Source organism: Actinoplanes sp. NPDC089786, assembly GCF_040684855.1.
Lineage (GTDB): Bacteria > Actinomycetota > Actinomycetes > Mycobacteriales > Micromonosporaceae > Actinoplanes.
Genome location: NZ_JBFBGU010000002.1, coordinates 565,484 through 622,204, shown reverse-complemented (window position 1 = coordinate 622,204; position 56,721 = coordinate 565,484). Strand labels below are relative to the sequence as shown.

Below are 56,721 nucleotides of genomic sequence, written 5' to 3'. Positions count from 1 at the left end.
GTGAGCTCGGCTACATGATCGGCACCGGCTCCGGTCGCGTGGGGATGGGTCTCCTCGGTGGAACGGCTACGTGGGCCGCGCTCCCGGAGCAGGAGTGGATCGCCGATGTGCTGGTCACCGGGATCATCCGGGTCGTGCGAGCCGACGGGCGGGTTCTCGCCTTCGACCTCGACCTGCAGCGGCTCCCGGCCCACGATCTGGAGCTCGGGGGCGACGAGAAGGTCATTCGAGCCAGGCTCGACGGCCCCGACCATCTCGTGCTGACCCGCTACTCAGGGCGGACCGACCGCTGGAACCTGTGGACCGGCCGGCCGGCGCCGGCCAACGGCATCCCGCAAGTCAGCGGCGATGAATCGGGCTGGGTGACCGTCGGCGGGGTGCGGGTCGACGTCGGCGCCGCGGTCCGAGACCTGCTGCAGTTGGCGGACGGCAGGATCGCGGTCGCCACCGGGCTGGGGATCGTGCTGCTCGCTGCGAACGGATGTGGTCATTCCAACGGATACGATGCGAGCTGACCTGATGTAGACAGTCCTGCTGCGTCCGTACGCTGACAGCTACCTCGTTTCATCAGAATGTCATACCCTCCCGGGTATGTAGCTGACAGAGAACGTCTGCTCAGGAACGCGCGAAGCGCAAAAGCTGAAGCCTCGCCCGCAAAGAGTCGCATGCCTAATTTGGCATGCGGCAGCGAAACTGACTGCCGATTTCGCTGACCCGATAATTGCCCTCCGACCGCAATCCGAATCCGACTTGTACAGCGCACTCATCTCGGCAGATCAGTGCGATCTACACCTATGCATGTGTGCGCAACGATCGTGGTGTTGCGTCGGCTTGAACACCACTGGCCTCATCTGGCTTGGAAGCCCAGCTGGTCCATGGAGGTCGCGAGCGGGTGTGGCTGGCCGGTGAGGGCGGCCAGTGCGGTGGCGACGGCTTGCAGGTCGGCCTTGATGTAGGTGGTGGTTGCCGGGCCGGTTTTGTCGGTGTGGCCGGCGTAGGCGCGGGCGATGCCGTAGCCGAAGTTGCGCTCGACCCAGGTCAGGGTGGTGTGGCGCAACCAATGGGTCGAGACTCCTTGCGCTGCGACCCACGGCAGCCGCCCACCGATCCGGGTCCACAGGTGGTCGTAGCGGCGTGAGGTGAGCGGCCGTCCGTCGCGGTAGCGCAGTAGCGCGTCGTCGGGTGATCGGGCGCCGCGCAGGTCGGCGTGCTCGATCAAGTGGGTGGCGAGGTCGAGGGTGATGGGTTGCCAGCGCAGCGTCTCGCCCTTCTCCCGCAGCCGCAGAAGTCCTTGCTGCACGTCCACATCCCGCAGCCGGAGTGCGAGGGCCCCGCCGCGGCGGCAGGCTGTCTCGGTGTGCAGGCGCAGCAGGAGGGCGTCGAGGGCGGTGTCGTTGCCGCTGGTGCGGGCGACGGCGTTGATCTCGGAGAGTTCGTGGGTGGTCAGTGCTCGTCGTGGGCTGGGTAGTCGCCGTGGTTTGGCGACCTGGTGGGCGGGACTGGAGCCGGCGGGGATGAGGCCGTCGGCGATGGCGCGGCTGTAGAAGGCGCGGGCGGCGGCGATGGCGTGTTCGCCGGCGTGCCGTCCGCCGCGTCCGTTACGCCGCGGTACGGCCTTCGTGGCTACGGCGCGTTGCAGAGCTTCGACATCGGTGGCCCGGATGTCGTCGAGACGGCGGTCGCCCCATCTGCGGGCCATGCGTTGCCAGTAGGTGCCGTAGGTCCGTTGTGCGCCGGGCCCGGCGGCGTCTTGTACGCGCGGCAGGTACTCGGCGACCGTGGGCATTGCGGGTGCGGGCCGGTGGTCGGCTCGGAGTTGGTCCACGGTGACGCCGAGCTCGGCCAGGATGCGGCGGGCCTGATCCAGACGATCGCGATCATTCATCGGACGGTCCGGTGGCCCGCCTGCGGTAGTGCCCGATCAGGAGGGTCACCATCAGACTCGGCGGATGCACGATCAACGTCCCACGGTCGGGTACCGCCATAAACAGAACCTGGGTTAGGCGAAGATGCTCCAGGCCCGGCTGTAACACAACCGGATCTTCGCTGAGTACGTCACTGGGCGCGGAATGACGTCGATCGCAAGAGGGCTCACCCAAGACGGCATCGTGTGTCCGTCTGCCTACGACCGGGCGCGCAACCCGCACCGCCACACGCGGGTGTGGGAGACGACCGCAGTCCGGGCCATCCTCCAGAACCCCCGCTACACCGGGCGGCAGGTGTGGAACCGGGTCCGCACCGACGAAGTGTTGATCAACGTCGAGGACATCGCGCTCGGTCATGAGAACCGGCATCGCTGGAACGACCCGAGCGAGTGGGTGTGGTCGAAGGCTGAGTCGCACGAGCCGTTGATCACGACCGAGACCTACGAGCGCGCCCAGCAGACGATCAAGAAGCGCGGGACCCGCGGGGAGAGCGGCAAGGCGCCCCGGCACACCAGCCACCCCTACCTGTTCCGCGGCCTCATCTGCTGCGGCCTCTGCGGCCGGAAGATGGTCGGGAACCCCAACCACGGACGCCTCTACTACCGGTGTACCGCGAGCCGGGACTTCGCCCGCCAGCACAAGATCAGTCACCCACCCGCGCTCTACCTCCGCGAGGACACACTGACCGACCCGATCGACCGCTTCCTCCGAGACGAACTCACTGGCCGGACGCTCGCAGACAACCTGCGCCAGGTCGCTGACGCTGAGTATCGAGCCGCGCTCGCGGCTCACGACGCAACCGGGGAGATCGAGAAGCTACGTCAGACCATTGCTGACACCGAGGTCAAGATCGACCGCTATCGGGCCACGCTCGACGCCGGAGGCGACCCGGCGCTTATCGCCAGCTGGATCTCCGAGGCCACCGCGATCAAGAAGACGGCCCAGGCGCGGCTCGGGCTGACCGAGGCGCAGCCGCAGCGCATGACCGGAGACCAGCTCGACAGCATCGCCGAGGCGTTCAAGGATCTTCTCGGGTTGCTCCGCGGGGCCGACCCGCGGGACAAGGCGGAGCTGTACAGCCGCATCGGGCTGAGGATGACCTACCGGCCTGGCCCGGAAACAGTGATCGCCGAGGTCGTAACCTCGGCGACTCGTGTCTTTGATTGGTGTCCGAGGCCCAACACGAGGGATATTCATACCGCGATCGCGGTGCGCGAGTTGCCGATTTCAGCGTAGCCCTCGGCTTATGTGCTCGTCCCGCCTGTCACCCCTTCGTGGGGACTGGCCCTCGGTTGGTCTCGTGGGCACGCGGCTCGGCCACCCCGGCATCTCGACGTCGGGACGCGGAGATGTTCCAGGACGTCCGGACGGACAGGGTGCTCGTCTCCGAGCTTGCGCTGGAGGCTCGTCGTCATGGGTGGCGCGACGGGAGGACTTGCATGTTGCGAGAGGACTTGCTGGCGCTGATCGTGGATCTGCCGGCCGGCATCGAGGTGGGTATCCGACTCGGAGGGGAACTCTTCGGAATCGAGACGGTCGAGCACTTGCCCGCTGACGGCGAGATCTTCGCGATGTTGACGTGCGCATCTGCGGATGTCCGCTCGATGTTGCATGACTGGGGATACGAATCCGATCAGATCAAGCTCATCATGGCTGGGAGGTGGTCGGGCGGCCTGCCTGTACCTGAGCCGAGAGAGGTCAGGGCCGCTGAGCCCAACACGAAGGACACTCACACCGAAATTTGCCGAGCGTGAGCTCGTGATTTGACGCCAATTCACAGCACAGTCCCGTTGGCGCCATGCTGCCGTGGCGAGGGGACCGTGGCAGTCTTGGATGGAACGGGCAGAGTATCGGCACCTCAGGGTCCAGGGAATGTTGAGCTGCCACAGCACTTTCGGATGGTGGGCCTCGCAGATGAACCGTTGCCCGGTGGCGGCGAGGACCTTCGCGATGTTCAGGTGTGCTGTTACTGCCTGCACCAACCAACTACGTCTGCAGCGGCAGCCCAAGGGAGTCCGCGATTCCACGGAGGCTTTGATCTGAGCCGGCTAGGAGGCGATCCAGTTCCTCTGCAACAACGGCTTTAGCGGTAGGAGTCAGGCCGTAATCTAGCCAGCCGGTCAAAACAGAGATCCACTGTTGCCGGTTTGAATGCCATAGCACAGAGTTTTCGACAATGCCTTTAAGGAAGATTCCTAGTGTTGCGTCCCAGTGTTTAAGAACCATCGTGTCGAGAACTTTAAAATCTACGGGACTCGCGGGCGGATGAACCAACAATAGAACGATGCCGATCTGCCTTAATTCTGTGTCACGGGATTCGAGAAGCTCCCGGTGATTCGCGGCCAAGCCTTTGAATCGCGGTCGCGTGACGCTATTTCGTCGGCTAACGTGGTATAAGAACCTTATGGAATAGTTAGAAATTACTCGGTGCAAACCGACCTTTGGGCGTAGGGGTGTAGGGTTTAAACCCAGCTCAATCAACCGTCTAAGTCCCTGCGACGACAGTTCTGGTCCGTCTAGGTCCGTGTAGTCGACGAAATGCGCACCAAGCCGCCCCACGATGTGAAGCAACCTTCGCAACTCTTTGTCCGATACACCGGAACCTCCATCGCGCAGCAGGAGCGGAATTGCATAGAGAACTCCCTCGGGTGAGTCTCCGCGCATTCCGGCCATGAACCGTTTCAACACTTCGAGCTTGCCTGTAACTGCCTTTTGGCGGTTGTCGCGGCGAACAAAAGATTGGATAACGCTGAATTGGATAGCTGTGAGCGTTCCCGAATCTACGAAACTCTTAACGAAGTAGTTATGAGGGCGCATCGGATAGAAGGCTAAACCGGACGAAGTTAAAGTGTGACCGAGAGCCACCTCTATTAGTTCCTGCGGGAATATCTGTTTAGCAACAGCTATGGCATTCCGTTCTGTTAGCGGCGAGTGCTCGGTTTGCGCTCCAGAATCACGGTCGTTCGAGGTGAGCAGTTTTTCTTCTATGTCGGAAAGATACTGCTGACTGTGCTGTGTCCACAGCTCTGAACCCGCAGCCCCAGCGTACGGCAGCAAGATCTGGTAGAGACCTTCGGCTAGTTCGCGACCATGTACGATGACCGAGGAAATGAGGACATCAAGCACAGGATTCGGGGCTGGAGCGCGAAAACGCCCGAGATAATTGCGGACCCGCACATCGGCAATATTTAAGGCCAGGAATGCTACCGAGGCAGTGAGCGACGCGTGAGTTACCTGGCCCGCCCACAGGTGCGCGACCCACAATGTGGCCTCAAGCATGGCTGCGTCTGGATCATCACCGTAGATCTCGAGAAACTCTCCTTCGCTGACCGGCGTGGGAAGCCTGACTGCCATTGGCTCCGGGTTTAGTCCCGCGCGCACGCGCCGCTCGCGAGGCCGATCATTAAGCAGCGAGTGTCGTACAGCCCCTAGCATTCTTGCTATTGGTGTCGGCCAACTGAGTGGATCTTCCTCCCGCCAGTAGGTCTCCAGAGACATTGAGTCTGCGAATACGTTAGCCGATGCAGCGATTGAGGGCCTAACACGATCTTCAAACGTGAGCGACGTGTGTCCAGCCAAGACAGCAGCCATGACAGGTCGCAGCCACGGATGGTGCTCTGTGCCTTGGCGACATGCTAGGTCCAAGACCTGAGCGACATGGGACCACCGGCCTTCTACCAAAGCAGTTTCGGCGTCCTGCTGTGGCACCGAGCCTAGTAATTCAAGCACTGACGTACCTTCAGGAGGCTCTTGATATTGGGATGCAAAGATTATTCTGAGAAACTCCGGCCTTGTTTCATTGGGTCTCGCCATCTTGCTCAGCGCGACCTTGGCTAAGTCGTCCAAAGCTACACTCTGTGCGGCAAGCACAAAGTTGGTCAATCGGGATGCGTCCAAGACCTCTATCTTTTGGCGAAGAAGCGGAACAATGTGATCGCGTACATCTTCTGTCGGAAGTCTTTGAAGAACGTCGCATACCTCGGCGACGCGTACGCTAGTCAGTTCGGCTTCCAGGATAAGGAGTCCGTGCTCTAGAAGACTCCGTTGGCCACGAGCATTGGAGCCAAATGGTCTATCAGCAGCCATTTCAAGAGCCAGCTCGCTTCCTCTCCGAAGATGTCGGTCCGGGCCATCGCGGTCGATGTCTCGGCAGACTTCTACAAGGTTGGCGACCTCGCCTTCGTAGTTCCGTCCAACTCGGCCGGCGAAAAACAGTGCAACATTCCTCCAGTGGCTCAGCCTCGAAATCGATTCGAACCGTAAGTACCGTTGGTTGGTCGAATTGGAGGTGTCCAAGAGGTGGCACGCTGCGAAAAACTCCTGGATGGACCTTAGTTCGAACCCGATCTTGCCGGGTGACGGTTCGACGATGAGCACCAGCCTGTCGCCGGCATCCTTAGTCATGGCGCGAAGCTCCGACTTGATCACGTCGGCGGGAGCATAGGGATTTTGATGCTTTAAGAACCTAGAGACGGAAGCAGCATACCCTTCAGTTTCCAAGTAGGCGCTCGTAGCTTCGGCGCCTGTTGCTTCTTCATGCAGCACGTAACCGATGAACTTATGGAGGCCAATTAGCCGTTCTTTGGAAGACTGGATTATGTGCTTACCTTTAGCAGTCTCGCGCTTATATATAACCTCTAGATATTCGTTGAACAGCGCCTCCCGCTGTCTGGGTGGTGTGCCGCCAAGGGCCACGATCACGGCTAGAATCGTGACTTGTAGCGGAGTGGTCGCCATGAGCCTGATTTGAGTATCGGCAAGACACTCCTTCATGCTGTCGATGACGCGGGCGGCCTTCGCGGGATCGAATTGCTTTGCTTTCGTCCATCGCTCGACGTAGTCAAGGACTTGTGGGGTTTCGAGTTTCGTTAGACGGAGATGCACAAAACGTTTTGGGTCAAATTGTTCGACGTAACCAGTTGGCCGCGTCGTGGCAAGGACAAGTAGATCAGCCTTGTAGACTTCTTGACAGCGCTCGGTGAATTCGACTACACGATCAATAAGTACTCGTTTCAGGTTTGCATCTGTTACCTCGTCCAATCCGTCTAGAACCAGAAGTATCGGGTTCGTTCCAATGATCTTATGTAAGACTGCCGGCTCAATCGAACGAGCCGTAAGAATCTTTACTTGGTCGCATATATAGTCGTCGAGCGTTCCACTTCCAGATTCCGTTCCTGCATGCCCCGCTAGCCATTGGCCAAAATCTTTCAAGATTACTCGGAATGGAATTCGTGGTCGGCTCGGAAGGTAATCTGAGTTAAGTGCGATATCCCGAGCTTTATTAAGTAGCGTTGCTCGATGTAGCTGAGCAAGGTACTGACCAACTGTAGATTTACCTTCGCCCGGTCCTCCGACGAGGACGACCCTGTTGGATGCCTCAGCGAGTAGCATTCTGACGACCTGGACGTGTCCTCCGCTCCTTAACCACTGAGGTTTAGTCCGCGTCTCGATTCTGAGAGGCCGCGTGTGCTCGGGGTCATGAATGGCCGATAGCTCAAAGAAGACCTGTTGAAGTCGCACGGGATCGTCCCCAACGTCACCAGCCTGGTCGAGCTGTGCGTACTGGTCTCTTTCGAACGAGGTTCGGAGGTATGCTTGAATCGTTCTAGTTGTTTCGTCGTGTTTCTGAGCTTGCAAATTTAGCAATGAGGCGATTAAGTCACCAGGAACGATAAAGTGCAGAAAAGTCGTTCTGATGTCCGGAAAGATGTCGAGAAAACGTCCGATGTCATCCGCGCCCCACACAGCAAAATTCTTTATTTTGGTTTCATACTTCGCGAAGACATCTTGTTCTAGGCGAGCTCTGGTGCCTGTCCGGGGAACGGAGGTTAGCGGCACGTTAGTAATGAGGATGTAGTTGTCGCACGGATGCTTGTATTTCTCGGTGACCTTTTCTAATTCTTTTGTGGCATCTGATACCACGGCCTTCCTTGCTTTGTCGATTCCGAGAAGTTCAGTATCGTGAAACTTCGCTTGGAAGATCCACTTCCCTTCCCATTGTTCCGTTTTAGACGGATATGGTGCCCTGCCTGAGAATGTTGCCTCCCGGGCGCCGTCGCGTCCAGCACCGAAGATCGCAGATCCGTTGCCGATGATCTTCTTGACGAGTGCCTGAGTCAGCTTTTCGAACCCATCTGACCCTAGTCCGTTGAGGTTGTAGGTGGGCATCGCGAGCTCCCGAGCGGAGTGAAGTCTAGAAAGGACACTCATACTCGGTCATGTCTGCGCGGTTGGGCAATCGTCTGTTTGAGGGATGACCTCTGACGGTTGGTCATTTGAGCAAACAAGCTAGGCGCGGTCTTGCGAGCGAAAGCCGTCGAAGATCTGCTTGCGGTGCTCGATGCCGACAAACTTGTTGTTTCTGTGGGCCGACCACAAAGTCGTAGGCCTTCACCACTGTGCGGCTGGCCAGGGAGGGCGACGCCATGGATATTCACTCGATACGGTGTCAGCTCTTCGCCGCGACTGAACTTGCCGGGGCATCGTGTCCTTCTCAGTTGACATCGCAGGCGCGCGTCGGTTGCTGGCTGCTCTTGAACGCGTGGGCGAGCAGGCTCGTGCGGGTGTGAGTCACGTAGATGACAACCCAACGCTAGTTTTCGGGGATGGACTGCTCATCACCGCGAAGAGCGGCCACGAGGAGGCGCGATGCTGGAGTCGGTCCCGCCCGAGTCGTCGGAATGGGTGCTGGTGACTGCCGGAAACGACCGGCTGCGCCGAGCCGGCGGTTACTTCGTGCGCGAACGGTGATCGGGCGGTGCTGGGCAGGACGTTAAGACGCGTACCAGACGTCCCGCTAGATGTGGTTGGGGCTCATGCCGATGCGGGCGACGCTACAGAGGTACGCCGAGGCAGCCTCGCTCCAAGGGTCACTGCGCACCCTTAGCCGTGTGGGCGGGTGGCAACGGCGATCGAGGTCCGGCTGTGTGGGCTAATCCCATGCGGCCGGACCTTCTTTGACCCGGCCCAACGCGGAGGAAGCTGATGTACGTCTACCTATCTCAAGGGCGTCGTGGTTCAGGCGCCGTGACACCGCGGGCTCAGTGCTTCTTCGTGCGTCTGTTCGTTGCCTGTAAGGGGGCGCGCCGGCATGTGGACGTTGAGCACGGCCCGGCCCGGCCGTCCTGGCTCTGTCGATCGTGTGGGAGCCCTTGGCCCTGCCTTTCGACTAAGGACGACTTGAGTGCGACAACGGATCGGCTGGGGAAAGTGATCTACATGAACCTGTACCTCGCAGACCTGTTGGACGATCAACCAGGGATGACCATCGAGGCGGCCTACGACCGGCTGATTTGGTGGGCTCGGGGCTCGTGAGTGGCGGACCAGACCCGTTCGAAGGACGCGGCGTACGTTGCTGCCATGCCTTCTCGGCAGGCTCTCCGTAGGTGGACCACGGGCGTCCGCGAAGCGGCGCAAGCGAAGATGTGGGTGTTGACCATTAGGTCGTTGTCGGAGCGGTAGATCGAGTTATAGAGCACAGTGTCGTGGAGCCTCAGCGAGATCCCCGGCTCACCAGCCAGAGACTCAAAGAGGACGAGGGCGTTGGCGATGCGGACGGACATCATCCCGTCGATGCCCTCGTCGGCGCTTCGCTGGGCGGTGTGGGTTCCGTCTGGGTCGCCGAGGGCTATGCGGACTCGGACGCCTGCGCGGGCCTTGGCTCGGAGGATTGCTTGGGCGCCTGCGTCTTCGGCTAGGAAGAGGCTGCTGTAGCCCAGGATGTCGATCTCGTGTTCGGCTCGGTTCAGGAGCCGGCGCCACGTGTCTGGTGGGACTGAGCAGCGCTGGGAGTAGACGGTGATTACCTCGTTGGTGTTGGGCTCTGACTGCTCTCGGGCGTCTATGCCGGGCCATAGGTCGTGTTCGGGCCAGCCGGTTAGGGCGGCCAGGGCGGCTCGGTGGCGGGGGTAGGGCAGGCGGCCGGTTAGCCAGCGGTTCACTGTCTTCGGGTCAACGCTCAGCTGGGCGGCTACGTCGATGACGGTTAGGCCGGCGGCGAGCAATGCTCGGGACAGGGGACCTTTCATTGCGTCCTCCCGGTGGTGGGGTTCGGGTCAGCATAGCCAAGAAGTCCCTAGACGTCCCTACGCCGTGGTTCACACTCCGTTACCTCCGGTTGAGACTCATGAGCAAGCGAGCAGGACTTGAGCGATCGGTGGTCGGTGATGAGCGAAGAGGACGTCAGGGGCGAAGATGCGGCGCGAGCGGCTGCGGATCGCCTGGCGCTTGCGCTTGAAGAGGCCGGCTTCGACGTTGGGCAGGAGCTTCCGGCGTTGCGGGACGCTTTGGGTCGGCAGGGCAGCGCGGTGGTGCATATCGGAGACGTCGTGCCGGCTGTTGCTGATCGTCTTGCTGCTGCGCTTGTAGGCGGTGCTCGTCCGCGGGGATCGCAGGCTGAGGGGGACAACGACAGGTAGCGACTATCGCGCCGTCTTTCGGGACGTTCGTTAATCTGCCCATGTGGATCAGATCGAACGTGCCCGTGACCTTGCGCGTCGGTTGCTGGGCGAGTCGATCCCGCGGCGGTGGTCGCATAGTCAGGGTGTTGGGCGTAAGGCTGAGTCGGTTGCGCACCTGGTTGGCGAGGATGCGGTCGCGCTGGTTGCCGCCGCCTGGCTGCATGACGTGGGGTATGCGCCTGACCTGGTCGCGACTGGGATGCACCAGCTTGACGGTGCTCGGTTTCTGCGAGACGTCGCCGAGGTTGATCAACTCGTGTGCCGGCTGGTCGCCCATCACTCTTGCGCGACGATCGAGGCGCGGAACAGGGGACTGGCCGATGAGTTTCTGTCGGAGTTTCCGCCGGTAGGCGGGCTGTTGGTGGATGCGATCACGTATGCCGACATGACTACTACTCCGGATGGCGAGCCTGTCGACGTTGAGCAACGGCTTTCTGAGATCTTCACCCGTTACGGGGACGAACATCTCGTCACGAAGACGATGCGCGAGGCTAGTCCGCTGATCATCGGGTCGGTTCAGATGATCACTGCCGCCCTTGAAGGGGATTGAACTCACTCAGCGCGGGACAGCGCTCCCTGCTCGTCGCGGCTCCATCTGCGGCCAGCGCTGTCCAGGAACTCGATCTGTACGGGTTCTGGCTCGACGTACGAGCGCAGCCATTCTGTTGGCGCTGGTCGTTGGATGGTCTGGCCTGGTGGGACGAGGCCGATGAACTCTGAGCTGGGCTGCTGGTCGCCGTGGGAGGGGAGGGGCAGCTCGACCTCGTAGATCGGCATTGCGCTCGCGTTGTGGATGTGGAAGGCCAGGTCGCGGGTGCCGTCGAGCTTCCGCTTCAGCTCGATCCAGGCGCTGATCCGCTCCGCCTGGGCGCGGCGGTCGTCCTCGGCGCGTTCGGCCTCTCGGCGGTGCTCTCGGCGTAGGAGCAGGAAGCCGACCAGGAAGGCGCCGACGGTGCCTACCGCGCCGAACGAGTCGGCGAGCGCGCTGATCGCGTCGCTATCCAAGATGAACGTTTCCTGGCGCCATAAAGTAGTGGTCTACCCGCATCCGCATCGAACGGTCCATCGGCAGGGCCCCGACCTCGGCTGGAGGCACCCAGCGGACCTCGGTTGACTCGTCGCTCGGCGTCGGCCTGCCTCCGATTGGCCGTGCGGTGAAGACGGCCGAGAACTCTTGTCGTACCTCGTTGTTGCTGGTGTAGAGGATGACGTGGCGCGGGTCGGTGTAGATGCCGACCATGCCGGTGACCTCTACCTTGATGCCGGTCTCCTCGGCTGTCTCGCGTACCGCCGTCTCCGGTAACGACTCACCAAGATCCATGCCGCCGCCGGGGAGTGCCCAGTTGTCGTTGTCGGAGCGGCGGATCAGCAGGATGGCGCCCTCGTCGTTGACCACGACCACGTTGGCTGAGGGGACGATACTGTTCGCCTTTGGGGCCTTGGGGTCGTTGTAGAAGTCGATGCGTCGTCCCACGTCTGCCTCATTCCAGCGGTGTGGCGCCGTCCCATGCGTTGTCGAAGCTGTTCATGTATGTCGTCACCATGTTGCCGCCGGCTACGCGACGTAGGTGGAGGACGGGGGCTTCGGACGCTGGGAAGCTGTAGATGTGGGTGTTGACCAGGAGTTGTTCGTCGGCGCGGTAGATCGAGTTGTAGAGCACGGTGCGGTGTAGGCGGCACTCGACGTTGTCGAGGCTGAGCAGCGGGCGGTACATCACGATCGCGTTCTTGATCTTCGCTGAGAGGCTTTCGATGCCCTCTTCGGCGTTGCGTTGCTCGACTACCTCGGAGGTGGGGTCTCCGAGCAGGATGCGGACGCGCGCTCCGGCGTCGGCCTTCTCGCGGAAGATTCGGCGTACGCCGGCATCCTCGGACAGGAAAAGGCCGCTGTAGACCAGGACTCCGATCTCTCGCTGGGCGTTGTCGAAGAAGTTGCGCCAGAGGTCGCCGGGGACTGTCCAGCGGTGCGGGTAGATGTTGATGATCTCGCTCTCGCTGACGCCGGCCACCTGGTCGGGGCTCAGCGCGTCGGGCCAGAGGTATACCTCGTCGACGCCCAGGTGGGCCGCTACGGCGTAGCGGTGGCGTCGGTAGGGCGTACGGCCGCTGATCCAGCGCTCGACGCTTTTGGGGTCGACCTTGAGCGTGTCCGCCAGGACGGACGGGGTGATGCCTCGTTCCAACATTGCGGTGCGTAGTCGCTCGTTCGGCATCGTCTTCCCGTCAGGACGTCCATGCGGCCTGTCCACATTAGGCGAGATGTCTTGGACACGTCCAGCTTTGACCTGATCACGTCCCGTCCTCTGATCGCACTCTCAATGGCGTCGATGCGGCACTCGCCTCGACGGACTGAGAGGAGATCTCGCCATGGACACCCAGAACTTCACCAGCGAAGTCCCGACCTGCCCCTGCGGCGCGCAGCTCGGCGGGGGACACCCGGCCCTGTGCCGGAAGTGCGTCGCCCGGATCCGCTACAACCGCAGGCATCAGGCTCGCGGCACGCACGGCGGGGCGGACCGCGGTTTCCGTAGTCGCCGGGGCCGGCGCTCGCGGCGCCAGGACGGCAGTGACGCATGACGGTCGCCGTCTCCGCTGTCGTCCTGCTCGGCATCTTCGTCTACCTGCTCTGGCGGTACGCACGTCTGCCGCTGTGGCAGGCCGCCATCTGCGCAGCGTTCGGCTACTTCCTCGCCTCGTCCTCGATCGGTCCGGCGATCGGCGACGGCCTGAGGGCCTTCGCCCGGTTCGTCGCCGGACTGGATCTCTGACGCATGGGACGTCCTCAAGAAGTCCGCGACGGCTGGGTGATGGCGGGCATGGCGGTGGCCGCCGCTTCGTCGGCGATCGCCAGCTTCGCTGGACTCCGCGGCCTGGCCGAGGTCGCTGGGTGGCCGGCGCGGCTCGCCTGGCTGCTTCCCATCACGATCGACGCGTACGCGATGACGTCGGCTCGCGTCTGGCTGGCCGGGACACCGGCCGCTGGCCGAGCGCGACGGTTCGCCCGCGCCAACGCCATTGGCGCCATCGCTACGAGCATCGTCGGCAACGCTGGCTATCACCTCGTCGCGAGCGGCCTGCTCACGATTTCTTGGCCGATCATCGTGCTCGTCGGTGCAGTCCCGGCGGCCGTACTCGGCCTGACTGCCCATTTGCACGCGCTCCGGACCGCTCCGATCGCGGAGGCCGCTACCGCGCCGGCCGCTCAGAACGGGACCCGGTCCCGTCCCAAGTCCCGGACCCGCCGCGTGAGGCCGCGCTCGGACTTCGATCTCTTGAAGGCCGCACGCGAGGCCGACACCAAGTACCGGACCGCTCACCGCGGGCAACCCATCACACGAGACGCGTTGCGCGAGGCGCTGCGCATCGCCGGACCGAAGGCGACCGAGCTCCGGCGACAACTTGCCACCGAATCCACCGATCGGAAGGAGGCCCAACCCCCTCATGACTAAGCCACACACAACCATCGACCTGGAGGTCATCGCCAACCATCTTCACGCGGCCTACGAGAGGCCTACCCGCGTGGCCGTCTCGACTGCCCTGGCCGACATCCCAGTGATGCTCGCCGAGATCCAACGGTCTGCGGCCCTGTTGGCTCGCTTCCGGCTCGACTTCGCCAACCTGCTCGCCGCTGCCCGTGCTTCGCTCGCGGCCGAGCGCGACGGAGAGTCCGACCCAAACGGCTACCTCCGGGACGAGGTCGCCCAACACCGCCCTTGGACGCCCTACGGCGAGCAGGGACACCGGTGAGGGCGTACGGGCGGCGACACCGACGCTGGAGCCGGCGCAATCCGCAGCCGCTCATGCTCGTCCCGGACGAACCGCTTCTCCTCGTTGCCATCACAGCGATCGGGCGGGCACTGTTCCGCTACCGCTCCGAACTCGCGCCGCTCACAACCGCCTGTGCGCATTTCGTGGCCGCGTTGCTTCTGCACCACAACCATCCCGGCGCCTGGCCTTGGATCGGCGGCGTCGCTGCCGCTGTGGCGATCGCTGCCGGACTGTGGGGCATCCCTTGGCGGCTCGGCCGGACGAGCGAGCGCATCTACGCCTCAACCGTCATCGCTGCGATCGGTGCGTGGCTTGCCGCCGGGACCGCATTCGGTCCGGCGCGGTCGCCATTGCCGACGATGCTCGTCGTGAGCACGCTCGTACTTGCGGTGCCCTGGTGGGCGCACAGAAGGCGCCGCGCTCGGGTGAAGGTTGATCGGGTCATCAATGCCTGGCCCGACGTCGCAGAGGCGACTGGCCTTGCTGGGTCGCGCATCATGTCCGCTGCTGTGGACACATGGGGGTGGCGTGCCCGCATGGCGTTGCGCCCAGGGCAGAGCGTCGCGGACGCTATCTCGCACGTGCCAGCCATCGAATCCGCCTTGGGAACCCGACCCGGTGCGGTCCGAGTCGAGCAGGACCCGTCCCATGCCGGCCGGCTGACGATGCGCGTCCTGGCCTCGGATCCCCACGCCGGTGCCATCGGCTGGAAAAGCCAGCGTGCTCGGTCGATCGCTGATCCGATCGACCTCGGGGTCTTCGAGGACGCGACGTCGGTTCGCGTCTCGGTGCTGCGGCGGCACGTGCTGATCGGTGGCACCACGGACTCTGGGAAGAGCGGCGTCCTCAACGTCTTCTTGGGCAACCTGGTCGCCTGCTCCGATGTCGTGCTGTGGGGGATCGACCTGAAGGGCGGCATGGAGCTGCGGCCCTGGGCGTCGTGCCTCGATCGGCTCGCTACGACACCGGAGGAAGCGGCACGACTGCTGGCCGACGCCGTTGCCATTCTCGACGCTCGTGCAGACGCATCGGGCCGTGACAACAGCCGTGTTTGGAAACCAACGTCAGCCGCGCCGGCGCTGGTGATTGTCATCGACGAGTACGCGGAACTCGTCGACACCGCACCGGACGCTGCTGGGCACGCAGAGTCGATTGCCAGACGAGGCCGTGCGGTGGCTGTAGACCTGCTCGCGGCGACCCAACGTCCAACGCAGAAGGCAATGGGAGGTGGGGCCCTGCGTTCACAGATGAGCGTCCGCGTGTGCCTCAGGGTCCGGGAACGCCGCGACGTCGACCTCATCTTGGACAAGGGCATGTTGGCCGCCGGCTGGCACGCGCACACGCTCGATGCACCAGGGAAGTTCTATCTACTGGCTGACGGGCACAACCAGCCTCGCCGCGCCCGTGCTTACCTCGTCACGGACGAGGACGTTCGGACAACGGTCGCGCGGTATGCCGACCAGCGGCCCGAACTCGATGCGCTCTCTCAGGCAGCCATCGACTCGCCGAAGAGCAGACCGGCGGAGCTTCCGGCCGGATCCGACCCTGAACAGGCGCTCACCTTGGCGCTGGCCGGCGCACCTGAGGAAGGGATGACGGTTCCCGACCTCATGCAGGTCACGGGAATGGGGCGCACCTGGATCTACGAGCGACTCCAGGCGCTCGCGGCGGGCGGGCAAGCGCGGCAGGTTGCCCGTGGACGTTGGCGGGCCTGACATGAACGTCCGCGCGGACGTCCGTCCGCTCGCGCGCGTCTGCGCCGATCAGCGCGGGCGGACGGACGACGGACGGACGTCCGCGCGGACACCGCTTCGAGGAGAAGGGAGGCCAGATGATCACCACGGACGAGACCAACGACGAAGGGAGAAATCGCAGCATACGAAGGACGAAACGCTGGTCATCGAAGATGCGCAGGTCAAGACGTCCCTAGAAGTCCCGCTCTCGGAAGCGGCGGCAGATGTCCTGTGGCGCATCATCGACCGGGCTCGGAAGAATCGATCGACATGACGAGGTTCGCGTTCTACGGACGTGTGTCGACCGAGGATCAGCAGGATCCGCAGGCGTCGAAAGGCTGGCAGCTATCCCGCGCTCGCAGCCTCATCGAGCCGGCCGGCGGAGAGGTAGTGGCCGAGTTCTTCGACATCGGCTCGTCCCGCTCGCTGCCATGGAAGCGTCGACCCGAGGCGCTGCGGCTGCTCGACGCGATCAAGAGCGCCGGCCGTGACTTCGACGCGGTGGTCATTGGTGAGCCGCAGCGCGCTTTCTACGGCAGCCAGTTCGGCATGACGTTCCCTGTGTTCGTGCACTACGGCGTCGGGCTCTGGGTGCCCGAGGTCGGTGGCGCCATTGATCCGGGCTCGGACGCGCACGATCTCGTCATGGCGCTCTATGGCGGCATGAGTAAGGGGGAGCGCAACCGGATCAAGATCCGCGTTCGGTCCGCGATGAAGTCGCAGACCGAGTTGGAAGGTCGGTTCCTCGGTGGGCGACCGCCTTACGGATACGAGCTGGCCGACGCCGGCCCGCACCCCAACCCCGGCAAGGCCGCCGAGGGCAAGCGCCTGCACCGCCTCGAAAAGGACCCCGTTACCGCGCCGGTCGTCCGCCGGATCTTCGAGGAGTACGCCGCCGGCCGAGGCATGACCTCGATCGCCCGCGGACTCACACAGGACGGCATCCCGTGCCCGTCCGCCTACGACCGGGCGCGTAACCCTCATCGCAATACCGAGGTCTGGGAGACGACCGCCATCCGCGCGATTCTTCGGAACCCGCGCTACACGGGTCGGCAGGTCTGGAACAAGCAACGTACCGACGAGGACTTGATCGATGTCGAGGACATCGCGCTCGGCCACGAGAACAAGCACCGGTGGAACGACGAGAGCGAGTGGGTCTGGTCGAAGAGCGAGGCCCATACCCCGCTGATCACGACCGACCTCTACCAGCGAGCGCAGGCGACGATTAAGGTCCGCGGCACGAACGGCGAGCAGGGCAGGGCGCCGCGACGGAGCACCCGTCCTTACCTGTTCCGCGGCCTGATCGACTGCGGGCTCTGCGGACGTCACATGGTCGGCAACCTCAACCACGGACGCCTCTACTACCGCTGCAAGGCGTCGCGGGACTTCGTGCGCCAACACGAGGTCGCGCATCCGCCCATGCTGTATCTGCGTGAGGACGCCATCACCGACCCCGTCGACAGGTTCCTCAGCACGGAACTCGACGGCCGGACGCTGGGAGCGAACCTGCGCGCCCTGGCCGACGCGCACCACCGGGCCGAGATGGTCGCCCACCGGGCGAACGACGAGAGCGAGCGTCTGCGCCAGACGATCACGGACTGCGACACCAAGATCGAGCGCTACCGGGCGACGCTGGACGCCGGAGGCGACCCGACGCTCATCGCCGGCTGGATCCGCGAGGCGTCGACCGTTAGGGGAACCGCCGAGGCCGCTCTCCGGGTGAGCGCGACACCGCCGCAGCGACTCAACGATGATCAAATCGCGGCGATAGTCAACGGCCTAGGAAGCTTACTGGGCGTCCTCAGGGAGGCTGATCCGCGCGATAAGGCGGAGCTTTACAGCCGGCTTGGGCTGCGGATGACCTACAAACCTGGCCCGAAGACAGTGGTGGCCGAGATCGTGTCTACCGATCTCGGCCGTGTGCTTAATGTGTGTCCGAGGGGGGACTTGAACCCCCACGCCCTATACGGGCACTAGCACCTCAAGCTAGCGCGTCTGCCATTCCGCCACCCGGACCTGCATTGCAGCCTAACGGGAGCGGTGCCCGGGATTGCGCCCGGGGACCGCAGCCCTGCGGGCCGCACAGGAGAGAACTTTACACGGCCCTGTGAGGGGTCTGCGCGGAGGCCCGCCGGGGGAAGTGGGATCGGACAAAAGGGGACGTTGTTGCGGTCGGGTGTGGCGGGGGAGGGTTGTACCGGGCAGCATGTCTCGGGTGTCGCAACCCTCTCCGCTCGAGCCTGCCCGGCAGCGTGCTCAGTATTTGGCTGAGCAGGGTGATCGGGCCGCCGGCATTGCCATGCTCGCGCATGCCGTTGCTCTGGGGCGGGCGAATCTTGGTGAGGATGATCCGGGGGTGTTGGCTGCCTCCCACCATCTGGCTCGGCTTCATCAGTTTGATGATGATCCGTCGGGGGCTCGGCGGGTTCTGGAAGAGGCGTACGCGGCGGGGCAGTGGCGGTTGGGGGACTCTGATCCGCTCATGTTGGAGATCTCCTTCGACCTCGGCGTTGTGGCTGAGGAGTTGGGGAATCGGCATGAAGCTCGCAAGGCGCTCAGCCGGGTGGTTGAGCTGGGCGACTCGGTGCTGGGGAGTAGTCACTGGGCCGTTTTGAAGGCTCGGGCCTATCTCGCTGGGAACCATGGGGCCATCGCGCATAGTGCGCCTGTTCCGGAGGCGCCGGCTCAGGAGAGCCGGCCGCAGGATGTGGCCTCGCTGGTCGCGCCTCGGCAGGCCAGTGCGGAGCCGCTTATTCCTCGGCAAGGGGGGACTCCGCTGGTCCGGCGGGTTCCGGGGGCTCAGACGCCGCCGTTGCCTGAGGAGTATCCGCAGGCTCAGCCGTTGGTCAGGCGGGACGCTCCGGTCGCGGACCAGGCGGCCACGCTTCCACGGGTTGTTCAAGAGCCCGCGCCCCTGCCACCACCGACGCAACGAGCGCCCGTCCAGCAGCCGCCCGTCCAGCAGCCGCCGGTCCAGCCGCCGCCCGTTCAACAGCCGACGGCTCAGCAGCCGCGGGTCGAGGGCTGGGGCGGCTGGCCGGCCGAGCAGGCGCCGGCACCACCCCCGCCGGACCCCACACCGATGCAGGGCTGGCCGGCGGAGCAGCAGGAGCCCTACCGGCCGTTCGACGACCTCGCGATCCATCGGCCGTTCGGCGACCCTCAGCCGCCCCGGATAACCGCAACACCGACCGAGGCGCCCGCGGCATCGTCGTCCTCGAAGAAGGGCCCGGCGATCTTCGCGGCCATCGCCGCGGTTCTGGCGGTCAGTGTCGCCGTGGTCGCGCTGGTTTTCGTGCTCGCCGATCGGGGCGGCAAAGATGACGGTAAAGATTCAGATGTGCCAACTGTGGGAGGCGGGCCGCCGCCGCGGGGGGTGCAGGTTAGGGACTACGGGACCTCGGTGGAGATCAGCTGGGTCGACGCCAGCGAAGGCAAGACATCGACGCTGATCACTGGGGGACACCCGGGGGAGGTACTCAAGCCGATGGGTGAGGTCGGGCCCGGAGAAACGCGCTTTGAGCTGCGCGGACTCAATGATCAGCTGGACTACTGCTTCGCCGCGGTGTCGGTCTACGGGGTGAACGCGTTCGCGCCCAGCGAGCAGTCGTGCACGTCCCGGCCGGGGCCCAAGCAAACCAGTTAACGATCACGGAAAGCGATCATGGTTATCCACAGGCGTGACTCGCCGGGTGTCCCGAAGGGATCGAACGTCTTATGATGGCCCGCGTTCTGCTGGCTCAACGGGGAGGAACCGCAGGCCGTGAGCACATCGAAGGCCCCATGGCGTACGCGTGGTGGTCTCGTCACGATCGGTACAGTCCTAACTCTCGTGACGGGGCTGGGGCTGACCGTGCTCGGGCTCGGCGCGGCGGATCAGGCCGTCGCGAGCTTTGACGCCGCCTCCTGGGTGTGGTCCAAGGGCAAGGGCGAGGTCGCCCGGGTCAACGGGGTGACCGCCAAGGTGGACACCCGCGTCGATGTGCCCGTGGCTCGTAACCACACGATGCAGATCTCGCAGAACGACCGCTTCGTGATCTACCGCGACGTCAGCACCGGCGTGATCAGCTCGATGGACCTGACCTCGCTGAAGATGTTCGCGACCACGCCGACCAACTCGGGGCTGGGCGTGAGCGTGGCGCTGCACGAGGACGCCGCGTTCGTGGTCGACGCCGTGCGCGGCGTGGTGCGGCAGATCGACCCGCGCTACCTGACCCCGATCGGGCAGCCGCTGAACTACCCGCCGGGCATCACCGGTGGCGTCTTCGACGGCAAGGGCCGGCTGTGGATCGGCGTCCCCAGCCAGGGCACCGTCTCGGCGATCACGGCCGCCCCGATCGCGTCCCAGGGAACCGACCAAGGGGGCCAGGCCGCCACCGCGGGGCCGGTCCAGGTGGCCACCACCTCGGTCGCCCCGGCCAGCCATGACCTGGCCATCTCGACGCTCGACGACGGTGTCGCGGTGCTGAACCGCACGACCAACGCGCTCACCTCCGTACGCGGGGATCAGAAGCTCGTGGCGCAGCTGCCTCTCGCCGGACCGGGAACCGTGGCCCCGCAGACCTGGGGGCTTTCGATCCCGGTGACGGTGCCGGACGCGCGGCAGGTCTACGTCGTCAAGGGCGACAAGATGGGGCCGAGCTTCCAGGTGCCGGGCGACGGGCCCGAGCTGCAACCGGCGGTGGCGTGGGAGGGCTTCTTCTACGTCGCCGAGGAGGACACCGGCACGGTGCACGTGTTCGACGGGCAGGGCCGCGAGCAGAAGAGCATCCAGGTGCCGAACCCGGGCGGGCCGCTCGAGCTCGAGGTGCGCGAGAACTACCTGTTCATCAACGCTCCGGGCGCGTCGACGGCGCGGGTGGTCGACAACGCTCACCAGGTGCGGATCGTCGACAAGTACGCCGACGACGTGCTCGGTGGCGACGCGCCGCCCACGCCGGACACCCCGCCGCCGCCCCCGAAGCCGAAGAAGCCCGAGGTCAGCAAGCCGGGCGCGCCGCGCAACGTGCGTGCCGCGGCGGGCAACGCCGAGGCCCGGGTGACCTGGCAGTCGGCCAACCCGAACGGCGCGCCGATCACCCGCTACGTGGTCACCGGCGCCGGCAAGACGTTCCAGGTGGGCGCCGACCAGCGCTCGCTGAACGTGACGGGGCTGACCAACGGCGAGACGTACCGGTTCGAGGTGCACGCGGTCAACAAGAAGGGCGACGGGCCGTCCAAGACCAGCAACGCGGTGCGGCCGACCTCCGAGGTCCCGGACGCGCCGACCGCGGCCACGGCGGTGGCCAAGCCGGACGGCACGGTCGCCGTGAGCTGGCCCGCGGCCAACGGGCAGGGTCTTGAGATCGAGCGGTACGCGGTGACCGCGATCTCCGAGGGCGGCAGCGCCCCGGTCGGCGAGTCGAGCTCGGCCGAGCTGACGGTCAAGGCCGGTGAGCTCGAGTACGGCAAGCAGTACGCGTTCACCGTCGTGGCCGTCAACGAGCGCGGCGCCGGGTCCAAGGCGTCGCCGGTGAGCAACAGCGTGGTGCCCTACGCCAAGCCCGAGGCGCCGGAGAACGTGGAGGCCACCACGGTCGGCGACCAGAAGGGCGCGATCCGGGCCACCTGGACGCCCGCGGCCGAGAACGGGCGGCCGATCACCAAGTACGTGGTGACGGCGGCCGGCCGCTCGGTCGACGTCACCGACGGCAACGCGGTCACCATGACCGGCTTCGGCGACGGTGAGACCGTCCGGGTCGAGGTGCGCGCGGTCAACGAGGCAGGGGAGAGCGCCCCGGGCTCGGCCACCGCCAGGACCGTGGCGATGCCGCAGGTCACGATCACCGGCGCGTCGTCGACGTTCAACTCGGGCACCGTCACGTTCAGCGTCAACGCGGGCGGTGGCACAGCGACCTGCAAGGCGAAGACCGACAAGGGTGGCACGGCCGACGGCAGCTGCTCCAGCCTCAGGATCACCGGCCTGAAGCCGAGCACCACCTACACCTTCACGGTCTCCGCCACGAACAAGGCGGGGACCGCGACCAAGGACAAGAAGATTGTCACGGCGAACATCTACGGCGTCGCCACCTGCAAGAACGGCGAGGACGGCGACACCGCGACCTACTGCGACAAGGACGTCGACGGCCGGAACGGCAACGAGACCTTCTCGGTCACCAGGCAGGACGACAACAACAAGACCGGTTGGGCCCGGCCGGGGACCCGGCTCCAGGCGTACTGCAAGAAGTCCGGCGAAGAGGTCTTCGCGTACATCTACAACAAGAACAAGCGCAGCACGTGGTGGGTCAAGATCAGCTCTGGCAGTAACAACTACATCCCGTGGGCGTGGCTCAACCTCGACGGCGGCGACAACATCAACAACCTGCCCACCTGCTAGGCGGAACACATGCACCCGGACCAACCGTTGCCGCCCCAGCACATCCAGGGCTTCGCCCAGGTCGCCGCGCAGCTCGCCGAACGCATCGGCACGGTCGTGCTGGGCAAGCCGGACGTCGTCCGGCTTGCCCTGACCGCGCTGTTCGCCCAGGGACACGTGCTGCTCGAGGACGTGCCCGGCGTCGGGAAGACCACCCTCGCGCGGGCGCTGGCGGCCAGCGTCCGCGGGCAGTGGCGGCGCATCCAGTTCACCCCCGACCTGCTGCCCTCCGACGTGTCCGGCGTGACGATCTTCAACCAGGCCAGCCGCGGCTTCGAGTTCCACCCGGGGCCGGTGTTCGCCAACATCGTCATCGCCGACGAGATCAACCGGGCCTCACCCAAGACCCAGTCGTCGCTGCTCGAGGTGATGGAGGAGCGCCGGGTCACCGTCGACGGCGTGCCTCACCCGGTGCCGCAGCCGTTCCTGGTGGTCGCCACCCAGAACCCGGTCGAGATGGACGGCACCTACCGGCTGCCCGAGGCCCAGCTCGACCGGTTCCTGGTCAAGCTGTCGGTCGGCTACCCGGACGAGGACGTCGAGGTCGAGGTGCTGCGCGGGGCGGCCCTGCGCTCGCCCGACACCCTGGAGCCGGTCACCGACACGGCCACCGTCGGCGAGATGGTGCGGATGGCGCTGCGGGTGCACATCGCCGACCCCCTTTACACGTACGCGGTCCGCCTGGCCGCCGCCACCCGCAACCACCCGCAGGTCCGCGTCGGCGTCAGCCCCCGCGGCGTGATCGCGCTGACCCGCGCCGCCTCCGCGTTCGCCCTGATCAACGGCCGGGGCTACGTGCTGCCGGAAGACTTCAAGACGCTGGTCGAGCCGGTCTTCGCGCACCGCGTCCTGCTCTCGCCGGACGCCCAGCTGCGTGGCGTCACGGCGACGGAGGTGCTGGCCGACGCGATCCGGCAGGTGCCGGTGCCGCTGCCCGACAACCAGCGCGTATGAGGGGCGTCACCGCCCGCGGCTACGGCGTGGCCGTCGCCGCGATAGCGCTGCTCACCATCGGTTTCCAGTTCGGCTACCCCGACCTGGCCGTCCTCGGGGTGGCCGCGGTGCTGGCGGCCGGCACCGCGGTGGTGTTCGCGCTGTGGCGCCCGACGCTCAAGGTCGACCGGCTCGCCGACCCCGACCGGGTGGCCCGCGGCGACCCCGCCACCATGCGGCTGACCGTGCACAACGCCAGCCGGTTCCGGGCCGCGAGCCTGGTCGCGGTCGACCGGTGCGGCCGTCGGGAGGTGCCGGTCCCGCTGCTGCGGCTACGGCCCGGCAAGGACACCACCGAGACCTACCCCGTCCCCACGGAACGGCGCGGTGTCGTCCCGATCGGCCCGCTGCTGGTGCGGCGCTCGGATCCGCTCGGGCTGATCGAGCTGTCGCGCGGCTACGGCGGGACCACCACGGTGTGGGTGCACCCGCGTATCCACCTGCTGCGGGCGGTGCCGGCCGGCATGGCGCGCAGCCTCGACGGCCGCATCGACAAGGTGCCGCACGGCACGATCACGTTCGACTCGCTGCGCGAGTACGTGGTCGGCGACGAGCTGCGGCGGGTGCATTGGCGCAGCTCGGCCAAGGTCGGCGAGCTGATGGTGCGGGAGCAGCTCGACACCAGCGAGCCGACCATCGTGGTGCTGCTCGACGACCGCAAGCAGGCGCACCCCGACCCGGAGACGTTCGAGACGGCGTGTGAGGCGGCCGCGTCGATCATCGCCGCCGCCGTGCGTGAAGACCTGCCGATCGGCCTGCACCTGGTCAGCGCCGACCGGACCGGCCCCTACCTGGACGTCCTCACCGAGGTGGCCCTCGGCACGGGGGAGCTGACCCCGAAGGTAAGGCACCTCAGGACGCAGCGTCTCGGCGACACCCTGGTCTTCCTCACCGGCCCCGGCGGCCGCGGCGACCTCGGCGAGGTGGGCGCCCTGCGCGGCCCCTACCCGGTCGTCATCGCCGGCCTGTTCGGCGACCGCGACGCCGCGCCGGTCACCGCCGGTAACGGCATGATCGTGATCGAGGCCGAGGACGGGCTCGAGTTCGCCGCCGCCTGGGACGGGGTCCGCGGATGGTGAGGTGGCTGCGCGCTGCGGTCGTACCCATCGTGCTCGTGCTCCTGATCGCGCTGTCCGGGCTGGTCCTGGGCCGGATCTACGCCGACGACCTGCTGGTCAGGCTGGTCGCGGGCGCGGCGCTCGGCTCGGTCGCGGCCTCGGTGGCGGTGCGCCGGCTGCCGTCGTGGACCGCCGCGCCGGCGTCCGTACTCCTGCTCGCCGGTTACACACTGTTCGCGCTGAACATCGCCGCCGACCGGGCCGCGCTCACCGACCCGCTCGCCGCGATCGTCCGCGACTCGCTCGTCAACGGCATCCCGCGCCTGCTCACGGCCATGATCCCGGTCGAGCCGACGCCGGACACGGTGGTCGTACCCATCGTCGCGGCCTGGCTTGCCGGTCTGGCCGGCGCCGAGATCGCCGTGCGCGCCGGCCGCGTCCTGCTCGGCTGCGTCCCGGCGGCGGCGCTCTATGCGGGCGCGCTCTACGTCGTCGGCCCCAACGCGTCGGCCGCGGGCTGGTCGTCGGTCGCCTTCGCGGGGCTGGTCGCGGCCGCGTTGACAAGTTCTCAACCCCTTGAGGGTACGGGCACAGCAGACGTGCCCGTTCCCACACGCGCGATCATGCGGGGGCGAGCGCTTGCCGGCGCGGCCGCCGGGCTGACGGTGGTGGTCGCCCTGGTGGCGCTGGCCGGCCCGTGGGTCGCGGGTCGAGTGAGCGCGACCCCGGTCGACCCGCGCCGATACGTCTCACCACCCCAGGTGGACTCGCTGGACGAGAGCCCTCTCAACCGGATCTCGGGCTGGGCGCTGACGCCCACCGAGCGCCTCCTGTCCGTGCGGACCACTGTTCCCAAGCAACGCCTGCGCCTCGCCGTGCTCTCCGACTACGACGGCGCCACCTGGCGCGTCGGGGCCACCTATCGCAACGCCGGCCGGGTCCTCCCACCGCAACCGCCGCCGCCCGGCACCACCGTCGACGAGGTCAAGCAGGACATCACGATCGACGGCCTGACCGGTCGCCTGCTCCCGGTGGTGCCCACCCCCAGCGAGGTGTCGGGCGCCCGGGTGGCGTTCGACCCGGCGACCGGCACGCTGATCCGCCCCGAGGAGCTGCGCCCCGGAGTGCGGTACGAAGTGGTGTCCGAACGTCCCACCCCCGACCTCAACCTGCTGCCCGAGGCGGACTCGCCCACCGGCGACGCGGTGGCCCGCTACCTGGCCATCGGCGCCAACGTCCCCGAACCGATCCAGCGCCTGGCCGACCAGCTCCAGGAGGGCAACGGCGCCGCCTTCGACCGGGCCACCGCCATCGAGGAGTTCCTGGCCGAGCACTACCGCAAGGTCAACGACGCGCCCAGCGGCCACGCCTACCCCAACCTCGAGTACTTCCTGTTCGGCCCCCGCAACCGTGGCGGCCAGGTCGGCACCTCCGAGCAGTTCGCCGCCTCGTACGCCCTGCTGGCCCGCCTGACCGGCCTGCCCAGCCGCGTCGTGGTCGGCTTCGACGTGCCGGCCACCGGCCAGGTCACCGCGGCCAACGCCCTGGCCTGGCCCGAGATCCTCTTCGACGACCTGGGCTGGGTCGCCTTCGACCCGATGCCCAAGTCGAAGGACCCGCGTCCGGTCGAGGAGGACTTCACCCCCAAGCCGACCAAGCCCCCGCCCCCGCCGTCCGAGGCGCCCCCGCCCAGCGACGCCACCAGCCAGTCCGCCGGGCCCACCATGCTCGCCGCGCGCCCTGGCGGCGGCCGGTCCACCCTCATCGTGGCCACCGGCGCGTCCGGCTCGGCGTTCCTGCTGCTGGCCGCGGCCGCCCTGACCATCGTGACGATGCGGCGGTCGCTGAGGCGGCGGCGGCTGAGCGACGGCCCGCCCGACGACCGCATCGCCGGCGCCTGGCTGGAGTTCACCGACGCGCTGCGGCTGGCCGGGAAACCCGTACCCCATCACCTGGCCGCCACCGAGGCCGCGGCCCACGCGGCCGACGTCCCTCGGCCGATGCTGCGAAGATCAACGCCGCCGCCGGCCACCCCGGATCTCCCGGCCCTGGACGGCCTGGTCGACGGCATCAACACCACCGAGTTCGCCCCCGGCATGGCCGACGAGACCCAGGCGAGACGGGCCGCCGACCAGGTCACCGCCTACGCCGAAGCCCTGAGACAGAACCGCTCCTGGTGGCGCCGCCTCTGGTGGACCCTGCACCCCGGCCCGCTCCGCTGGCACCGCCCCCGCGACCACTGAGGACCTAGGACGCCCGAGTTGATCCGGCGCTTGCGTGAGCTCACCGAAATCGGTGATCATGATTACTGGGGGGTACGCAATTGTCTCGGTGGCGTCTCGGTCGCGTTCCACGGTGGCGAACCCGCACCCTGATCATCGGTGGGATCCTGTTCCTGGCCTCGGCCGGCCTGCTGATCGCGGCCGGGTCGACCCGGGGATTCACCTCCGACCTGCTGCTCAACCTCGGTTCCAGCCTGGTCCTGGCCGCGGTGTCGTACCTGATCTTCGACCCGATCTTCGACGAGGCCCGTAAGGCCCGGGTCCAGGAGCACGACCGTTTCGATCAGGCCGCGTTCGTCGACCGGATGCGCGAGACCCACCGCAACATCCGGATCCTGGACACCTGGACCCTCCTGCTTGAGGACCGCACCCGCACGCGGACATTCAGCGCCATGCGCAAGGCCCTCGACCAGGGCGCGACCATCCGGGTGCTGCTCCTCGACCCGAGCTCGGCCGCCGCCCAGCAACGGGCCGAGGAACTGGTACGCCGGCAGATCGACGTCGCCGCCCAGATCATGGACAACCTGCGTCAGCTGTACCTGTTCCGCGACCAGCTCGACAGCCCCGAGGTGAAGTCCCGGCTCAAGGTCTGCGTGTACGACGCGTCCCCGTCGATCCAGCTCTACCAGTGGGACCATCGGGCCCTCATCTCGTTCTTCCCGATCGGCAAGGTGTCCTTCGACGTGCCGCAGCTCGAGGTCGACATGGCCAGCCCGTGGGGCCAGTTCGTGGACCGGCGCTTCGACGAACTCTGGGACCACCAGGAGCACGTCCGTTCCCTGGACCGGTACTGGCTGCTCGCCGTGACCCTGATCCAGGGCAGCGAACGCCTGGACACGGTGTTCCTGCCGTACGTCGGCACCGAGGACGACGTCTACGTCGACGGCACCGGCAACCTGGCCAACCGGCTGGCCGAGCGGGTCCTGCACGCCCGCGACGACCAGCCGGCCGGATCGGCGCCCTTCGGCGCGCTCGCCGTCTGGCCGCCCCGCCGGTCCGGCCGGGAGGCTCACGACTTCGACCTGATCCGGCTCGACCAGGAGCACACCCCCGGGCCGACCGACGTTCTCGCCCTCTTCGACGGGAAGTACGGCAACTACCCGCCGGCCCGCTCGGCCGAGGTGTTCCTCCTCCGCCTCGTTCCCCGGTGACGCGCCGTCGCCGCCGGCGCCGCTCGCTTCCGGACGACGCCGGCGAAGGGCCGTGGACCGGGTGTCCGGAACGCATCTGACATCCAGGGTCCCTACAGGATGGAGCTCGCCGGCAGCTCCTGCGTCTGGCCTCGCGGTCACCGCACCACCGGGAACACCAGGTGCGTGACCCGGTCGCCCTGGACGCAGACGGTGGGGTTGCCGAGCAGGACGTCCTCGGCGGAGAGCTTGCCGAAGAAGGGGCGGTTGCCCTCGCCCATCACGACCGGGACGAGATCGACGGCCACCTCGTCCAGCAGCCCCAGCTCGAGGCATTGCCGGGCGATGGTGCCACCGGTGACCGTGACGTCGCGGTCACCGGCGAGCGCCTGGGCCTGGGCGACCGCGACGGCGACACCGTCGGTCACGAAGGTGAAGGGCGCCTCGGGGTGGGCTTCGACCCAGTCCGACGGGACGCGGTGCGTCACCACGACGACGGGGACGTCCAGGGTGTGCCGGCCCTGCCAGCCGTCCGTCACGTCGAACAGCGTCCGGCCGCAGACCAGCGCGCCGAGTGAGGACACCCACCGCTGCCAGTGGTCCGAACTCGGCGGCGTCAGGTGGACGTCGAAGTCGCCGGCCGGGGTCGGGCTCGCGATCTCGCCGTTCTGCAGCCAGTCGAACAACCGGCCGATGGTGTTGTCCGGCTTGGCGACATACCCGTCGAGGGACATGATCGCTTGCGCCACTACCTTGCCCATGGTGCCTCCTACCTCTCCTTCGTCGTGGTTCCGCCGGGTCGGCGGTGGTCGAACAACGTCCCGAACCCCCGGACGGTTACCGGTGCTCCGGCGTTCCCGAGGACGGACCACAGCAGGACCTGGTTGGCCGCCAGGACGAGGCGGCCGGTCCGGCGCTCCAGGTCGTGGATGGCGCGAGCGGCGCGGAAGCCGTTCCCGCCGATGAAGACCGCTTCGGCGCGGTGGCCGAGGTGCCGCGCGACCCACTCGACCACCATGGCCGGCTCGATCCGGCGCGGATCGTCGGGCAGATCCGCCGCCAGCCGGGCCTCGACGACCTCGAAGCCCTGGCCGCGGAAGTACTCGGCGCCGAGCTCGTTGAGCGAGGGCCCGAACCACGGCGGGTGGACCAGGCCGACCCGCTTGACGTGCCAGGACCGCAGCGCCGACACCGCGGACCGGGAAGCGGAGTACGCCGGCACGCCCCACCGGTCCCGGAGCCGCTTCACGAGCGTGCCCTCCTCGTCGTGGCCCAGGGCGTACCCCGTGCTCGTCGACGCGAAGGCGAGCACGTCCACGCCGGCCGGCAGCGCCGCGGCCGCCTCGTCGAGGACCGCCGCCCCCGCCTGTGCGCGCAGGCCACCGGCGTTCCGGATCCTCGAGACCTCGACCCGGATCCGCCCCGGCGCCATGGCCGGCATCTCGACCTCCGGACCGGGCGTGGCGTGCGGCGTGAGCACGCCCAGGGTGAGCAGATCCATGACTCAACCCTCGCGTGGCGCCCGGCCAGGATCAACGACGATCTGGTACGCGGAACGTGTAGCATCGCTCAACGATGCCCGACCTGGAACTGCGTGAGCTGCGGCTGTTCCTCGTACTCGCCGAGGAACTGCACTTCGGGCGCGCGGCCGACCGGCTCGGCCTCACCACCTCGCGCGTCAGCCAGACCGTGTGCGCCATCGAGCGGAAGCTGGGCGATCAGCCGCTGTTCCGCCGCACCAGCCGCGTGGTCGAGCTGACCGAAGCCGGGCGTACGCTGCGCGCCGAGCTCGCCCCCGCGGTCGCCGGCCTCGACCGGGTGCTGCGGACAGCCGCGTTCCGGGCCCGCGGGCCGGGTGTGGTTCGCGTGGGGCTGCTGAACGCCGCCTCCGGGGTGAGCATCCTGAGCCGGGCCGTCGAGCGGTTCGAGGCCAGGTACGCCGGTGCCACGGTACGGCTGAGCACGACGCCGTTCGACGACCGCCTCGGGCCGCTACGCCGACGCGAGGTCGACCTCGTCGTGACCCGCCTGCCCCTCGACCAGCCGGACATCGTCGTCGGCCCGGTGCTGACCGCCGCCGACCAACGGGTGGTGATGCTCGGCCGGAGCCATCCGCTCGCCGGCCGCGCCGATCTGTCCGTCGAGGACCTGGCCGGCCACGACGTCCGGCGCCCCTACGGACTCACCGCGGAGCAGGCCGAGGCCACCTGCCCGGCCAGGACACCGTCCGGGCGGCCGATCCGGTTCGTCGACGCGCCGGTCGACGACAACGCCGAGCTGCTCTACCTGCTCGCGCGGGGCCGCCTCGTGCACCCGACGGTGGCGCCCTTCGCCGAGCACTTCCAGCACCCCGACGTGGTCGCCGTCCCGCTGCGCGACCTGCCACCCTCCGCCTGTGCGCTCGCCGCCCTGAGGGACGTCGCCGACCCGGATCGCGACGCCCTGCTCGCCATCGTCGGGGAACTGTCCCCGAGCTGAGCGCCGCGCCGGTCGGCGTCCTGACCAGCGAGCCTGCGGCCGGCGGGGACAGGCAGAATGAGCCGGTGGAATCTCTGCTGCTGATCGTCGTGCTCGCTGCCGTCGTGCTGGTGGGCACGGTCATCGGCCGCCGGTTCAGTGTCGCGCCGCCGATTCTGCTGATCACGTTCGGCTGCCTGCTGGCGCTGATTCCCGCCCTGGCCGAGGTCCGGCTGCCGTCCGAGGTCGTCCTGCTGCTCTTCCTGCCGGCCATCCTCTACTGGGAGAGCCTCAACACCAGCCTGCGCGAGATCCGGGCCAACCTGCGCGTCATCATCCTGTCCGCGGTGGTCCTGGTCGTCGTCACGATGGTGACGGTGTCGTACTCGCTGCAGGCCCTCGGGGTGGCGGCCTCCGCGGCCTGGATCCTGGGTGCCGTGCTGGCGCCGACCGACGCCGCCGCGATGGCCGGCCTCGCCAAGCGGATGCCGCGCCGCACGCTGACCACGCTGCGGGCGGAGAGCCTGATCAACGACGGTACGGCGCTGGTGCTGTTCGCGGTGGCGGTGGGGGCGCTGGTCGCGGGGGAGATTCCCGGCCCGGTCGAGCTGTCGGCCCAGCTGCTCTGGTCGTCGGCGGGCGGCATCCTCTCCGGGGCGCTGGCCGGCGGCCTGGTCGTGCTGGCCCGCCGGCATCTCGACGACCCGCTGGTCGAGGGCGGCCTGAGCATCCTCACGCCGTTCCTCGCCTTCCTGCTGGCTGAGGTCGGCCACGCCAGCGGGGTCGTCGCCGTCGTCGTCTCCGGGCTGATGCTCGCGTACGCCGGACCGCGGGTGATCCGGGCCCGGTCGAGGGTGCAGGCCTTCGCGTTCTGGAACCTGGCCACCTTCATGCTCAACGGCAGCCTGTTCGTGCTGGTCGGGATGCAGATCCCGGAGGCCGTCAGGGGCATCTCGGGACGGTCGTTCGGCCCCGCCGTCGGCATCGCGCTGGCGGCCACCGCGGTGGTCATCCTGACCCGGCTGGCCTGGGTGCACGTGTCCACGGTGATCGTGCGCACCGTCGACCGTCGTGCCGTGCAGCGCGCCCGCCGGGTCAACTGGAAGGTCCGTACCGCGAGTGGCTGGACCGGTTTCCGCGGCGCCGTCTCCCTGGCCGCGGCGCTGGCCGTACCGGTCACGCTGGCCGACGGCACCGCGTACACCGAACGTGATCTGATCGTCTTCACCACCGTGGTGGTGATCGTGCTGACGATCCTGCTGGAAGGCCTGACCCTGCCGCTGGTGATCCGCTGGGCCGGCCTGAACGGCGACGAGACCCGGGCCGACGAGACGCGCGAGGCCCGGCTGGCCGCCGGACAGGCCGCGCTCGACGTGCTGCCGGAGGTCGCCCGGTCGCTCGGAGCGCCGGACGACATGGTCGACCGGGTCCGCGCCGACTACGAGGACCACCTCGAGATGGCCCGGGCCGACACCGACCCGGCGGCCCAGCGGTACGAGGAGCTCGAGCACCGGCTGCGGCTGGCCGTCCTGGACAACAAGCGCCGGGCCGTCACCCGGATGCGGGACCTGAACAAGATCGACGACATCGTGCTGCGCGACCTGCAGGCGGCGATGGACATCGAGGAGCTGCGCCTGCTCGGCCCGGCCGATTCCGACTGACTGGTCGGTAACAACGTCGGCGGAGGAGCCGCGCCTGCTCGGTCGGCCTGTTAGTTACCAACTAGTCGGTAAGAGCCTGCTAGTTACCAACTAGTCGGTAAGAAATATGGGTCAGAGCTCGATCTTGTGCCCGGTGTGCCAGAAGCCCTCGATCGGGGCGGCGTTGCGGTCGCCGTAGTACGGGTGCCACCACTTGGCGGCCTGCCAGACCGCCTCGGGACAGCTGGCCCGGCTCTCCAGCGACGGCGTCAGGTCGTAGCCGGAGGCGTTCAGCAGCGACTCGATCATCGCCGCCGACGGGATGCCGCGGCCGTCCAGCAGCGGGTTGCCCGCGTGCCCGACGCCCCAGAGGAACGCCAGCCACTCCAGCAGCAGCTCGGTCGCGTCCAGCACCGAGCGCTGCTTCTGGTAGCGCTCCAGCACCGAGATCTGCCCGGCGGTGGTCGGCGCCTGCCACACCTCGGCGGCGACCGGCAGGCGCAGCAGGGCGATGTTGGGATGTTGGGTTGCGTCCTCGTACGTGCCGAGGCGGCCCCGCTGGAGACCGTTGGTGGTCGTGGGGACCGCGAAGCCGCCCGGCGGCTCGAACGAGATCTCGTACAGCGTGGTGCTCGCCGGATCGTCGCCGACCGGGCCCAGCAGCGCCACGTGGGACCAGTAGCTCGGGGTCAGGTCGTGCCTCAGGTGGGACTGGGCCACGCGCAGGCGGAACGGGAGGTGGCCGCGGCTGCCGATCAGCAGCACCAGCGTCCCGTCCTCGCGGTTCAGCCCGTTGCGGACCAGCCACTGCACGTTGTCCTCGCCGTCGCGGCGGCGGGAGCGGTCGAAGCTGGACGACTCGGCCGCGGCGGTGGAGCTGAGGATCTTGAGCACGGGTGGCCCCTCAGAAGGTGGGTGACAGGCGGATGGGATCAAGGTCATGGCGTACGGACGCAGCGCCGTCGGTGGCGGCCATCCAGTAGGTGATCAGCAGCTCCAGGCCGAACCCGGACTGCCGGAAGGCCAGCTGGGTGAGGTGGTTGCCCTTCTCGCCCGCGCGCGGGTAGATCGTGGACGTGGCCAGCTTGGGCGCGCCGTCGACCTGGATGGTCGCCGGGGGCGCGGCGGCGGCCCGGTGCCGGTACCAGGGATCGTCGCGTTGCCGCCGCACGGCCGCCAGCTGGTCCAGCCCGGGCGTCGTCACCAGGGACACCGGCGACGAGATCACCTCGTACACCTTGGCCCCGGGGTTGCCGATCTCCTCGGCGAGCACGACCCGGCCGTAGTGGACGTCCCCGGTCAGGCACAGGACGGGACGGCCGCGGCGGGCCAGGCCGGTGATCGTCCGCATGATGGCCGGATGGTCGCCGTAGTCGGCCAGCCCGCGATCGCCGAACGTGCCCTTCAGCCAGCCGGCCGCGCCCTGCAGCAGCGACTGGCCGGTCACGACCACCCCGAAGCGGCCCTCGTCCCCGACCCGCCGCGCCCAGGCCTCGAACTGCGCCAGGCCGCCGGGTGGCAGCGTCGATCGGCGGTCACGGTCGCGGAACGTGCGGTTGTCCATCAGGAAGAACGACAACGGGGGTACGTCGAGCTCCAGCAACGGGCGATACCCGCCGGGCGTGCTGAGCTGGAAGGCCTCGTACATCTGCCTGGCCGCGGTGTACCAGTGGTCCCGGAAGCCGGGGATCAGGCTCTGGAAGGCGGTCGGGCTGCCGTGCGGCGCGTTGTTCCAGTACTCGTGATCGTCCGGGATGGACGCGGCCGGCGCCGAGTGCAGGATCTCGGCGTAGCCGCCCGGCCCGCCCCAGTTCGCGACGTAGTCCTCCTCGAACTTCGCCGCCAGCTCGGCCTGACCGGTGTGGAAGTTCCGCAGCGCCGGCAGGTCGAGATACACCTGATCGCCCATGAGCAGCGTCAGGTCGGGGCGGTGGACCGGCGGCAGGCCGCGGACCAGGTCGCCGGCGAAGCCCCGCTTGTCCTCGTGCCGGTAGAAGCACGACGCCAGCAGCACGTTGAACGCCTCGAACCCGCCGCCCGCCGGCACCGCGGCCGGCAACGTGCGGAGGGTCAGGACGTCGGAGAAGGTGGTGCCCGAGTCGCTGACCCGGACGGTGTAGGTGGTGTCGGGAGTGATCCCGGTGCGGAACTCGTACACGCCGGTGAACGCCCGCGGCCCGGCGGCCGAGGGCCGCGCGCCGGACAACGCCCGGACGGGCACGGGGGTCGCGTCGGCGCCGTTCAGCTGCCATCGCAGAGCCAGCGGCACGGTGGCGCCGAACACGCCGATCCACACCTGCACCACCGGGTCACGGGTCGCCCGCGGATGAAGAACCAGGATCAAGGTCATCAGCTCCGCGCCCAGCGTACGGTGTGATGGCCGTCACCGGAACTCGCGTCGTCAAGAGGACAGGAACAGGTGTGTATCGCATTCTCCGCGCACGGCTCCGGGACGGCGACGCCGAGGCGTTCGGGCAGGTCTTCGACGACCACGCCCGCGACGTCCATCGGCACGCGCTGCGGACGACCGGCTCCTGGAGCACCGCCGAAGACGTCGTCTCGCTGACGTTCCTCGAGGCCTGGCGGCTCCGGGAGACCGTCCACCCGGACGGCGACAGCGTGCTGCCGTGGCTGTTCGGCATCGCCACCAACGTGCTGCGCAACACCCGCCGGGCCGGCCGCCGGCACAGTGCCGCGATGGATCGGATGCGCAGTGAGACCGTGCCCGACTTCGCCGACGAGGTGGTCGACCGGATGCGCGACGCCGAGCGGCTGGCCGCCGCGGTGGCGGCGTTGCGGCGGCTGAAGCCGGCCGAACGGGAGGTGTTCGCGCTCTGCGTGTGGTCCGGGCTCGACTACGCGCAGGCGGCCGAAGCTCTGGGCGTACCCATCGGAACTGTTCGGTCCCGGTTGTCGCGAGCCCGCACGCGACTACGCGACCTCACGGAACGGGAACTCGCTCCGCGCCGCGGACAGGAACCAGGTGGCCGCACTCCCGCGGCCCGGTCGCTTCAGGAGGGAAACCGATGAACGACACGCCCCGACCCGAGCTGCTCCCGGCGCCGGAGGTTCCCGACCTGCCCGACGACCGCCATCGCGAGCTCAAGGACGCGTTCATGCAAACCATCACCGAGGTACGCCCGCAGCCGGCCCGGCGCCGCTGGCCGATGATCGCCGTGCCGGTCGCCGCCGCCACGATGGCCATCGCGCTGATCACCGTCGTCGCCGTGAACCGCGCGACCGACCGCGGCCCGGAGGAAACCGTGGCCGCCCCGATCGTGGCCATCGACCCCGGCAACGCCAAGGAGGCCCGCGCGATGTTCGACCGGCTCGCGCTCGCCGCCGGCGCCCGCCCGGCCACCTCGGTCGGCTCGGGCCAGTTCGTCTACGTCCGCAGCAAGGTGGCGTGGCTGGTCTTCGCGGAGCCGTTCGACTCCAGTGACGGCTCGCAGAGCGCCGGCGAAGACCCGCAGAAGCTCGACAAGGTGCACAGCCGGGAGATCTGGCTGCCGGCCACCGCGGGCAGCAAGGGCCTGATCCGCGAGCGCGGCGAGACGTTCGGCCTGGAGGGCGCGCGGACCAACAGCTCGTACGCGGAGATGCCGACCGAACCCGGCGCGCTGCTGCGCAAGATCTACGCCGAGACCAAGGGCCAGGGCGACGACCCGGACGACGTCGCCTTCGACTACATCGGCGAGGCGCTGCGCGAGAGCATCCTGCCGCCCTCGCTGGCCGCGGCGCTCTACCGCACCGCCGCCGAGATCCCCGGCGTGGTGCTGGTCAAGGACTCCGTCGACGCGGCGGGCCGGCACGGGGTGGCGGTCGGCCGGACCGACACCCTGGGCGAGCGTACGGAGTGGATCTTCGACCCCCAGTCGTACGAATACCTGGGCGAACGTTCCTACCTGGTGCGTGACACGAAGGTCGGCAAGGCCGGCATGCTCACCGCCACGACCGCGGTCCTCGAACGCGCCGTCGTCAACAAGCCCGGCGCCGAACCCCAGTGACGACCTGATCGTCGGCCAGATCGACGACGGCGGGCGCCGCGGTGGACAGGCGGTCGGCCGCGTCGGAAAGCTCGGTGGACGCCGGCCGACGCGCTTCGCCCGCCGGCCTCTACCGGGCCGACGCCGCGCCCCGGCGGGTCCTGATCACCTGCGGGGGCACGGTCGATCGGCGGCAGCTCGTTCAGCGGCTGAGTCCGGCCCGGTCGACCTTGCGGTGGAACCGCATGCCGGCCAGACCACCGAGGATGGCCCCGATCAACGCGGCGATCAGGGCGAGGACCAGGGCGATGATGGCGCCGGTGGTGGCGTCGTCGCTGCTGACGGGCAGTTGCGGGAACCCGCCGACCCGGTCGAGGACCAGCACCGCCGGTCTTTGCCGTCGCATGCCCTTCGGTCGATGCGCTAAACGAAAGGGGGCTCGGGTGTTGGCCGGCTCGGCGTTTGGCGAGGTCCGCGGGTTGAACGCCTTCTTCGTCAGGTGCCGGCGCACCGGCGGGTCAGGCGGCCGGTTGGAGCAGGACGGCATACAGGTCGTCGGGGCCTGGTTCGTGGACGTTGCCTTCGCCGTCGCGTCCGATCGGGAGGTGCTCACCGGAACGGGGGAGGTACCAGCATGGCTGCGCGTCGGCCAGCGGTGAGCAATCCGCACCGTCCCGGTCCGGGCGGGCCACGACCACGACTGCGTCGTCGGGCAGGTCGGTGATGATCTCGCGCAAACCGGCGACCGTCACCGCGCCGATGGTGAACAGGGGATCGACGCGTGCGTTCTGATCGCGTACGTAAGTGTTCTCCTCGGCGCTCATCCGGCCTCGTTCCTGAGATCAAGACGTTCCATCCGCCGCGGCCCCGAGGTCGTCGTACGCCTCGAAGACACCGCGGTGGACTCGTGTTTACACGTGTTAGCGGGTGAACCGGGCCAGAATGCCCTTCTTCACCGCTGTGGGCCGCTGCTGCTCGCCGGCCAGGGAGCTGACGACGATCAGCGCTCCGGTCAGCGCGGGCACGATCCACTGCATCACGGAGAGCTTCTTCTGCGCCTTGGCGACATCCTCCGGGGTGCTCGCGGCGGCCTCGGTGCCGGCCAGCGCGGGTACCGAATTGTCCTTGGCGACCTTCCGGCCGAGCAGCCGGCTGTATCCGGTCGCCGCCAGGGCGGCCACGGTCAGACCGGTCTTGGCCAGCGCGGTCGCGCCGGCGCCGCGCTGGGCGACCAGTCGGGACCGGTTACCGATGAGCTCGCCGACGCTGCCGGCCAGGTGGGCGCCGATCGCGGCGGCGTTGACCGGGGTCCACTTGTTCCAGCCGGTGTTGGCCACACGGCCGGTGCCGTTGGCAGTGTCCGCTTCCGCGGCGGCGGGGTTGAGTGAGACGGCGTTGGCCAGGGTGCCACCGAACCAAGCGGCCAGGCCGACGTCGTGCAGAGATCGGGATACGGTGTCTTGCGGCAAGATGTCCTCCGGACTCGAGATGGTGTTGAGCCTCGGCTACCCCTCAGCTGCCCGGATATACCGATTCGACCGCGGCCTCGCAACGGGCCCTCGCTCGGCTCGGCCTCATCGCCGGCGGATCACCGCGGCCGCGGTGTGCGGTCACCGACCCATATCTCGCCGCGGCCACGCGCTCGGTGGTGAGCTTGGCGATCGTCTGGAACCGCTGATCCATGCGCTCCGAGTGGACCGGGGTGCTCGCCAGGGTGGTGATGGCGGTCTCCAGGGGAGCTGGTCCCGGCGGAGGTGGTGTGGTCTTGGCCGGGTTCCTCGAGGGCGGGCACTTCTGGATCCTCGGCAGCGGTGGCCCACGGTGTACCGCATCGTCACGCCCCGACCGGGATGGTCAGATCCGGTGACGTGGGTCGGGCAAGGATCGCGGGCGCGTCCCGCTTCCCGGCGGCGACGCAGAGCCGGCGTGCAGAAGGGCCGCGATGGCCGGCGCGCCGGTCGGCCGGGCGAGCAGGAATCCCTGGCCGTAGTCGCAGCCGAGGGCCTTCAGGGTGGCGTGTTGCGTGCCGGTCTCGATGCCCTCGGCGGTGACGGTCAGGTCGAGGTCGTGGCAGAGCTGGATGGTGCGGTGGACGACCGCGGTGGCCGCGGAGTTGCCGGTGTCGTTGAGGCCGGTGACCAGCTCGCGCGCGAGTTTGACGGTGGCGATGGGCAGGTGGGACAGCGCGGCCAGGTTGGCGTGACCGGTCCCGAAGTCGTCGATCGCCAGGTGGATGCCGCGGCCGGCTAGGTGATCGAGGATCTGGTTGGGGCCGTCGATGGCGGTGCTCTCGGTGATCTCGAGCTGAAGGGCGGCGGCCGGCAGCCCGGTGCGGTCGAGGATCTCGTCGATGGTGGCGAGCAGGGCCGGGTCGGCCAGCTGCAGCGGGGAGAGGTTGACGCTGATCAGGAGCCGGTTGCCCGCGGCGTGCCAGGCGCTGCCGTGCCGGCAGGCCTGACCGAGCAGGGACTGGCCGAGCGGCCGGATCAGGCCGGTCTGCTCGGCGAGCGTGATGAACTCCTGCGGGCCGGCCGGGGCCGTACGGCCGTCGGGTTGCCAGCGGGCGAGCGCTTCGACGGCGACCACGGTGTGGTCGGCGAGGGCGTACATCGGCTGGTAGTGGGGCACGAACTCGCCGCGTTCCAGGGCGGCCGGCATGGCCGCGGCGAGCCGGTGACGGCGCAGGTCCCGGGTGGCGCGGGCCGGGTCGAACACGGCGTGCGGGCGGTGGCCGGGATGGGTCCAGGCCAGGGCGATGTGCGCGTTGCGCAGCCAGTCGTCGGGGGCGGTGCCGGCGCAGTGGTCCTCCACGATGCCGGCCGTGGTCCGCAGCCGTAGCTGGTAGCCGTCGATCCACGGCAGCCGTGCGTCACTGATGGCGTGCCGGGCCAGCCGGGAGATCTTGATCATCTCGTCGGGCCCGCTGGTGTCCGTGACGGCCACGGCGAACTGCTCCCCGCCGAGGTGGGCGAGCAGAGCGGGCGCGGCGCCGGCGACGACTTCCCGCAGGCGCAGGCCGATGGTGTGCAGCAGGTCGTCGCCCGCCTGGTGGCCCAGGGCGTCGTTGAGGTTGTCGAAGTCGTCGATGCGCAGCAGGCAGATCCCGATGCGCGCGCCGGGCCGGGCCGCGGCGATCGTGGCGCGCAGGTGTTCCCGCAGGTTGACCCGGTTCGGCAGCCCGGTGACCACGTCGTACAGCCGGGCGTGCTGCAGGCGGTCCTGCAGGCGGTGCTGCTCGTCGCGCCAGGCGACCCGCTCCGAGCGGGCCAGCTCTTCGGCGGCCAGCATCGCGGTGTCACGCAGGGCGGCGGTGAACCCGGCGGCGAACTCTCCCAGCAGGGGCTGGACCCGCGCCCGCGCGGCCGGTTCGCCGGCGCCGAGCAGGGCGGGCAGCCGTGCGGCCAGCAGGGGAAGGCTCACGGCCAGGACGTGCGGGGACGCCATCCGCGCCTCGACCAGGGCGTCACCGACCGGCCGGGCCGCGGTGGCGTCGAAGGGGTCGGCCCGGGCGGCGGTCACCAGTTGGCGCAGCAGCCCGCGCAGAACGGCCCGGGCGTGGTCTCGGCGCGGCACGAACCCCTGCTCAGCCACCTGACGGAGCCACTGCCGAGCCACCGCGTCGAGCGCCGGCTCATCGGCGCCATGCGAGCCCGTACGCGTCATGATGCCGTCCTCCGGTCCGATGCCGCCACCCACTGTGCACCGTGGACGGCTCACGCGCCACCGCGGTCAGCGGCGACGGCCCAGCGCGGCCAGCAGCGCCACCGGCGCGTTGTCGGCGTCCTCGTCGTCGTCGGGATGCCATTGATCGATGTTGACCACCCCGGGCGGCTGCAACGCGAAGGACTCCCCGAGCAGCCCGGCCACCTGGTCCGCGTCCCGGACGACGAACGGTGTGGGGGTCTGCTCGTACAGCTTCCGGACCGCCTCCTGCTGGGCGCGGGCCGCCTCGGTGGTCTCCAGGGTGCCGTGCGAGATCGCCAGGAAGCTCCCCGGCGTCAGCACCGCGCCGAACTCGCGGATGATCGACGCCGGGTCGTCCCGGTCGGAGATGAAATGCAGCACGGCGACCATCAGGACCGCCACCGGCTCGGCGAAGTCGAGGGACTCCAGCAGCCGCGGATCTCGCAGGATCGCCCCGGGGTCACGCAGGTCGCCGCGGATCGCGGTGGCGTACCGGTTAGCCTTGAGCAGGCTGTTGCTCTGTTCCACCGCGACCGGGTCGATGTCGACATAGACCACCCGGGTCGCCGGGTCGACCTCCTGGGCCACCTCGTGCACGTTGCCCAGCGTCGGGATCCCCGAGCCGAGATCGAGGAACTGGCGGACACCGGCCGCGCTCAGCCATCGCACCGCCCGGCCCAGGAACGCGCGGTTCGCCTGCGCCATCACCCGCACCTGCGGCATGACCTTCTCGGCCTGCGTGTAGAAAGCGCGGTCGACCTGGAAGTTGTGCACCCCGCCCAGCGCGTAGTCGTACACCCGCGACGCGTTCGGCACGGTGATGTCCACACCCTCCGGCACCCACGCGCTCGACTCGGTCACCGCTACCCCCGCTCCGGCCGGCACATCGGCACCAGGTCCATGATGCCCGGTCGGCCCGGCCGGCGCGAGCACTCCTATGGTGGGGACCATGCAACGGATTCACGCCAATCTGATGATCCCGGGGCGGGGCGCTCCGGTCAGCGACGCCGTCGTCCTGCTCGACGGCCCGACGATCGCCTACGCCGGCCCGGCCGCGGAAGCCCCGGTGGCCGGCGACGCCGAGGAGGTCCGGGCCGAGGTCGTCATGCCCGGGCTGTGGGACTGCCACGTGCATCTGCTCGGTCAGCTCGTGCCCGACCTGGCGATGCTCCCGCGCGAGCCGGTCGCCCTGCGGGCCGCGCGCGGCGTCGCGGGCCTGCGGGCGGCGCTGGACGCCGGCGTGACCAGCATCCGCGAGCTGGGCGGCCTCGGCCTCGACATGACGGCGGCGGTGGCCGAGGGGACGGTGCCCGGCCCGGCCATCCACGCCGCCGGGGCCGCGATCTCACCCACCGGCGGCCACGTCGACCTGCACAGCTATCCGCTGCCCTGGGTGCACGACTACGGAGCGGCGTCGAACGAGCTCCGCGTCGCCGACGGCGAGTCCGGCTGCGCCCGGGTGGTCCGCGAACAGCTGCGGCGCAACGCCAAGGTGATCAAGATCTGTGCCTCCGGCGGCGTCATGTCCGAGGTCGACCATCCGATCCACCAGCAGTTCACCGCGGCCGAGCTGCGGGTCCTGGTCGAGGTGGCGGGTCTGGCCGAGCGGGCGGTGGCCGCGCACTGCCACGGCAAGCCCGGCATGATCGCCGCCCTGGAGGCCGGCGTACGCACCATCGAGCACGGCACGTACCTCGACGAGGAATGCGCGGCCGCGATGCGCGAGACCGGCGCGATCCTGGTGCCCACCCAATTCGTCATCGCCTCCGCGGTGGCCGACATCGACCGGCTCCCGCCGTACGCCCGGCCGAAGATGCTCGCGGTGGTGGAACGTCACGCCGAAGCGGTCGCCCTGGCCCACCAGACCGGCGTGACGGTCGCGATGGGCACCGACATCGGCGCGGGTGACTGGGGCCGGCACGGCGAGGAGCTGACCCTGCTGGTGAAGGCCGGCTTCACGCCGCTCGAAGCGATCGAGACGGCCACCGCCAACGCCCCGGCCACCCTGGGTCCGCAGGCGCCGCGATCGGGCCGGCTCGAGGCCGGGTACGACGCCGACCTGCTGATCCTGGACGACAACCCGCTGGACGACATCGCGGTGCTGGCCGACCCGGCCCGGATCCGCCAGGTGTGGCAGGCCGGTCGCCGCGTCAAACCGGTCTGACACCGTCACCCCGGGCGGGTGGTCCACGGTCGGCTTCCGGTCACTGAGGGTCGAGGCCGCGAGGTTCGCCGGTACGGTCGCTCCACCATCACGCTCGTGAGAAGAGCCGGACCATGACTCAGTACGGTGATCAGCCGCCGGCCGCGGCGGCGCGCTCCGGGCGTACCTGGCGGATCTTGATTGTTGTCGCCGCTCTTGTGCTGTTGCTGCTCCTGCTGTTGGGGCTGCTCGCGTTCTGCGGGAACGGGACCACTCCGGCGGGCGGTCCGGCGTCGTCGCCGTCGTTCAGCTACCCGCCGGTGACCGGCTCGCCGTCGAGCCCGACACCGGTCGACCCGCCACCGGCCTCGCCGGCGGCCTCGCCACCGGAATCGCCGCCGACCTCGCCGCCCGGGAAGCCGGTGGCCACGGTGGTGCCTTCGGGGGCGCCGGCCGCCGGTGGAGGGCCGGGTGGTGACGGGTCGATGCGGCTGATCGTCCTGGGTGGCGCGCTGCTGGCGGTCGCCGGTGGGGTCGGGCTGACGGCGTTGCGCCGGTCGGCGGGATGATCCTGTTCGACCGGAGCTCGGGCACGGCTCTGCTGGCGTTCATCCTGGCCGTCTCCGGCGCCAACCTGCTCGCCGCCGGGCTGACCGATCCGCGCCCGCCACCGTTCGGCCCGGTGAAGGCGGCCACGGGCCGGCTCTCTGCCGCGGAGGAGCGCGGACCGGCGAAAGAGCGCGAGGCGTTGCCCCGATCCGTGCCGGTACGCCTGGCCATCCCGGCCATCGGGGTGGACACCGGTGTCATGGCGCTCGGCGTCGAACGCGACGGGACGATGGAGGTGCCGCCGCTGACGAAGGACGCGCCGGCCGGCTGGTATCGCCATCTGCCCACGCCGGGGGAGGACGGGCCGGCGGTGATCGTCGGCCACGTCGACACCACACGTTACGGGCCGGCCGTCTTCTACCGGCTGGGCACCCTGACGGCCGGCGACACGATCACGGTGCGCCGCGCCGACCGGAGCACCGCCGTGTTCACCGTCGCCGCCACCAGGCAGTACCGCAAGACGAGCTTCCCGACCGGCGCCGTCTACGGTCCGGTGGGCCGTCCCGCCCTGCGGCTCATCACCTGCGGCGGCGACCTCGACCGCCGCCGCGGCCACTACCGCGACTCGGTGGTCGTCTACGCGGTCGCGGCGTAACGCGCGGCCAGCGCCTCGAGCGTCCCGCTGATGCCCTGCGCGTTCTTCGCCGGGAACCCCAGCAGCTCCATCACCTTCGGCGAGCGGGACGTCGAATAGTCGAACGTCTCGGTGACCTCGGTGACGCCCGGCTCGGGCGAGGCCAGCTCCCAGCGCCAGCGATGCCCGAGCGGATGTCGCCACTCGACCAGGCGGTCGGGCTCGAGCGCGGTCACCACCGAGGTGATCGAGTACGGCAACCCGTACTGCTTCATGCCCACGGTGAACCGGTCGCCCTGCTTCAGCGCGTGAGGTCCCTTCACCGGAACGTCCCGCACCGTGCCCGAGCCGTCCAGCTCGGCATGCCGATGCGGGTCGGCCACCAGCGCGAAGATCTCCGCCGCGGGCGCGTTCACGCGCACCCGGCGACTCACCCGCCGAGGCCCGGAATCCACCGTTGTCACCATCCCGCCATTATGCGGCCCGCCGCCGCCGACTTCCGGCCGCTCGGTGTTCCCTCCGCGGAGGGAGGTGGCCCGGCGCGCTCGTTCCTATCGTGGGCGGCATGACGAGAGCGGGGCTGATGGACGTCTACAGCGCGGTACGGACCCGGCAGTCGATCCGCCGGTTCACCGATCGGCCGGTCCCGCGCGAGGCCCTGGAACGGGTGCTGACGGCGGCCGTGCAGGCCCCGTCGGGCAGCAACCTGCAGCCGGGCAGTGTCTACGTGCTGTCCGGGGAGCCGCTGGCCCGGCTGAAGAAGGCCGTCGCCGGGCGGGCCGCGGCCGGCGACTCCGGTGACGGTCGCGAGTTCGCGAACCTTCCGCCCGAGCTGTGTCCGCCCTACCTCGACCGGATGGCGGCGCTGGGCGAAGGCATCTACGGCTCACGGGGCGTCGCGCGCGGGGATGTCGCGGGCCGGGCGCGGATCCGGGCCGAGAACTGGAACTGCTTCGGCGCCGGCACGGCGTTGTTCTGCTACCTCGACCGGGACATGCCGGCGCCGCGGTGGGCGGACATCGGCATCCACCTGCAGACGGTGATGCTGCTCCTGCGGGCCGAGGGACCGCACAGCTGCGCCCAGGAGATCTGGGCCGGGTACCACCGCAGCGTCGCCGAGGTGATCGCCCCACCGCCTCACCGGACGCTGGTCTGCGGCCTGTCCATCGGGTTCGCGGACCCGGCCTGGGCGCCTCCGCGCATCCGCCGCGCCCCGCTGTCCGAGACCGTGACCTTCCTGGACTGACCTCTGCGGGCCGGTCGACGTCCGAAGATATTGATCACCATCCGGCGCAGGAGTGGCTCCGAATCACTCTCATGTCGGAACGTGATGTCGGCGCCGCCCGTACCCCGGGCCCGCTGTTGGTCCTGGGGCGTTACCGCCTGATCGCGGTCGTCGGGGCCGGCGGCATGGGCCGGGTGTGGCGTGCGCACGACGAGGTGCTGGACCGGCAGGTGGCCGTCAAGGAACTCGTCGCGCCCCGCGGGCTGCCCGTCCCGGGCCGGCGCACCGCCGCGCTCCGGGCGATGAGCGAGGCCCGGGCGGCGGCCCGGCTGGAGCACCCGGGGGTGGTCCGGGTCTACGACGTCGTCCGGACCACCGGGAGCTCGTGGATCGTGATGGAGTTCGTCGAGTCGGTCTCGTTGCACGCCCGGCTCGAGCAGGAGGGCCGCCTGGAGCACCCGGAGGCCGCCCGGATCGGCCTGGCCGTCCTGGACGCGCTCGGGGCCGCGCACCGCGCCGGTGTCGTGCACCGGGACGTCAAGCCGCACAACATCCTGCTGGCCACCGACGACCGGGTCATGCTCACCGACTTCGGGCTGGCCGCGCTCGACACCGAACGCGTCGACGGCGCCCTGTCGGTGCTCGGTTCGCCCTACTACGTCGCGCCGGAGCAGCTGACCGACGGCACGGCCAGCGTCGAGGGTGATCTGTGGTCGCTGGGAGCGACTCTGTACGCCATGGTCGAGGGCCGGCCGCCGTTCCGCCGCGCGAATGTGGCCGCCTCGCTGACCGCGATCGCCGGGGCGCAGCCCGACCCGATGCGGCACGAGGGACCGCTGTCGCCGCTGATCGGGCTGCTGCTGGAGAAGGACCCCGACCTGCGCCCACCCGTGGCCGAGGTGCAGGTGGCCCTGCGCCTGGTCGCCGAGGAACCCGTCCCGGTGCGCTTCCGGGCCGCGGCGGTCGCCCCGGCCGGCTCGATCGCCGAACCGGGCGAGCAGTCGCAGGCCGTGCCGTCGCCGCCGCGCCGCCGGCGGGTCCTCGTCGCCGCGGCCGCCGCCGTGGTGGTCGTGGCCGGCACGGGGGCCGCGATGGCTTTCCGGCCGGAGGGGCCGACGCCGCAAAGAGCCACCGCGGCGGCCCCGACCGGCCCGTGCGCCGACTTCTCCCCGGAACCCTCCGCGGCGCCCGGGATCGAGATCCGGGTCCCCGCCGGGTGGACCCGCTCGCAGAAGGACGGCGAGACCTGTTACCGCGCCCCGAACGGCGTACGCGCCGCCACCGTCCAGCCGATCAAGCCGCTGGCCGTCGGCCCGCTGGAGCACTGGCAGGCCGCCGAACGGGCCGCGTCCGACGCCGGTGAGCTGCCCGGGTACCGCCGGATCAGCATGGGCGTCCTGCTGGTGACCGGCGGGGGAGCCGACTGGGAGTACACCTGGCAGCCGCCGGCCGGCGCCAGGCGGCACGCGCACCGCTACCTGGTGCAGGCCGGCGGGCGCCGCCCGATCGAGGTGTCCTGGACGACCAGCGACGCCGACTGGGCCGCCGCCACCGCCGTCGAACGGGCGATCGTCAGCTCCGTGCGTACCCCCGGCCAGGCCGCACCGACCTGGTCGGTCCCATCCCCCCAGTAACGACCCGCAGTAAACACCTCGATCAAGGAGCATCTCGTGAGATTGCGCCGAACCCTGCTCGTCATCCCCGCCGCCGCGGCCCTCCTGTTCGCCGTGCCGTCCGCGGCCCTCGCCGCCGAGAGCGTGCACGTCCAGCTCGACCCGCTGAACAAGTCGGGCGCCTCGGGCACGGCCACCCTGACCGCCATGGACAACGGCGACCTCAAGATCTCCATCCGTACGAAGGGGATGGTCCCGAACTCGCCACACGCCCAGCATCTGCACGGCGCCACCAACGGCACCGACTTCCACTGCCCGGACATGTCCGCCGACGCCGACGGCAACGGTTTCGTCAGCACCGAGGAGGGTCTGCCGATGTACGGCGACATCTTCGTCTCGCTGACCACCAAGGGCGACACCAGCAAGGCCAGCGGCCTGGCCGTGGACCGGATGCCCACCGCCGACGCCAAGGGGGCCCTGGCCTACGACCGCACCATCCCCGGCGCCGACCTGCCCGCCGGCACCATCGACCACCTCAAGGACCTGCACGTCGTCGAGCACGGCATCGACGCCAACAACAACGGCAAGTACGACCTCGACGGCCTCGGCGAATCCACCCTGGCCAAGTCGGCCGGCCTGAAGGGCATCCCCGAGGAGGCCACCGACCCGGCCGTGTGCGGCATGGTCTCCGGCGCCGCCGCGGGTTCCGTCCCGGCCGGCGGGGTCGCCACCGGTGACGGCAGCAGCCGCGGCACCACGGCGCGGCTGTACGGCTTCGGCGGGCTCGCCCTGCTGCTCGCGCTCGGCGCCTTCGTCCTCACCCGCCGGCGTGCCTTCGCGCTCCCGCGTGAGCTGCGCGACCGGGGCTGATCGTCGATGGGAAACGGCGACTCCTCGCCGCGGACCGGCGGCCGCCGCACCCGATATGCGGTGCGGGCGGCCGTCGCCGTCCTGGCCCTCACCGGCTCGCTGCTCGTGGTGGCGGCCGTGCGCCGTACCCCCGTGGAGCCGCCGGAAACCGCGCCGCCGGCCACCGCTCCGGAGCCGGCCCGACCGGCGACGCCCGACCGGCTCACCCGCGGCCCGCTGATGGCGACCTCGCCGCCGGCCCGCCTGACCATCCCGGCGATCAAGGTGTCCGTGCCGGTGATCGGCCTGGGCCAGAACGCCGACGGCACCATGCAGGTGCCCGGCGACGCGGCGACGGTCGGCTGGTACACCAAGGCGCCCACGCCCGGCTCGCTCGGCCCGGCCGTCATGGCCGGACACGTCGACTTCCACCGGCGGCCGGGAACCTTCGCCCGCCTGGCCACGCTCGCCGCCGGCGACATCGTCACCATCGCCCGGCAGGACGGCAGCACCGCCACGTTCTCGGTGACGAAGACCGCCCGGTACGCCAAGGACCGGTTCCCGACCGACGCCGTCTACGGCGCCATCGACCACGCCGGCCTGCGCCTGATCACCTGCGGTGGCGACTTCGACGACCGCGCCGGCCACTACCGGGACAACATCGTCGTCTTCGCCACCCTGTCATAGCCGGATCACCTTGGCGACCTCCTCGGGGAGGCCGGGGGAGGTGAAGGCATGGCCCATTCCGGGTACGACGTGCAGTTCCGCCCCCGGGATCGCGGCGGCCAGGGCCTCGCCGTGGCCGAGCGGATAGACCGGATCCTGGTCGCCGTGCACGATCGAGGTCGGCGCGGTGATCGACGACAGCGGGGCGAGCAGACTCGGATCATCCGTCCAGGCGGCCCGGTTGTGGTTGGCCGCGGCCGCCGGGTCGGTGGCCCGCGACCGGGCCAGCTCGAGCGTCGCCCGCGCGGCCGGCTCGTCGAACGGCCGGACCGGCCCGGTGAAGACCCGGAACAGGGCCACGTCGGTCTCCGGACCCGGCGGCAGCCCGGCGGCCTGATGCGCGAGAAGCGCGGGCGACGGCGGCGGCAGGTCAGCCGGGTCGGCCGGCTCCCCGGCCAGCGCCCGCGTCCACGCCGGCCGCGGGTCGTGACCCATCGGCGAGCTGGACATCACCGTCAACGACCGGACCCGGTCCGGCGCGTGCACCCCCAGCCACTGCGCGATCATCCCGCCCAGGGACGTCCCCGCCACATGCGCGGAATCCAGTCCATAGCCGTCCAGCACGGCCAGGCAGTCGCGAGCCAGATCCCCGATCGTGTACGGGTGAGCGTCGAAGTCGACCACGCTGGAGCGCCCGGTGTCCCGGTGATCGAACCGGATCACCTGAACGCCACGCTCGACCAGCCGGCCGACCAGCGCATCCGGGCAGAAGACACCCTGAGCGCCCGACCCCATGACCATCAGCACCGCGGGCAGCCCCGGATCACCGGCCCGCTCGGTCCAGATCCGCAGCGGCCCCGAGGCCACGAACCGCTCGTGCGCATCCAGCATGGCGGCACGGTAGCCGCTCCCTGGCGCCGGCCGCATCGCAGATACCATGACAACACCCTCGGAGGTACGCGATGACTCCCACGATCCTGATCACCGGCGGCGGCTCGAAGCGCGGCATCGGGCGCGCCACCGCGCTGCGGTTCGCCGCCCTGGGCTACGCGGTCGGCGTCCTGGACATCGACGCTGACGGCGCCGCCGACACCGCCGCCCAGGCCGGGAACGCCGGCAGCCCAGCCGTCTTCGCGGCCCACGCCGACGTCACCGACCAGGCCTCGGTCCTCGCCGCGGTCCGGGCCGCCGAGGACGCGCTGCCGCCGGTCACCGTGCTCGCCACCATCGCCGGCATCTCCTCGCCGACCCGCTTCGAGAACATCACCCTGGACGAGTGGGAGAAGATCTTCGCGGTCAACGTACGCGGAACCTTCCTGGTCACCCAGGCGGTGCTGCCCGGCCTGCGAGAGCGCGGGTACGGCCGGATCATCACCATGTCCTCGGTGTCCGGCCAGCGCGGCGGCGGTGTCTTCGGCGCCACCGCCTACTCGGCCAGCAAGGCCGCGATCCTCGGCCTGACCAGAACCCTGGCCCGCGAGGTGGAGGGCCAGGGCATCACGGTCAACGCGGTCGCGCCGAGCATGGTCGACACCGACATCACGCAGGGCGCCATGACCGAGGAGCGCAAGACCGAACTGGCCGCCACCACGCTGGTCGGCCGCCTCGCCACCCCCGCCGACGTGGCCGGCGCCGTGGTCTTCCTCGCCTCGCCGGACGCCGCCTACCTGACCGGGGCGACGATCGACGTCAACGGCGGATCGCACCTGCACTGACGCACGCGTCGAGGGCAAGTATTGTCGGCTCGTGCCTGATTCCGTGACGAGCCGCGGCAGCGCGGCCGGCAAGCGTGCCGCCATTGGTCCGCCCCTCACCGGTCCGCCCCTCAAGACGAAGGCCGAGAAGCGCGCCGAGGCCAAGGCGGCCAAGGCCCGCGCCCGGGCGAGGCAGAAGCGCAACCGCACGCTGACCGTCGTCGGCGCGGCGGTGGCCGTGCTGGCCCTCGTGGTCGGACTGGCCGTGTGGATCGGCCGCTCGTCGTCGGACCCCGACCAGGCCGCCGCCCCGAGCGCGAGCTCCAGTGTGGAGGCGAGCACCGCCCCCGCCGCGGCCTTCCCGCCGCTGCCCGCGGGCGCCGACCCGGCCCTGAGCAAGAAGCCGGCCGTGACCAAGGGCGCCGGCAAGGTCGCCAAGCTCACCACGAAGACCCTCATCAAGGGCACGGGCGCGGCGGTCGCGGCCGGCCAGTCGATCAACGTGAACTACGTCGGCGTCACCTACGCCGACGGCAAGGAGTTCGACTCGTCCTGGAGCCGCTCCGAGCCGTTCAGCTTCCAGGCCGGCGCCGGCAAGGTCATCCCGGGCTGGGACCAGGGCCTGATCGGCGTCCCGGTGGGCAGCCGGGTCCAACTCGACATCCCGGCCGACCTGGCCTACGGCGACAACCCGACCGGCGGCCAACCGGCCGGCACCCTGCGCTTCGTCATCGACGTCCTGTCCGCTTCCTGACCCCCGCGTCACCGCCCGGCCATGCCCGCCGGCGCTGACTCGGCATCAGGAGCCCGGCCTGACGCGGCCGATACATCGGCTCGGAGGCCGGATGTACGCCCGTCGATAGCATCGTCCTGTGGTCGACAGGGTGTGGGAGGTCACGGGCCAGCCGGTGCTGACGACGTACAACGGCTTCGGTTCGGGCCTGCGCGGTTTCACCCGGGTCGACGGCAGCGGCCGGTGCTTCGCGACCCGGTGGCTGCTGGCCCTGTACCTGCCGGTCTTTCCGCTCACCCGCTACTACCTGAGCGAACACCCCCTGGATCCGCTGGACGCGGCCCGGCACAGCTACATCGTTCTCGGGCGCTATCAGATCGACGGCGAGTCGCGTCCGCGGGCGGCGGAGATCCTGCGGACGTACGCCTTCTGGTGGCTGATCGTGCCGCTGGTCGGCCCGGGCCCTCTGCTGCTGGTCGGCCGGCATCTCCACGGGGTCGCCGACACGATGTCCACGGCGCAGACCTGGATGAGCATCGCCGGCTTCCTTCTCTGGCCGTTCCTGGTGATCTGGGGGCTGACGACGCTCCGTGACGTGTATCGCCGGAGGTGGGCGCCCCTCCGGACGGTGACGTGGGTCGACCCGCCCCCGTCGGTGACCGACTGGCCGGACGACCGGCTCCCGCCCGACGGCTGGCGGTTCGGTGACGATTGATCTCAGGCGGCGCTGGTCGCGGGCGGGGGCTGGCGCAGGGGGAAGTGGCAGGCCACCTGATGGGTGTCGCCGGTCAAAGGGGGCTCGGTCTCGCAGAGCGCGGCTGCGCGGGGGCAGCGGGTGCGGAAGCGGCAGCCCGACGGCGGGTCGATGGCGCTGGGCAGCTCACCCTCGATGGCGATCCGCTCGCGTTTCGCCGACGAGATGGTCGGCACGGCGTCGATCAGGGCCTGCGTGTACGGGTGGCGGGCGGAACGCACCACGTCGCGGGCGGGGCCGACCTCGACCAGCTTGCCCAGGTACATGACGCCGATGCGGTCGGCCATGTAGTCGACGACGGACAGGTCGTGGCTGATGAAGACGTACGCCAGCCCGAGGTCTTTCTGCAGGTCGCGCATGAGGTTGAGGACCTGGGCCTGGATCGACACGTCGAGGGCGCTCACCGGCTCGTCGCCGACGATCAGGCGGGGGTGCAGGGCCAGGGCCCGGGCCAGGCCGATGCGCTGGAGCTGGCCGCCGGAGAACTCGTGCGGGTAGCGCTCCAGGACCTGGCGGGACAGGCCCACCTGGTCGAGGAGGGTGGCGATGCGGGCGCGGCGGTCGCCGACCTTCTGGATCTCCAGGGGTTCGGCCAGGATGGCGTCGACGCGCATCCGCGGGTTCATGGCGGCGTAGCTGTCCTGGAACATCAGCTGCACCTCGCGGTGCATGCGGCGGCGTTCGCGGCCGGTCAGCGCGGCGATGTCCGTACCCTCGAGAACGATCTGACCGGCGCTCGGGCGTTCCAGGCCGACGGCGAGCCGGCCCACCGTGGACTTGCCGCAGCCGGATTCGCCGACCAGGCCGAAGGTTTCGCCGGGGGCGACGTCGAAGGAGACGCCGGCGACGGCGCTGACCTGGCCGCCACCACGGCGCACGGGGTAGTTCTTGACCAGGTCGCGGACCGACAGAACAGGGGCGTCCGAGAAGGAGCGCGCGGGCGAAGGCAGCGGTACGCCCGCGGCGGCGCGACCGGAGGCCGGGTGGATGCAGGCGAACTGGTGCTCGGCACCGGACAGCGGGATCTCAGACAGGCGACAAGCGTCGGTCACATGCCGGCAGCGGGGCGCGAAACGGCAGCCGGTCATCGGCTGGGACAGGTCGGGCGGCAGGCCGGGAATGCTGTAGAGGCGTTCGCCGCGAGCCTCCTCGGGCAGCGACTCCAGCAACGCCTCGGTGTAGCGGTGTTTGGGGGAGTGGAACAGTGAGCTGGTCGCGGCCGTCTCGACCACCCGCCCGGCGTACATGACGGCGACCCGGTCGGCGCGGCCCGCGATCACCCCCAGGTCGTGGGTGACCAGGATGACCGCCATCCCGAACTCCGCGCGCAGGTCGTCGATCAGTTCGAGGATCTGCCGCTGGGTGGTGACGTCGAGCGCGGTGGTCGGCTCGTCGGCGATCAGCAGCCGCGGCGAGCAGATCAGGGCCATCGCGATCGCCACCCGCTGCCGCATGCCGCCGGACAGCTCGTGCGGGTAGTTGTCGGCGATCCGGTCGGGGCGGGGCATGCCGACCCGGCGCAGCATGTCGATCGCGCGTTCCCGAGCCTCGGCCTTGCCGGTGCCGAAGTGCACGCGCAGCGGTTCGGCGACCTGGGTGCCGATGCGCATGGTCGGGTTGAGCGAGGTGAGCGGGTCCTGGAAGACCATTCCCATGCGTACGCCACGGATCCGGCGAACGTCATCGGGAGGCAGCGTCCGCAGGTCGCGTCCCTCGAAGAGGATCTCGCCGCCGGTGACCCGGCCACCGTGCGGCAGCAGGCCCATCACCGACAGCGCGGTCATCGTCTTGCCGCTGCCGGACTCGCCGACCACGCCGAGCGTCTCGCCGGGAAGCACCTGGAGACTGACGCCGTCGAGGGCGTGCACGGCGCCGCGCCGCAGCGCGATGTCGGTGTCGAGGCCGCGCAGCTCGAGCAGGGGCTCGTTCACAGGCAGATCCCTTCAGCGCCGGCGCAGCCGGACCTCGAACGCGTCCCGCAGCCCGTCGCCGATGAAGTTGAACGCGAGCACGATCAGGACGATGGCGATGCCGGGCGGGTAGAGCAGCCACCAGTGGCCGCTGTAGGTGTCGGCGAGGCCGTCGGAGAGCATCCCGCCCCAGTTCGCCGCGGGCGGGGGCACGCCGAGGCCGAGGAAGGACAGGTAGGCCACGTAGAGGATCGCGTCGGCGACCTGGAAGGTGGCGTTGACGATCACCGTGCCGATCGCGTTGGGGACGATGTGGCGGCGTACCGCCCGCCCGCCGGTGCCGCCCATCGCCCGCATCGCCTGCACGTACTCGCGGGAGCGCAGGCTCAGCGCCTCGCCGCGGACCAGCCGGGCCGGGCCCAGCCAGGCGAACGCGCCGATGATCACGATCAGCATCGTGACGCTCGGGGTGACGATCGCGGCGAGCAGCATGAACAGGAACAGCGCCGGGATCGACATCATCGCGTCGACCACCCGCATCATCGCCGCGTCGACCCAGCCGCCGGCGAACCCGGCGACCGCGCCCCAGATCGTGCCGGCGACGGTGGCCAGCAGGCCGGCGGCCAGCCCGACGATGATCGACGTCTGGCCGCCGAGCATGAGCCGGCCGAGCTGGTCGTAGCCGACGCCGTCGGTGCCGAGCGGATGTCCCGGCCCGGGCGGCAGGTGCACCGAGGCGAGGTCGGTGTGCACCTGGTCGGTGGTCCAGAACAGCGGGCCGAGGAAGCACAGGGCGGCCAGGGCCAGGAAGATGCCGGCGCCGACCACGGCCAGGCGGTTCTCCGCGAAGACGCCGAGGCCGCGCCGCAGCGGGACGAGGGTGCTCATGAGGCGCCCCGGCGCAGCCGGACCCGGGGGTCGGCGGCCGCGTAGAGCAGGTCGGCGATCAGCGATCCGGCGATCGTCGCGATCGTGATGACGACGGTGACGCCGAGCAGGACCGGGAAGTCACGCTTCAGGGCGGCCTGCCAGAACAGCTGGCCCATGCCCGGGAAGTTGAACAGCGACTCGACCACCAGCGCGCCGCTGAACAGGGCGGGCAGGTACATACCGAGCAGCCCGATGACCGGGAACAGCCCGTTGCGCAGGGTGTGCACCAGCACCACCCGCCATTCCGGCAGGCCCTTGCCGCGCGCGGTCCGCACGTAGTTCTCGTTGAGGTTGTCGACCATCGACGAGCGTACGTAGCGCGAGTAGACCGCGATGGTGACGATGGCCAGCGTGACCACGGGCAGCACCAGCCCGGCCGGGTCGGCCAGCATCTCACCCACCGTGAAGCCCTGCGGCGCCTCGGGCGGCAGGATCGGCCAGGTCTGCGAGAACAGGATGATCAGCAGAAGACCCATGAAGAAGATCGGTGTCGCGTACGCCAGCAGCGACAGCGACGTGATGACGTAATCGGCCGGCCGGTTGCGCCGTACCGCCTGGATCACGCCCAGCGGGATCGCCACGACCACGGCCAGCAGTGTCGACAGCAGCGACAGGACCATGGTCTTGGGCAGCCGCTGGGCCATCGCCTCGACCACCGACTGGTTCAGCTGGTACGAGTAGCCGAAGTCGCCGCGCCCCAGCCGCAGCAGGTACATCCCGTACTGCTGGAACCAGGGCCGGTCGTAGCCCATCTCGTGGTTGAACGCGGCGAGCTGGTCGAGCGTCGCCTCCTTGCCGAGCGTGGCCCGCGCGGCGCCGCCCGGCAGCAGGTGCAGGATGAGGAAGGCGATCACCGTGACCAGCAGGATCACCACGATCGCCTGCCCCACCCGGGTGACGAGGTACCTGACCATGGCTACTTCCAGGACCAGTCCTGGAAGTACATGGCGTTCATCGGGTCCTGCGGCTCGACACCCTGCAGACCCGAGCGGTAGGCCGAGGTCTGGTAGACCGGGTTCGGCATCCACAGCACTGGCAGGTCCTTGGCCAGGAAGTCGTTGTACGCCGTGAGCTCGCTCGCGCCGTCGCCGGCCGCGAACTGGGTGGCGTCGATCAGCCGGTCGGCCTCGGGGTTGCTGTAGCTGCCCAGGTTCACCGGGGCGTCGGTGGCGAACAGCCGCTCGCCGCTGGCGAAGGCCGGGTAGTACCAGCTGCCCTGCGAGCCGAAGAACGACATGTCCCAGGTGCAGGTCGCGTCGGCCGGCTTGCAGGCCGGCGTGACCGCCACCGAGTCGGGGACCTCCTTGATGTCCAGCGTGATGCCGAGCTTGGCCATCTGCGACTTGATCTCGGCGAACATCTTGGTGGTGGCGGCGAACCCGGTCTGGCTGGTCACCGTGAAGGTCAGCGCCTGGCCCGCGGTCACGCCCTCGCCGCACTGGGCGGCGGCCTGGCAGGTGGTCTGCCCGTCCGGGGTCACCTTCCAGCCGTGCGTCTCCAGGAGCTGCTTGGCGGCGGCCGGATCGAACGTGTAGGCGCAGCCGGTGGCGCCGGTGGTGCCCGGCTTCGGCGGCACCGGCCCGCAGGTCGGGGCGGCGGTGTCGGACCAGATCACCTTGCTGATCGACGGCTGGTCGATCAGCATCTGCATGGCCTGCCGCAGGTAGGGCTGCTTGAACAGCGCCCCGCTCCTCGGGTTGTGGTAGTTGAGCTGGAGGTAGGTGATGGACCAGCCGTACCAGGGCGCGACCCGGTAGCCCTTGGACTCCAGGTACGACTTCTGCGACACGTTGGCCGCCGGCACGTACCCGTAGTCGATCTGGCCGGCCCGCAGCACGTTGAACTCGGCGTCGTCACCGGTGAACGGCCGCAGCACGACGGTGGCCAGCTTGGGCTTGTCGGCGCCGGTGTAGGTGGGCTGCGCGGCCAGGGTCACCTCGCCGTTGGGCACGTACCGGGCCAGCTTCCAGGGGCCGCTGTTGGTCTTCCACAGCGGGTTGGAGTCGTACGTCTTGGGGTCCTTGGCCGCCGCGGTGAGCGTCGCGAAGACCTTCTTCGCACCCTCGGGCTTGCTGGCCTGGCCCTCTTTGTCCCACGCGTGCGCGGGCAGGGGAGTGATGCGGTTGAGCTGGTTGTCGACGAACCACGCGGTGTTGTATGCCGTCGTCGTGGTCAGCACGAGCGTCTTGTCGTTCGTCACCGACCACTTGGTGACGTTGTCCGGGAAGCCACCCTTGCGGTACGACGCCCACTTGTCCTTGTTGGCGCTCACCAGCTCGAACCAGAACTGCACGTCCTTGGTCGTGAGCGGGGTGCCGTCGGACCACTTGTTGTCCTTCAGCGTGATGGTCAGCGTCTTGCCACCGTTGCTGACCACCGGCGCCTCGGCCAGCGAGCGCCGCGCGTCGATGTTGTACTGCGCCGAGCCGTCCAACTTGTAGGCGTACAACGGCCGGTACTGGGCCTGGGTGAAGATCGCGTTCTCGCCCTGGGTGAAGCCGGGCGCCGAGATCGGCAAGATCCAGTTGGGCGTACGGAAGGCCACGGTCGCGCTGTCCTTGCTCGCGCCCTGGCCGTCGTCCGACGTCGTCCCGCCGGTGCAGGCCGTGAGGCTCGCGGCCAAGGTGATCGCTCCGGCCGCCGCCAACAGTCTTCTCATGACCGTTCCTCCCATACGTGACGCCGAGAACGTAAGCCCACCAAAGTTTCAGGTCAACGAAAAATAGACACTTATTTCGGTTACTTCTGCCGTGCTACGTTCAAAGCCTCTGGCCGCTCCGACCGAAGTTGGCGACCGTGCCCCCATCGATCCCCGCCACGCTGCGCGCGCAGGCGCTCGGGCTGCTGGCCAGCGGCGCGGCCACCTCGCGGAGCGACCTCGTCGACGCGCTCCAGGTCGCCCCCTCCACCGTCACCGCCGTGGTGCGCCGCCTGCTCGAAGAGGGCGTCCTGCTCGAGGAGGGCGTCGGCCGGTCCACCGGGGGCCGCCGGCCGCGGATCCTGCGCCTGCGCGACACCGACGGGGTGTACGCCGTCGCCGAGCTCGGCGGCCGGCACGCCCGGGCCGGGCTCTACCAGGCCGGCGGGGTGCTGCGCGGGGTCGAAGAGGTGCCGATCGACATCGCCGACGGCCCCGCCGCCGTCTTCCGCACGTTCGCCTCCCTGGTCGCCGGCGAGCCGCTGCTCGGTGTCGGGGTGGCGCTGCCCGGCCCGGTCGAGTTCCCGAGCGGACGCGTGGTCGGTCCGGCCCGGATGCCCGGCTGGAGCGGCGTCGACCCGGCCGAACACCTGTCGGTCGCCTTCGACCGCTTCGACGGGCCGATGCTCGTGGACAACGACGCCAAGGCGGCGGCGATCGGCGAGTACGTCACCCGGGGCTACGACACCGACGACATGATCTATGTGAAGGCGGGTACGGGCATCGGCGCGTGCCTGGTCACCGGCGGCCGCATCTTCCGCGGCGGTGGCGGCCTCAGCGGCGACGTGACCCA

General features: G+C 69.2%; 52 protein-coding genes and 1 tRNA gene (3 of these 53 cut by a window edge). 31 read left to right on the top strand and 22 right to left on the bottom strand.

Features of this window, described 5'->3' with window-relative positions; genetic code table 11:
• On the top strand, positions 1 to 4 hold the final stretch of the coding sequence (locus AB0O15_RS13670; RefSeq protein WP_364318040.1) for an AAA family ATPase. It extends 2,870 nt beyond the left edge of the window; 4 of the gene's 2,874 nt are visible here — the last part of the coding sequence; the start codon falls outside the window, past its left edge; the stop codon is at positions 2 to 4.
• A protein-coding gene (locus AB0O15_RS13665) for a hypothetical protein (RefSeq protein ID WP_364318038.1) crosses the window boundary here: on the top strand, positions 1 to 515 show its 3' portion. 70 nt of this gene lie to the left of the window's left edge; 515 of the gene's 585 nt are visible here — the last part of the coding sequence; its start codon lies beyond the left edge, outside the window; its stop codon occupies positions 513 to 515. The genes AB0O15_RS13670 and AB0O15_RS13665 overlap by 74 nt, the downstream gene beginning before the upstream one ends.
• Positions 516 to 847: 332 nt before the next feature.
• Here AB0O15_RS13665 and AB0O15_RS13660 read toward each other — a convergent pair whose 3' ends face one another.
• Complete coding sequence (locus AB0O15_RS13660; protein WP_364318036.1) at positions 848 to 1,885, bottom strand: site-specific integrase; 1,038 nt, start codon at positions 1,883 to 1,885, stop codon at positions 848 to 850.
• Positions 1,886 to 2,039: 154 nt separating this feature from the next.
• Here AB0O15_RS13660 and AB0O15_RS13655 point away from each other — a divergent pair, with 154 nt between their 5' ends.
• Positions 2,040 to 3,161: a recombinase family protein gene (locus AB0O15_RS13655; protein WP_364318151.1), complete on the top strand. Its 1,122-nt coding sequence runs from the start codon at positions 2,040 to 2,042 to the stop codon at positions 3,159 to 3,161.
• Positions 3,162 to 3,274: 113 nt separating this feature from the next.
• On the top strand, positions 3,275 to 3,679 hold the full coding sequence (locus AB0O15_RS13650; protein ID WP_364318034.1) for a hypothetical protein: 405 nt from the start codon (positions 3,275 to 3,277) through the stop codon (positions 3,677 to 3,679).
• Between the two features lie 232 nt (positions 3,680 to 3,911).
• Here the strand turns inward: AB0O15_RS13650 and AB0O15_RS13645 are convergent, their stop codons facing one another.
• Together AB0O15_RS13645 and AB0O15_RS13640 are read right to left on the bottom strand one after the other, a co-directional pair.
• Positions 3,912 to 8,093 (bottom strand): hypothetical protein, encoded by a 4,182-nt coding sequence (locus tag AB0O15_RS13645; RefSeq protein ID WP_364318032.1) that lies wholly within the window; start codon positions 8,091 to 8,093, stop codon positions 3,912 to 3,914.
• Between the two features lie 1,109 nt (positions 8,094 to 9,202).
• Positions 9,203 to 9,952, bottom strand: a complete 750-nt coding sequence (locus tag AB0O15_RS13640; RefSeq protein WP_364318030.1) for an XRE family transcriptional regulator — start codon at positions 9,950 to 9,952, stop codon at positions 9,203 to 9,205.
• 433 nt (positions 9,953 to 10,385) lie between these two features.
• Between AB0O15_RS13640 and AB0O15_RS13635 the strand changes: the two genes are divergently transcribed.
• A complete protein-coding gene (locus AB0O15_RS13635; protein WP_364318029.1) occupies positions 10,386 to 10,934 on the top strand; it encodes an HD domain-containing protein in 549 nt (182 codons plus the stop codon).
• Between the two features lie 2 nt (positions 10,935 to 10,936).
• Here AB0O15_RS13635 and AB0O15_RS13630 read toward each other — a convergent pair whose 3' ends face one another.
• From AB0O15_RS13630 to AB0O15_RS13620, 3 genes are read right to left on the bottom strand one after another with little or no spacing between them, the layout of a single operon-like run.
• Entirely contained in the window at positions 10,937 to 11,389 is a 453-nt protein-coding gene (locus AB0O15_RS13630; protein ID WP_364318028.1) for a hypothetical protein, read from the bottom strand.
• On the bottom strand, positions 11,382 to 11,858 hold the full coding sequence (locus tag AB0O15_RS13625; protein ID WP_364318027.1) for an NUDIX domain-containing protein: 477 nt from the start codon (positions 11,856 to 11,858) through the stop codon (positions 11,382 to 11,384). The genes AB0O15_RS13630 and AB0O15_RS13625 overlap by 8 nt, the downstream gene beginning before the upstream one ends.
• Positions 11,859 to 11,865: 7 nt before the next feature.
• The gene (locus tag AB0O15_RS13620; RefSeq protein ID WP_364318026.1) at positions 11,866 to 12,570 is read right to left on the bottom strand and encodes an XRE family transcriptional regulator; all 705 of its coding nucleotides are present in this window, start codon (positions 12,568 to 12,570) and stop codon (positions 11,866 to 11,868) included.
• Between the two features lie 387 nt (positions 12,571 to 12,957).
• On the opposite strand from AB0O15_RS13620, the gene AB0O15_RS13615 reads away from it, so the two are divergent.
• The 5 genes from AB0O15_RS13615 (at position 12,958) to AB0O15_RS13595 (ending at position 17,862) form a co-directional block, all read left to right on the top strand.
• Positions 12,958 to 13,152 carry a hypothetical protein gene (locus AB0O15_RS13615; protein ID WP_364318025.1) on the top strand — a complete coding sequence of 65 codons (195 nt, stop codon included), beginning with the start codon at positions 12,958 to 12,960 and terminating at the stop codon, positions 13,150 to 13,152.
• Between the two features lie 48 nt (positions 13,153 to 13,200).
• Positions 13,201 to 13,833 carry a DUF2637 domain-containing protein gene (locus tag AB0O15_RS13610; protein ID WP_364318024.1) on the top strand — a complete coding sequence of 211 codons (633 nt, stop codon included), beginning with the start codon at positions 13,201 to 13,203 and terminating at the stop codon, positions 13,831 to 13,833.
• On the top strand, positions 13,826 to 14,131 hold the full coding sequence (locus AB0O15_RS13605; protein WP_364318023.1) for a hypothetical protein: 306 nt from the start codon (positions 13,826 to 13,828) through the stop codon (positions 14,129 to 14,131). Before AB0O15_RS13610 ends, AB0O15_RS13605 begins: the two co-directional genes overlap by 8 nt.
• A gap of 53 nt (positions 14,132 to 14,184) precedes the next feature.
• Entirely contained in the window at positions 14,185 to 15,867 is a 1,683-nt protein-coding gene (locus AB0O15_RS13600; protein WP_364318022.1) for an FtsK/SpoIIIE domain-containing protein, read from the top strand.
• A 288-nt stretch (positions 15,868 to 16,155) separates the two neighbouring features.
• Entirely contained in the window at positions 16,156 to 17,862 is a 1,707-nt protein-coding gene (locus tag AB0O15_RS13595; RefSeq protein ID WP_364318149.1) for a recombinase family protein, read from the top strand.
• Here the strand turns inward: AB0O15_RS13595 and AB0O15_RS13590 are convergent.
• A tRNA-Leu gene (locus AB0O15_RS13590) sits at positions 17,818 to 17,901 on the bottom strand. The genes AB0O15_RS13595 and AB0O15_RS13590 overlap by 45 nt on opposite strands.
• A gap of 199 nt (positions 17,902 to 18,100) precedes the next feature.
• Between AB0O15_RS13590 and AB0O15_RS13585 the strand changes: the two genes are divergently transcribed.
• The 6 genes from AB0O15_RS13585 to AB0O15_RS13560 all read left to right on the top strand — a co-directional run bounded on the left by AB0O15_RS13585 (position 18,101) and on the right by AB0O15_RS13560 (position 27,784).
• Complete coding sequence (locus AB0O15_RS13585; RefSeq protein ID WP_364318021.1) at positions 18,101 to 19,531, top strand: tetratricopeptide repeat protein; 1,431 nt, start codon at positions 18,101 to 18,103, stop codon at positions 19,529 to 19,531.
• 117 nt (positions 19,532 to 19,648) lie between these two features.
• Positions 19,649 to 22,261, top strand: a complete 2,613-nt coding sequence (locus AB0O15_RS13580) for a fibronectin type III domain-containing protein (RefSeq protein WP_364318020.1) — start codon at positions 19,649 to 19,651, stop codon at positions 22,259 to 22,261.
• A 9-nt stretch (positions 22,262 to 22,270) separates the two neighbouring features.
• The gene (locus AB0O15_RS13575; protein WP_364318019.1) at positions 22,271 to 23,254 is read left to right on the top strand and encodes a MoxR family ATPase; all 984 of its coding nucleotides are present in this window, start codon (positions 22,271 to 22,273) and stop codon (positions 23,252 to 23,254) included.
• The gene (locus tag AB0O15_RS13570) at positions 23,251 to 24,372 is read left to right on the top strand and encodes a DUF58 domain-containing protein (RefSeq protein WP_364318018.1); all 1,122 of its coding nucleotides are present in this window, start codon (positions 23,251 to 23,253) and stop codon (positions 24,370 to 24,372) included. The genes AB0O15_RS13575 and AB0O15_RS13570 overlap by 4 nt, the downstream gene beginning before the upstream one ends.
• A complete protein-coding gene (locus AB0O15_RS13565; RefSeq protein WP_364318017.1) occupies positions 24,366 to 26,594 on the top strand; it encodes a transglutaminaseTgpA domain-containing protein in 2,229 nt (742 codons plus the stop codon). The genes AB0O15_RS13570 and AB0O15_RS13565 overlap by 7 nt, the downstream gene beginning before the upstream one ends.
• An 80-nt stretch (positions 26,595 to 26,674) precedes the next feature.
• Positions 26,675 to 27,784 (top strand): hypothetical protein, encoded by a 1,110-nt coding sequence (locus AB0O15_RS13560; protein ID WP_364318016.1) that lies wholly within the window; start codon positions 26,675 to 26,677, stop codon positions 27,782 to 27,784.
• 137 nt (positions 27,785 to 27,921) lie between these two features.
• On the opposite strand, the gene AB0O15_RS13555 is transcribed toward AB0O15_RS13560, so the two are convergent.
• Positions 27,922 to 28,524, bottom strand: a complete 603-nt coding sequence (locus tag AB0O15_RS13555; protein ID WP_364318015.1) for a dihydrofolate reductase family protein — start codon at positions 28,522 to 28,524, stop codon at positions 27,922 to 27,924.
• Positions 28,525 to 28,532: 8 nt separating this feature from the next.
• Complete coding sequence (locus AB0O15_RS13550; RefSeq protein WP_364318014.1) at positions 28,533 to 29,264, bottom strand: hypothetical protein; 732 nt, start codon at positions 29,262 to 29,264, stop codon at positions 28,533 to 28,535.
• 74 nt (positions 29,265 to 29,338) lie between these two features.
• Between AB0O15_RS13550 and AB0O15_RS13545 the strand changes: the two genes are divergently transcribed.
• Positions 29,339 to 30,241 (top strand): LysR family transcriptional regulator, encoded by a 903-nt coding sequence (locus AB0O15_RS13545; RefSeq protein ID WP_364318013.1) that lies wholly within the window; start codon positions 29,339 to 29,341, stop codon positions 30,239 to 30,241.
• A gap of 65 nt (positions 30,242 to 30,306) precedes the next feature.
• Positions 30,307 to 31,881, top strand: a complete 1,575-nt coding sequence (locus AB0O15_RS13540) for a Na+/H+ antiporter (RefSeq protein WP_364318012.1) — start codon at positions 30,307 to 30,309, stop codon at positions 31,879 to 31,881.
• Between the two features lie 111 nt (positions 31,882 to 31,992).
• Here AB0O15_RS13540 and AB0O15_RS13535 read toward each other — a convergent pair whose 3' ends face one another.
• Positions 31,993 to 32,754, bottom strand: a complete 762-nt coding sequence (locus tag AB0O15_RS13535) for a hypothetical protein (protein WP_364318011.1) — start codon at positions 32,752 to 32,754, stop codon at positions 31,993 to 31,995.
• Between the two features lie 10 nt (positions 32,755 to 32,764).
• Positions 32,765 to 34,210: a metallophosphoesterase family protein gene (locus AB0O15_RS13530; protein ID WP_364318010.1), complete on the bottom strand. Its 1,446-nt coding sequence runs from the start codon at positions 34,208 to 34,210 to the stop codon at positions 32,765 to 32,767.
• A gap of 71 nt (positions 34,211 to 34,281) precedes the next feature.
• Here AB0O15_RS13530 and AB0O15_RS13525 point away from each other — a divergent pair, with 71 nt between their 5' ends.
• On the top strand, positions 34,282 to 34,890 hold the full coding sequence (locus AB0O15_RS13525) for an RNA polymerase sigma factor (protein ID WP_364318009.1): 609 nt from the start codon (positions 34,282 to 34,284) through the stop codon (positions 34,888 to 34,890).
• Positions 34,887 to 35,867, top strand: coding sequence for a CU044_5270 family protein (locus AB0O15_RS13520; protein ID WP_364318008.1), 981 nt, complete (start codon positions 34,887 to 34,889; stop codon positions 35,865 to 35,867). The genes AB0O15_RS13525 and AB0O15_RS13520 overlap by 4 nt, the downstream gene beginning before the upstream one ends.
• A gap of 181 nt (positions 35,868 to 36,048) precedes the next feature.
• Here AB0O15_RS13520 and AB0O15_RS13515 read toward each other — a convergent pair whose 3' ends face one another.
• From AB0O15_RS13515 to AB0O15_RS13495, 5 genes are all read right to left on the bottom strand, one after another.
• Positions 36,049 to 36,252 carry a hypothetical protein gene (locus AB0O15_RS13515; protein WP_364318007.1) on the bottom strand — a complete coding sequence of 68 codons (204 nt, stop codon included), beginning with the start codon at positions 36,250 to 36,252 and terminating at the stop codon, positions 36,049 to 36,051.
• Positions 36,253 to 36,364: 112 nt separating this feature from the next.
• Positions 36,365 to 36,670 carry a hypothetical protein gene (locus tag AB0O15_RS13510; RefSeq protein ID WP_364318006.1) on the bottom strand — a complete coding sequence of 102 codons (306 nt, stop codon included), beginning with the start codon at positions 36,668 to 36,670 and terminating at the stop codon, positions 36,365 to 36,367.
• Positions 36,671 to 36,766: 96 nt separating this feature from the next.
• Positions 36,767 to 37,315, bottom strand: a complete 549-nt coding sequence (locus tag AB0O15_RS13505; protein ID WP_364318005.1) for a hypothetical protein — start codon at positions 37,313 to 37,315, stop codon at positions 36,767 to 36,769.
• Positions 37,316 to 37,700: 385 nt separating this feature from the next.
• Positions 37,701 to 39,509: a bifunctional diguanylate cyclase/phosphodiesterase gene (locus AB0O15_RS13500; RefSeq protein WP_364318004.1), complete on the bottom strand. Its 1,809-nt coding sequence runs from the start codon at positions 39,507 to 39,509 to the stop codon at positions 37,701 to 37,703.
• Positions 39,510 to 39,575: 66 nt separating this feature from the next.
• On the bottom strand, positions 39,576 to 40,391 hold the full coding sequence (locus AB0O15_RS13495) for an SAM-dependent methyltransferase (protein WP_364318003.1): 816 nt from the start codon (positions 40,389 to 40,391) through the stop codon (positions 39,576 to 39,578).
• Between the two features lie 88 nt (positions 40,392 to 40,479).
• Between AB0O15_RS13495 and AB0O15_RS13490 the strand changes: the two genes are divergently transcribed.
• From AB0O15_RS13490 to AB0O15_RS13480, 3 genes are all read left to right on the top strand, one after another.
• The gene (locus AB0O15_RS13490; protein WP_364318002.1) at positions 40,480 to 41,694 is read left to right on the top strand and encodes an amidohydrolase family protein; all 1,215 of its coding nucleotides are present in this window, start codon (positions 40,480 to 40,482) and stop codon (positions 41,692 to 41,694) included.
• A gap of 113 nt (positions 41,695 to 41,807) precedes the next feature.
• Positions 41,808 to 42,242 carry a hypothetical protein gene (locus AB0O15_RS13485; protein ID WP_364318001.1) on the top strand — a complete coding sequence of 145 codons (435 nt, stop codon included), beginning with the start codon at positions 41,808 to 41,810 and terminating at the stop codon, positions 42,240 to 42,242.
• Positions 42,239 to 42,877 (top strand): class F sortase, encoded by a 639-nt coding sequence (locus tag AB0O15_RS13480; RefSeq protein WP_364318000.1) that lies wholly within the window; start codon positions 42,239 to 42,241, stop codon positions 42,875 to 42,877. Before AB0O15_RS13485 ends, AB0O15_RS13480 begins: the two co-directional genes overlap by 4 nt.
• Here AB0O15_RS13480 and AB0O15_RS13475 read toward each other — a convergent pair.
• Entirely contained in the window at positions 42,859 to 43,311 is a 453-nt protein-coding gene (locus tag AB0O15_RS13475; protein ID WP_364317999.1) for an SRPBCC family protein, read from the bottom strand. The two genes, AB0O15_RS13480 and AB0O15_RS13475, sit on opposite strands and share 19 nt — an antisense overlap.
• A 110-nt stretch (positions 43,312 to 43,421) precedes the next feature.
• On the opposite strand from AB0O15_RS13475, the gene AB0O15_RS13470 reads away from it, so the two are divergent.
• The 4 genes from AB0O15_RS13470 (at position 43,422) to AB0O15_RS13455 (ending at position 47,230) form a co-directional block, all read left to right on the top strand.
• Positions 43,422 to 44,102: a nitroreductase gene (locus AB0O15_RS13470; RefSeq protein ID WP_364317998.1), complete on the top strand. Its 681-nt coding sequence runs from the start codon at positions 43,422 to 43,424 to the stop codon at positions 44,100 to 44,102.
• Between the two features lie 71 nt (positions 44,103 to 44,173).
• The gene (locus AB0O15_RS13465; RefSeq protein ID WP_364317997.1) at positions 44,174 to 45,715 is read left to right on the top strand and encodes a protein kinase; all 1,542 of its coding nucleotides are present in this window, start codon (positions 44,174 to 44,176) and stop codon (positions 45,713 to 45,715) included.
• A 36-nt stretch (positions 45,716 to 45,751) separates the two neighbouring features.
• Entirely contained in the window at positions 45,752 to 46,564 is an 813-nt protein-coding gene (locus tag AB0O15_RS13460; protein ID WP_364317996.1) for a hypothetical protein, read from the top strand.
• A 6-nt stretch (positions 46,565 to 46,570) separates the two neighbouring features.
• The gene (locus tag AB0O15_RS13455; protein WP_364317995.1) at positions 46,571 to 47,230 is read left to right on the top strand and encodes a class F sortase; all 660 of its coding nucleotides are present in this window, start codon (positions 46,571 to 46,573) and stop codon (positions 47,228 to 47,230) included.
• Here the strand turns inward: AB0O15_RS13455 and AB0O15_RS13450 are convergent.
• Positions 47,225 to 48,100 carry an alpha/beta fold hydrolase gene (locus AB0O15_RS13450; RefSeq protein WP_364317994.1) on the bottom strand — a complete coding sequence of 292 codons (876 nt, stop codon included), beginning with the start codon at positions 48,098 to 48,100 and terminating at the stop codon, positions 47,225 to 47,227. The genes AB0O15_RS13455 and AB0O15_RS13450 overlap by 6 nt on opposite strands.
• Before the next feature lie 71 nt (positions 48,101 to 48,171).
• On the opposite strand from AB0O15_RS13450, the gene AB0O15_RS13445 reads away from it, so the two are divergent.
• The 3 genes from AB0O15_RS13445 to AB0O15_RS13435 all read left to right on the top strand — a co-directional run bounded on the left by AB0O15_RS13445 (position 48,172) and on the right by AB0O15_RS13435 (position 50,351).
• Positions 48,172 to 48,924 carry an SDR family NAD(P)-dependent oxidoreductase gene (locus tag AB0O15_RS13445; protein WP_364317993.1) on the top strand — a complete coding sequence of 251 codons (753 nt, stop codon included), beginning with the start codon at positions 48,172 to 48,174 and terminating at the stop codon, positions 48,922 to 48,924.
• Between the two features lie 31 nt (positions 48,925 to 48,955).
• Entirely contained in the window at positions 48,956 to 49,657 is a 702-nt protein-coding gene (locus AB0O15_RS13440) for an FKBP-type peptidyl-prolyl cis-trans isomerase (protein WP_364317992.1), read from the top strand.
• Between the two features lie 118 nt (positions 49,658 to 49,775).
• Positions 49,776 to 50,351: a hypothetical protein gene (locus AB0O15_RS13435; protein WP_364317991.1), complete on the top strand. Its 576-nt coding sequence runs from the start codon at positions 49,776 to 49,778 to the stop codon at positions 50,349 to 50,351.
• Positions 50,352 to 50,353: 2 nt separating this feature from the next.
• On the opposite strand, the gene AB0O15_RS13430 is transcribed toward AB0O15_RS13435, so the two are convergent.
• From AB0O15_RS13430 to AB0O15_RS13415, 4 genes are read right to left on the bottom strand one after another with little or no spacing between them, the layout of a single operon-like run.
• Entirely contained in the window at positions 50,354 to 52,327 is a 1,974-nt protein-coding gene (locus AB0O15_RS13430) for an ABC transporter ATP-binding protein (protein ID WP_364318147.1), read from the bottom strand.
• Between the two features lie 6 nt (positions 52,328 to 52,333).
• Positions 52,334 to 53,188, bottom strand: coding sequence for an ABC transporter permease (locus tag AB0O15_RS13425; protein ID WP_364317990.1), 855 nt, complete (start codon positions 53,186 to 53,188; stop codon positions 52,334 to 52,336).
• Positions 53,185 to 54,144 (bottom strand): ABC transporter permease, encoded by a 960-nt coding sequence (locus tag AB0O15_RS13420; protein WP_364317989.1) that lies wholly within the window; start codon positions 54,142 to 54,144, stop codon positions 53,185 to 53,187. Before AB0O15_RS13420 ends, AB0O15_RS13425 begins: the two co-directional genes overlap by 4 nt.
• A 2-nt stretch (positions 54,145 to 54,146) precedes the next feature.
• Positions 54,147 to 55,889: a peptide ABC transporter substrate-binding protein gene (locus tag AB0O15_RS13415; protein WP_364317988.1), complete on the bottom strand. Its 1,743-nt coding sequence runs from the start codon at positions 55,887 to 55,889 to the stop codon at positions 54,147 to 54,149.
• Positions 55,890 to 56,026: 137 nt separating this feature from the next.
• Here AB0O15_RS13415 and AB0O15_RS13410 point away from each other — a divergent pair, with 137 nt between their 5' ends.
• Positions 56,027 to 56,721, top strand: the 5' portion of a protein-coding gene (locus AB0O15_RS13410; protein ID WP_364317987.1) for an ROK family protein. 451 nt of this gene lie beyond the right edge of the window; 695 of the gene's 1,146 nt are visible here — the first part of the coding sequence; the start codon lies at positions 56,027 to 56,029; the stop codon falls past the right edge of the window.

Excerpts from the sequence above, each read along its gene's own strand:
- AB0O15_RS13575 (WP_364318019.1), top strand. The coding sequence starts at position 22,271 with ATGCACCCGGACCAACCGTTGCCGCCCCAGCACATCCAGGGCTTCGCC.
- AB0O15_RS13550 (WP_364318014.1), bottom strand. The coding sequence starts at position 29,264 with ATGGATCTGCTCACCCTGGGCGTGCTCACGCCGCACGCCACGCCCGGT.
- AB0O15_RS13660 (WP_364318036.1), bottom strand. The coding sequence starts at position 1,885 with ATGAATGATCGCGATCGTCTGGATCAGGCCCGCCGCATCCTGGCCGAG.
- AB0O15_RS13545 (WP_364318013.1), top strand. The coding sequence starts at position 29,339 with ATGCCCGACCTGGAACTGCGTGAGCTGCGGCTGTTCCTCGTACTCGCC.
- AB0O15_RS13470 (WP_364317998.1), top strand. The coding sequence starts at position 43,422 with ATGACGAGAGCGGGGCTGATGGACGTCTACAGCGCGGTACGGACCCGG.
- AB0O15_RS13610 (WP_364318024.1), top strand. The coding sequence starts at position 13,201 with ATGGCGGTGGCCGCCGCTTCGTCGGCGATCGCCAGCTTCGCTGGACTC.
- AB0O15_RS13530 (WP_364318010.1), bottom strand. The coding sequence starts at position 34,210 with ATGACCTTGATCCTGGTTCTTCATCCGCGGGCGACCCGTGACCCGGTG.
- AB0O15_RS13615 (WP_364318025.1), top strand. The coding sequence starts at position 12,958 with ATGACGGTCGCCGTCTCCGCTGTCGTCCTGCTCGGCATCTTCGTCTAC.
- AB0O15_RS13500 (WP_364318004.1), bottom strand. The coding sequence starts at position 39,509 with ATGACGCGTACGGGCTCGCATGGCGCCGATGAGCCGGCGCTCGACGCG.
- AB0O15_RS13490 (WP_364318002.1), top strand. The coding sequence starts at position 40,480 with ATGCAACGGATTCACGCCAATCTGATGATCCCGGGGCGGGGCGCTCCG.
- AB0O15_RS13600 (WP_364318022.1), top strand. The coding sequence starts at position 14,185 with ATGCTCGTCCCGGACGAACCGCTTCTCCTCGTTGCCATCACAGCGATC.
- AB0O15_RS13595 (WP_364318149.1), top strand. The coding sequence starts at position 16,156 with ATGACGAGGTTCGCGTTCTACGGACGTGTGTCGACCGAGGATCAGCAG.
- AB0O15_RS13480 (WP_364318000.1), top strand. The coding sequence starts at position 42,239 with ATGATCCTGTTCGACCGGAGCTCGGGCACGGCTCTGCTGGCGTTCATC.
- AB0O15_RS13620 (WP_364318026.1), bottom strand. The coding sequence starts at position 12,570 with ATGTTGGAACGAGGCATCACCCCGTCCGTCCTGGCGGACACGCTCAAG.
- AB0O15_RS13420 (WP_364317989.1), bottom strand. The coding sequence starts at position 54,144 with ATGGTCAGGTACCTCGTCACCCGGGTGGGGCAGGCGATCGTGGTGATC.
- AB0O15_RS13570 (WP_364318018.1), top strand. The coding sequence starts at position 23,251 with ATGAGGGGCGTCACCGCCCGCGGCTACGGCGTGGCCGTCGCCGCGATA.
- AB0O15_RS13555 (WP_364318015.1), bottom strand. The coding sequence starts at position 28,524 with ATGGGCAAGGTAGTGGCGCAAGCGATCATGTCCCTCGACGGGTATGTC.
- AB0O15_RS13450 (WP_364317994.1), bottom strand. The coding sequence starts at position 48,100 with ATGCTGGATGCGCACGAGCGGTTCGTGGCCTCGGGGCCGCTGCGGATC.
- AB0O15_RS13485 (WP_364318001.1), top strand. The coding sequence starts at position 41,808 with ATGACTCAGTACGGTGATCAGCCGCCGGCCGCGGCGGCGCGCTCCGGG.
- AB0O15_RS13510 (WP_364318006.1), bottom strand. The coding sequence starts at position 36,670 with ATGAGCGCCGAGGAGAACACTTACGTACGCGATCAGAACGCACGCGTC.
- AB0O15_RS13455 (WP_364317995.1), top strand. The coding sequence starts at position 46,571 with ATGGGAAACGGCGACTCCTCGCCGCGGACCGGCGGCCGCCGCACCCGA.
- AB0O15_RS13640 (WP_364318030.1), bottom strand. The coding sequence starts at position 9,952 with ATGAAAGGTCCCCTGTCCCGAGCATTGCTCGCCGCCGGCCTAACCGTC.
- AB0O15_RS13645 (WP_364318032.1), bottom strand. The coding sequence starts at position 8,093 with ATGCCCACCTACAACCTCAACGGACTAGGGTCAGATGGGTTCGAAAAG.
- AB0O15_RS13465 (WP_364317997.1), top strand. The coding sequence starts at position 44,174 with ATGTCGGAACGTGATGTCGGCGCCGCCCGTACCCCGGGCCCGCTGTTG.
- AB0O15_RS13515 (WP_364318007.1), bottom strand. The coding sequence starts at position 36,252 with ATGCGACGGCAAAGACCGGCGGTGCTGGTCCTCGACCGGGTCGGCGGG.
- AB0O15_RS13415 (WP_364317988.1), bottom strand. The coding sequence starts at position 55,889 with ATGAGAAGACTGTTGGCGGCGGCCGGAGCGATCACCTTGGCCGCGAGC.
- AB0O15_RS13520 (WP_364318008.1), top strand. The coding sequence starts at position 34,887 with ATGAACGACACGCCCCGACCCGAGCTGCTCCCGGCGCCGGAGGTTCCC.
- AB0O15_RS13565 (WP_364318017.1), top strand. The coding sequence starts at position 24,366 with ATGGTGAGGTGGCTGCGCGCTGCGGTCGTACCCATCGTGCTCGTGCTC.
- AB0O15_RS13605 (WP_364318023.1), top strand. The coding sequence starts at position 13,826 with ATGACTAAGCCACACACAACCATCGACCTGGAGGTCATCGCCAACCAT.
- AB0O15_RS13425 (WP_364317990.1), bottom strand. The coding sequence starts at position 53,188 with ATGAGCACCCTCGTCCCGCTGCGGCGCGGCCTCGGCGTCTTCGCGGAG.
- AB0O15_RS13650 (WP_364318034.1), top strand. The coding sequence starts at position 3,275 with ATGTTCCAGGACGTCCGGACGGACAGGGTGCTCGTCTCCGAGCTTGCG.
- AB0O15_RS13445 (WP_364317993.1), top strand. The coding sequence starts at position 48,172 with ATGACTCCCACGATCCTGATCACCGGCGGCGGCTCGAAGCGCGGCATC.